Source organism: Amycolatopsis xylanica (genome assembly GCF_900107045.1).
GTDB lineage: Bacteria > Actinomycetota > Actinomycetes > Mycobacteriales > Pseudonocardiaceae > Amycolatopsis > Amycolatopsis xylanica.
In genome coordinates this window covers 1-57330 of record NZ_FNON01000007.1, presented here as the reverse complement: position 1 = coordinate 57330, position 57330 = coordinate 1, and the positions used below count along the sequence as shown (strand labels likewise).

The following is a 57330-nucleotide window of genomic DNA, read 5'->3' as shown; positions in this document are numbered from 1 at the left end:
GCTGCGCCGCCGGTTTGAGGATTCCGGAGACGCCGGCGCAGGCCAGCACCATCGCCGCGATCCCTGCCTCATCGGTGAACACGATCTCGCCCGATCGGCCCAGCACGAAGCCGCTGTGCAACGCCCACGCCACGGTGGCCGTGCCCAGCCCGGCTCTCGCTCGGGTGACCAGTGATATCGCGCAGACGACGACCGCCAGCGCGGCCAGCGAGCGGAGATGATGTTCGGTCGCGTTCGCGCTCACCGAGCCCACGGTGGTCGCCGACGTCGCCACGAAGCCGAGCGGATAACCGAATCCTGCGTCGATCCGAGTCATCCGACTACCCCAACCCCGTTGGGCCGGGCACGAGTCGTGTTTACGCGGTTTCTCTACGCGTTCGCCGCGGAATTTGACACATTCTTGATGCCTTATCCATTGGCGTTCCGCGCGATCGCCTGCACCAGCGTCTGCCACGCACCACGCGGCAGGTCGTGGCCCATGCCCGCGACGATCAGCAGCTCCGCGTCCGGGATCGCCGCCGCGGTCGCCTTCCCGCCGCTGACCCCGACCAGCGGATCGGCCTCGCCGTGGATCACCAGCGTCGGCACCCGGACACCGGCGAGCGCCGCCGTGCGATCGGGCGACGCGATGACCGCCGCCGTCTGCCTGGCTCCCCCGGCCGGGTGATAAGCGCGGTCGTACGCCCGCGTCGCCTTCGCGACGAAAAACTCTTCGGTGGATGGGAATCCGGGCGAACTGAGAATGCGCAAAGTGTCCGAGCTCTGCGCGATCGACGCTTCTCGCCCGGCCGCGGGCGGGCGCAGCAACGCTTGCAGCGCGGCGGGATCGGCTTGGCCGACGGTCGGATCGCCGGTGGTCGACATGATCGAACACAGGCTGAGCAGCCGGTCGGGGTGATCGATCGCGAGCTGCTGCACGATCATGCCGCCCATCGACGCGCCCACGACGTGCGCCTTCGCGAAACCCAGCGCGTCGAACAGGCCCGCCACGTCGGCGGCCATGTCGGCCAGCACATAGGGGACCGTGGACCGGTCACCGGCTGCGATGGCCTGCAGATCCGGCAGCGGAAGATCATCGAGGTATTCGGACAAGCCTATGTCACGATTGTCAAAGCGGACCACGTGGAAACCTTCCGCGGCGAGCAATCCGCAGAAGTCGGCGTCCCAGGTGATCATCTGCGCGCCCAGGCCCATGACCAGCACCAACGGGGGATCGGCCGGGGAACCGAAGGTGTCGTATTCGAGTTCGAGGCCGTTCGAGCGCAGACGAGGCATGCGCCGATGTTCCCATCCTCACGCAGATGGTGAAACTGGCAGCCTGGCAACAGGGGGCAGCGCACGGTTACTGTTCTCACATGTCGTTGCCGTCCTCAGGCCCCCCTGCGCGCTCGCGTTCCCGCGTCGCCTCCGGCCTGCCCGCCGTCACCCCCGACGGGATCGTCGACGCGGCGATGCGCCTGACCGCCGAACGCGGGCTGGAGAACTGGACACTGCGTCAGCTCGCCTCGGCCGTCGACGCCTATCCCGCCGTCATCTACCACCATGTCGGCGACCGCGAGGCGGTCGTGCGCGCGGTGGCGGAACGGGTGCTCGCGCAGCTGCCGACCCCCGATCCCGCGCTCGGCTGGCGCGAATGGTTCGCCGAACTGCTTGGCGGGATGCGGACAGTGCTGCGCCGCTATCCCGGCTCCGCGCGGCGGCTGGCGCTGTTCGGCCCCGGTCTCAAGGGCTCGGACCGGTTCATCACCGCGGGCACCGCGCTGCTCACCGACGCCGGTTTCGGCGAAGAGGCCCTGATGGCCTACAACTCGTTGCTCTGTACGGCCTCTCAGTTCGTGTCCATGGAGGACGACCGCAACCCGGTGGACGCCGAGGAGTACTACGCGAAGCTCTACCACTACGCGATCAATCGGACTTTGGACGGCATGGCCCACCGGTTGGGCGAGATCTTGGCCGAATGACAGTACCTTGACAGAGTTTTGTCGTATCCTGATCGGGCCCCCGGTGCCCACCTCCCCCCTCGAGGCACCGGGGGTGTAAACATGCCCGCTCTAGCGCAGGGTGTCGACCACATACGGCCAGAGCCGCTCCAGTGCGCCCCGCCAGGTCTGCCAGAAATGCGTTCCCGCACCGAAGTCCGTGGTGACGTCCGCGTTCAGCACGTGCAGACGCGCGGCCAGCTCCTCGGTCATTGAACGTGAATATCGTTCAATGAGGCCCATGCCCGGCACGGTTTCCTCGCCCGCCACCTTGTGGCCGTCGCCCGCGGCGAGATAGACCCTGGTCGAAGCGAGTGCTTCGGCGTGCAGCAGCGGGTCGTTCTCGGCCCACACCGCCCGCGAAGACCAGCGCGGTCCCCAAATCTTGCCCGGCCGATGTCCTTCCCGCACCGAGAGCAGCCCCAGCAGTGCCGCCATCCCCGGCCGGGTGAGGTGCATGATGCCGCTCAGCGACGCCACCGCGCGGAACAATTCGGGATGGCGCATGCCATAGCGCAACGCGCCATAGCCGCCCATGGAGATCCCGGCGACCATCCGCGCGTCCGAAGCGCCGTACTCGGTTTCCAGCATTGGCAGCAGTTCACCGAGGTGGAAGCTCTCCCAGCGCGGAATGGTGCCGTCACGATCGGGCACCCGCCAGTCGGTGTAGAAGCCCAGCCTGCCGCCTTCGGGCATCGCGACGAGCACTTTCGACGCCGCCGCCAGTTCGGCGATCTGCGTCTGCGCCGTCCAGCTCCGCTGATCGTCGGAGGAGCCGTGCAGCAAAAGCAGTACCGGGTATCCGCCAGGCGGCCGTTCCCCCGGCGGCTTCAGCAGGGTGACGCCGACTTCGCGGCCGACGGCCGGGGAGAAGAACCGCAGTTCCTCCACCCCGGCGCCGGTCACCTCTGGCATCATTCGCCCCTCGCCCCGCTGAAGTCCAGGCTGGCCAGCAGGCCGTTGAGGTGCTCGCCGATGACGTCCACATTGGGCGGATCGAGCAGTGACAGGTGATGCCCCGGCACGGTGAGCACGTCCAGCCGTGAGCACACCTCGTCCCAGCCGCGCGCCGGGTCCATCCGGTCGAACCGCTCGTCACGCAGCCCGCCGGGCACCGGCTCGGCGGCACTGAAGTAGACGGCGGGGCCGTCATACGCCTGCGCGACATACCGCTCCAGCGCCCGCGAATCCAAAAAGGACGTGCGCTGGTGGGTGAGGATCGCGTCGCTGACCGCGCTGTTGACCAGGCCCTCGTCACGCATGGCCGCGATCAGCAGCTCGACCTGCTCCTCGTCGCCGAGCCGCGCCATCTTGGCGTAGGGCAGCGTGATCTCGCGGCCATAGCACGAGCCGACGAACTCCTCGAACCGCTCGAAGCGCTTCTCCAGCAGTTCCACTTCGGACAGTCCGGAGCGGATGGGCAGCGGGATGATGGGGTCGATCAGCCCGAGCAGTTCGACCTGCTCACCCTCGCGGCGCAGGCGTTGCGCCGCTTCGAACGCCTGGCATCCGCCGAACGACCAGCCGGCGAGCCGGTACGGGCCATGCGGCTGGATCGCGCGGAGTTCGGGCAGGTAGCGCTCGATCCGGTCCTCGACGGATGAGACGCCGTCGAGCCGGTCGAACCCGTACACCGGGAAATCGCCTTCGAGCAGATCGGTCAGCTGCTGGTAGACGGCCGTGTCGCCACCGCTGGGGTGGAAGAAGAACAGCGGCGTCCGCGAGCCTTCCGCGCGCAGCGTCCGCACCACGCCGCCGTGGTCCTCCTCTCGCAGATGTGCGGCCATCCGCTCGATCGACGGATGCTCGAACAACTCCGAGATGGTCAGCTCACGCCCGCTGCGCTTGACCAGCATCGCGGTGACCTCTTCGGCCTTCGCCCTGGTGCCGCCGATGCCGTAGAAGTCCTGCGTCACGCCGACCTCGATGCCGAGCACGTCCCGCCACACGCTGGTGACCAGCCGCTCGGCCGCGTCGCGCGGTCCGATGAGGACCTGCCGCGTGCGCATCCTCGGGAGCTCGCCGCCGATGCCGAGCTCGCCGAAGAGCCAGTCCTCGGTCTCCCCGGCGCTCGCGCCGCGCAGCAGCAACGCGACCGGCAACGCGATGCCGAAGTCGTACTGCACGGCGTTGCGGATCCGGACCGCGAGCAGCGAGTCGACGCCGAGCGCGATGAGCGGGGTGGTGGTGTCCAGCGTCGCGGGCGCGAAGCCCAGCACCGACGCGATGCGGGTACGCAGCTGGGTGCCCGCCGCCTCCCTCGCTTGGGCCGCAGGCAGGGAGGCAAGCGCTTGCGGCCCGGCCCACCCGCTCGTCACCGTGGTGCTGAGCAGTCCGGAGCAGAACGGCTTCTCGGCCAGTTGCGGGTAGACCGCGACGAGCTTCGTCTCGTCCACATGTGCCCAGCCGAGCACGCCCGAGTTGGCGCCCGCCGCGCCCGCGAGCACGGCGATGCCCTCGTCCGGCCGGATCGCGCGCAGGCCGGGCATGTTGATCGAGGTGGCCTTGCCGACGTCGGCCCAGGTGCCCCAGGCGATCGACGTGGCGGGCAGGCCCTGCGCCCGGCGCAGGGTGACCAGCGCGTCGAGGTAGGCGTTGGCCGTCGCGTACGCGGGCTGGCCGAAGAAGCCGAGCAGCCCGGCGATCGAGGAGAAGCCGACCCACCAGTCGAGGTCGAGGTCGACGGTCGCCTCGTGCAGCCGCCAGGCGCCGTACGCCTTGGGAGCCCAGGTCTTGTGCAGGGTGGCCGCGTCGAGCCGCGCGGTGGTGCGGTCGTCGAAGACGGCGGCCGCGTGCAGCACGCCGCGCAGGTTCGGGCCCGCCGCGGTGATCAGCCGCTCGGCGACGCCCGGTTCGGCGATGTCCCCGAGCACGACCACGATCTCGGTGCTCGTGGCGAGCCGGTCGAGTTCACGCCTGGCCTCCGGCTGCGGCGCCGACCGTCCATTGAGGACAAGACGGCGTGCGCCCTGGCTCGCCAGCCAGGAGGCGACGAACAGGCCGATGCCGCCGAGACCGCCGGTGACCACATAGGACCCGTCGGCGCGGACGACCGGCCGGGTCGGCGCTTCCAGCGTGACGCGCTCCAGTCGTCGCGCGTGCCGTTGCCCGGCTCGCCAGGCGACCTCGTCGTCCTTGCCGGAGGACAGCTCCGCGAGCAGGCGCCTGGCCCGCTCTTCGGGCGCCGACGCCGGGTCGCAGTCGAGCAAGAGTGACCGGAGCTCGGGGTGTTCGTTGCCGAGCACCCGCACCAGGCCACGCAGCGCGGCGAACGCGGGCATGCCCGCTTCGCCTTCGGTCACCGCGGCGGCGCCGGTGGTCGCCAGCAGCAGCCGGGGCGGCTTGCCGCTGTCCGCGCAGCGGCGGACCACCTCGCTGACGGTGAGGATCGCGCGTTCGGCCGCGGCCAGCGCGCCCGCCGGGTCGTTGTCGTCGTCGGGGAGCAGGACGACGACGGCTTCGGCCGACTCCGGCTCCGCGCCGATGCCGTAGTTGCGCAGTGCGATGCCGAGCGGGGAGAACGTCTGGCCCAGCAAGGCGATCGACGCGGGCGGCTTGCCCTGCGGCGTGTCCGTCGGGCGCCAGCGCGGGGTCAGCAGCGAGTCCGAGGTCTCGGCTTCGGGCAAGGCGACGGCCGGTGCCTTCGTCCCGCAGGAGCAGCGGGGCTTGGGCACGGGCAGCCAGTGCCGGACGTGCCGCCACGCGGTCGTCGGCAGGTCGATGACCTGACCCGGCCGGTCGACCGGCGTGGTGGCGAGTTCCCAGGCCGCGAGCTGGGTGTGGAAATGCGTGGTCTCGTCCTCGCACTGCTTGAGCGTCGACAGGACCAGCGCTTCGGCGTGCCCGCGCGCGGCGAGGTTGTCGAGCAGCGCGTGCCGCAGCACGGGATGCGGGGAGACCTCGATGAACGCGCGGTAGCCGTCGGCGACGGCCGCTTCGACCGCGCCCGCGAACCGCACCGGCTGACGCAGGTTCGCGGCCCAGTACCGGGCGTCGAAATCGGGGCGCCTGCGCGGATCGTCGAGCGCGGTCCCGTAGAACCGGATGCCCGCCTGGCCAGCGGACAGCGCGCCGAGTCCCTCGATGAGCGTGCCGGTGACCCGGTCGACGATGGGGGAGTGCGCGGCCACGTCAAGGTTCACCAGCCTGGCGAGCAGGCCACGTTCCTCCACAGTGGACACGATGCGCTTGACCTGCTCGGCGCGCCCGGCGATCACCGTCTGGCGGGGGGCCGACAGCACCGCGATGTCCACATCGGACACCCCGGCGACGAGTTCGGCCGCCTCGGCGGCGCCGAGTTCCAGCAACGCCATCGCGCCGTCACCCGCGAGCGAGGCGAGCAGCCGGGAGCGCAGCGCGACGATCTTCGCGCCGTCGGCCTCGCTGATCGCGCCCGCGACCACGGCGGCCGCGACCTCGCCGAACGAGTGGCCGATCACCGCGGCGGGGGTGACCCCGTGCGAGCGCCACAGTTCGGCCAGCGCGACCTGGATGCCGAACACGAGCGGCTGCACGTGGTCCATGGTCGCGGCTTCGGCGCCCGCTTGGAGCTCCGTGCGCAGCGAGAAGCCGCTTTCGCCGTGGATGAGCGGGTCGAGCCTGGCGACGGCCGCGGCGAACGCGGGTTCCTCGGTGAGCAGCCTGCGGCCCATGCCCGCCCACTGCGCGCCGTGCCCGGAGAAGACGAACACCGGCCCGTCGCCGTCGAGCGGCCCGGTCGTGACGTGGTGCTCGCCCAGTGAAAGCCCGCGAAGCCCGCTGACCAGCTCGTCGCGGGTCCGCGCGACCACGGCCGTCCGCGTCTTGCCGCCGAGCCTGCGCGCGAGCGTGTGCTCGACGTCCGCGAGCGCGGCGTCGTGCGAGTCGACCCACGCGGCGAGATGCCCGGCCGCCTCGCGGAGCCGGTCCTCGTTGGCCGCGCTGAGCAGGAAACGGCCGTGGGAGACCGGGATAAAGCGGGCTTTATCCCGCTCCGGGATAAAGCCCGCTTTATCCTGTTCGAGGATCACGTGGGCGTTGGTGCCGCCGAACCCGAAGCCCGAAACCCCGGCGAGCGCGGGACGGTCGTGCTCCGGCCACGGGCGCGCGGTATCGGCGACGGCCAGGCGCAGCTCGTCGAAGGGGATGTGCGGGTTCGGGCCGTCGAAGTTCAGCGTGGCCGGGATCCGCTTGTGCTGTAAGGAAAGCACGACCTTGATCAGGCCGGTGATGCCCGCCGCCGCTTCGAGGTGGCCGAGGTTGCTCTTGACCGAGCCGACCAGCAGCGGCTGGCCGGCGGGCCGCCCGGTGCCCAAGATCGCGCCGAGCGCGCCCGCCTCGATCGGGTCGCCGAGCAGCGTCCCGGTGCCGTGTGCCTCCACGTAGTCCACTGTGGAGGGATCGATGCCCGCGCGCCGGTACGCCGTGTGCAGCAAGGCCTGCTGTGCCTCGGGGTTGGGCGCGGTGAGGCCGTTGGACCGGCCGTCGGAGTTGGTGGCGGTGCCGCGGATGACGGCGAGCACGCGGTCGCCGTCGGCGCGCGCGTCGGAAAGCCGTTTGAGGACGACGATCCCGGCGCCTTCCGCGCGCGCGATGCCGTCGGCGCCCGCCGCGAACGGCTTGCAGCGGCCGTCCTTGGACAGGATGCCCATCTGGTCGAAGTTCGCGGTGACACCCGGCCCGAGCAGCAGGTTCGCGCCACCGGCCAGCGCGGCGTCGCTCTCGCCGGAGCGCAGGCTCTGCACGGCGAGGTGCACCGAGGTCAGCGACGACGAGCACGCGGTGTCGACCGCCATGCTCGGCCCGCGCAGGTCCAGTGCGTACGACAGGCGGTTGGCCGCGATGGCGAGCGCGGAGCCGGTGCCGGCCCAGGCGTCGACCTCGCCGACGTCCGCGAGCGACAGCGCGCTGTACTCGGTGCCGCTGACGCCGACGAACACGCCGGTCCGGCTGCCGCCGAGCGAGCGCGGCGCGATCCCGGCGTGCTCCAGCGCTTCCCAAGCCACTTCGAGGACCATGCGCTGTTGCGGGTCCATCCTGGCCGCTTCGCGGGGCGCGATGCCGAAGAACTCGGCGTCGAACCCGGCGATGTCGTCGAGGAAGCCGCCCCAGCGCGTGGTGTCCTCGGGGACGTTTTCGTAACCGTCCCAACGGTTTTGAGGAACTTCGGAGATCGCTTCGAGCCCCTCGGTGAGCAGCCGCCAGAACTGCTCCGGCCCGTGGATCCCGCCCGGCAACCGGCATCCGAGCCCGATCACCGCGATCGGTTCGTCCGCCGAGGCGGCGGGTTCGTCGCGTGGCGCCTCGGTCTCGCCGGTCAGCGCCTTGGCGAGCCGCTCGATCGTCGGGTGCTCCCAGATCAGCGTGGTCGGGAGCGCGACGTCGAGCATGTCCTCGAGTTCACCGGCCAGCTCGACGGCGCGGCGTGAAGACAGGCCGTACTCGCCGAAGGGCTTGGCCGGGTCGATCTCGGCGAAATCGAGATCGCAGAGTTCCGCGAGCTGCTCGGTGAGCCAGCGCGCCAGTTCTTCGGTCGTCATGAGAAGAATCGGTCCTTCGTGGCGGCGCGGGCGATCTTGCCGCTGGAGGTGCGCAGCACCCCGCCCGGCGCGACGAGCTTGAAGCCCAGCAGCCGGACGTCGTGCGCGGCGGACACCGCGCGGCGGACGATCTTGGCGAGTTCGTCGTGGTCGGGCTCCGGCCCGGAGGTCCGGTCGAACTCGGCGACCACCGCGGCGCCTTCGACGCCACGCTCGTCCTGCACCGCGAACGCGGCGACGCGGTCCTGGCGGATGGCCGGGTGCGCGTCCTGGACGGTCACCTCGATGTCCTGCGGGTAGTGGTTCTTCCCGTCGATGATGATCAGGTCCTTGATGCGCCCGGTGATGTAGAGCAGGCCCTCGTGGAACAGGCCGAGGTCACCGGTGCGCAGCCAGGTCCGGTCGCGGTCGCCGTCGACGCGGCCGCCGAAGGTCTCCTCGCTGCGCTCGGGCTGCTGCCAGTAGCCGGTCGCGACGTTGGGGCCGTGCACCCAGATCTCACCGACCTCGCCGCCGAGGCGGGTCTTCGAGGTCGCCGGGTCGACGATGCGGACGAGCTGGCCTTCCGGCCTGCCCGCCGCGACCAGCTCCAGCGAGCCGGGGGTGCCGGGGGCCACGACGACACCGCGGTCGTCCGCGAGGGCGGCGCGGTCGAACGCGGTGATCGTCGGGCCGTCCGCCCTGGTGTTGGTGACGTACACGGTGGCCTCGGCGAGCCCGTACGACGGGCGGTGCGCCGCCGGGGCCAGCCCCTGCGGGCCGAAGGCGGCCTGGAAGGCGGCGATGCTGCTCGGCCGGATCGGCTCGCTGCCGTTCGCGATCGCGCGCACGCCGGAAAGGTCGAGCAGCCGCCGGTCGGCTTCCTTGACCTTGCGCGCGGCGTAGTCGAAAGCGAAATTCGGCGCGGCGGCGTAGGTGTTCGGGAATGCGGCGAGCTGCTTGAGCCAGCGCAGCGGTTTCATCACGAAGTTGAAAGGCGTCATGAATACCGAGCGGGCGCCCGAAAATACCGGCGCGCAGAGCAGCTGCAGCAATCCCATGTCGTGGAAGAACGGAATCCAGCCGGTGCACGTCCACGTATTGTCGACGCCGAATCCGGTGGTCATCTGATGGCAGTTCGCGGAAATGGCGCGATGCGTGATCACCGCGCCTGCCGGAGCCCTCGTGGAGCCCGAGGTGTACTGAAGGTACGCCGGTGCGTCGAGCTCGAGCGCGGGGGGTTCGAAATCCGCGCCCGTCTCGTCGGCGATCTCGTCGACCGCGAGGATCTGCTTCGGCATCGGGACCGGGCTCGTCTCGGCGAGCTCACGCACGGCGGGCAGCGCGCTCTGCGCGGTCAGCCAGATGTCGGGCGCGCAGTCGTCCAGCGCTCCGACCAGGCGTTCTCCGTGCTGGCTCACCTCGGGCGCGAACAGCGGCACGGCGATGGTCCCGGCGTGCAGCGCACCGAGGAAACCGATGACGTAGGTGAGGTCCTGAGGCGCGAGGATCGCCACGCGCGCGCCGGGCGCGGTGATCTTGGCCAGCTCGGCCGCGGTCGCGCGCACCTTGGTGGCGAGCTCGGCCCAGGTCAGCGTGACCTCGGTGCCTTCGCGGTCGGCGGAGAAGTCGAGAAAGGTGAAGGCGGGGTCTTGCGACTCCGCGCGGTCGAACAGATAGCCGGTCAATGGCCGCACCGAGGGGACCAGGCCGTCCGTCGGTTCGGGGTACCGGCGCTCAGCCGAAGACATGCGCACTCTCCCACGGTAGGAAGTAATTCTGGTCGGCTCATCACCGGCAGACTTTCGCGCGTCACCCTTTGTATCGGGTGTCCGTTATCGGCAGAATTGATTCGACGCAGGCGTGGTGCGGGGGAACACCAGTGCAGGCGGAATCACGCAGTCGGGGTGATAAGTGGGGATGACGGTAGCCAGGCCTCGCACTGAATGCAAGTCACTGCGCAAGCTCTCCCCGACCGGGTGACAACCGTATTCGCACTGATGTGACTCTCAGCGATAATTCCCGGTCGCCGTGAAAGGAATTCGTTTCTAAAGAGTGAGAGCCGGGGGTGCCGGGTGACCGCTTTCCGTGTGCGTTCATAGTGAAAGAGATGGAAACCACAAGCAGGCGCTGGTGGACTCTCGCCGCCGGCGTGCTGGGTGGTGCGATGGTCGGCCTCGACGGCACGGCGACCACGATCGCCGCCCCCTACATCTCCGCCTCGGCGGGCGCGACCCTCGGCCAGCTCGAACTCATCGCGAACGCCTACCTGGTCGCGCTGGCACTCGGCCTCCTCCCGGCGGGCAGGCTCGCCGACCGCATCGGCCGCCGCCGCACCTTCATCATCGGCGTGCTCGGCTTCGGCGCCGCCTCACTCGGCATCGCCCTGTCCGACGGCGTCTGGTCCCTCGTCGTTTTCCGCGTGCTCCAAGGCCTCGCGGGCGCCCTGCTGCAGCCGGCGGCGCTGGCACTGGTCCGTGCCGCCTTCCCCGCCGACAAACTCGGTCTCCCCCTTGGCATCTGGGGCGGCGCCAACGCACTGGCCATCGGACTCGGCCCGGTGCTCGCGGGCGTCGTCGTGCAGGGTTTCGGCTGGCAGGCGGTGTTCGCGCTGAACGTACCGGTTGCGCTCATCACGGTCGCGCTGGCCTGGAAGTTCGCCTCGGAATCCCGCGGCGTCCCCGGTTCCGGCCGGGTCCGGCGGTTGCTCGCTTCCCGTGCGGTGTCGGTCGGAGCGATCCTGGTCGGCGTGAGCTCGTTCGGCGTCTTCGGGCTGTTGTTCCTGCTCACGCTCTACCTCCAGAACGTGCGCGGCCTGTCCCCGGTCACGGCTGGCGCGTGGATGCTCGGCCCGACCTGTGTGGTCGTGCTCTCGGCCCCGATCGGCGGCCTGCTCGCTCAGCGCTTCGGCCCGCGCTGGCCGGTGAGCGCGGGGCTCGTGCTGGTCGCGTGCGGTCTCATCGGCCTGTCATTCCTCGACACCCGATCGAGTTTCACGGCCGTCCTGTCTTCCGGTGCCTTGGCCGGGTTCGGCACCGGGCTGTGCGTGATCGCCGCGACCGAAGCCATCATGGGCGCCTGCCCGGACTCCGCGACCGGCTCCGCTTCGGCGTTGCAGCAGGTCGCTTCCCAAGCCGGGGGCGTGCTCGGCATTGTCGCGACGGGCGCGATCCTGACCTGGCAGGTCACCGCGACGCTCCCGGAGCGCGTCGCCCGGATCGCACTGTCCTACCGCGACCAGGCCGCCTTGCTCACCGCCCCCGACGCGGTTTCCCAAGGCTTCGCACCCCGTGTCTCGGCGGCTGCCCGCGCGACAGCCCACCTGACCTTCGTCGACGCGATGTCCACGGCCCTGTTGTTGGCCGCCTTCATCGCGCTGGGCGGCGCCGTCCTCGCACTCATGCTGCCGCGCCCGGCCGCAGTGCCCACGATCCCCGGCCTCGTGAGTGTTCCGGCCGGTTAGAACCGGCCATACCACTCACGACCCCTTACGCCGGGGTTGCGCTCGCGAGGATCAGGTGCGCTGAGTCGCGCTGCTGACGTGACAAGGGCGGCCCTTGTCACCTCTAGCGTGACAAGGGCCGCCCTTGTCACCCTTGCCAGACCCCACTCAGCGCTTGGCGAGTTTGCTCGGCCACCACAGGACTTTGCCGAGGTCGACCGCCAGCGCGGGCACGAGGAGCGAGCGGACGACGAAGGTGTCCAGCAGGACCCCGAACGCGACTAGGAACGCGACCTGGGCCAGGAACAAGATCGGGATCACCGACAGGGCCGCGAAGGTCGCCGCGAGCACGACGCCCGCCGAGGTGATCACGCCGCCGGTGACCGTCAAGGCGTTCAACGTCCCGCGTTCCGTGCCCAGACGCAGCGCTTCCTCGCGTGCGCGGGTCATCAGGAAGATGTTGTAGTCGATGCCCAGGGCGACCAGGAAGACGAAGGCGTACAACGGGATCGCGGGATCGGCGCCGGGGAAGCCGAGCAGGTCGTTGAACACCCAGGCGCCGACGCCCAGTGTCGCGCCGAAGGACAGGACGACCGTCGCCATCAGCAGCAACGGGATCACCAGCGCGCGCAACAGCAAGGCCAGCACGAGGAAGATCACCAGCAGGACGATCGGGATGATCGTGTTGCGGTCGTGGGTGGCCGCGGTGACCATGTCCTGCTGCTGGGCGGTCGCGCCGCCGACTTTGGCGTCGGCGCCGGGGATCGCGTGGACCGCCGATCGCAGGCGGTGGACGACGGTGTCGGCGGCGGGGGAGTCGGCCGGGGCGCGGAGGGTGGCCGTGATCTCGGCCGTTCCGTCGATGACCTTCGTCGCCAGGTCGGCGATGCCCGGGTCGGTCTTGATCGCGGCGAGGACGAGGCCTGCCTTGTCCTCGCGGCACATGATGACCGCGGGGCTTCCGGTGCCGCCGGGGAAATGCGCGGTGAGCGCGTTTTGGCCGGTCACGGCGTCGACCTCGGTCAGGAACAGGTCCTGCTGGGAGGTGCCGTGCGCTTTGAGGGACGGGACGAAGGCGACGCCGATGAGCAGCGCCAGCGCGGTGAGCGCCCACGTCCAGCGAGGCCTTTTCTGGACCAGGGAAGCGATCTTGTCGAAAATGCCGCGCGTGATCAGGCGATGTTTGCGCGGGTAGGGGTGGGACGGCCAGAAAGCCGCGCGGCCTGCCAGCGACAGCACCGCGGGCAGGAAGGTCAGTGAGGACGCCAGCGCGCCCGCGATGCCGATCGCCGCGACCGGGCCGAGGCTGCGGTTGGAGGTGAGTTCGCTGGCCAGCATGCACAGCATGCCGAGGATGACCGTGCCGCCGGAGGCCGCGATCGGTTCGAACGACGAGCGCCAGGCGATGCGCATGGCGGACGGCGCGTGGGTCGTGCGCAGGAGCTCTTCGCGGTAGCGCGAGACCAGGAGCAGCGCGTAGTCCGTCGCCGCGCCGAAGACCAAGATCAGCAGGATCCCTTGTGACTGCCCGTTCAAGGTCAGCACGCCCGCCTTCGCGAGCGCGTAGATGACCGCAGACGACGACGCGAGCGCGAGCCCCGCGGAGATCAGGACGAACAGCGGCAGCAGCGGGCTGCGGTAGACGATGATCAGGATCAACGCCACCAGCACGGCCGTGATCAGCAGCAATACCCCGTCGATGCCGCCGAACACCTCGGCCAGGTCGGCGTTGTAGCCGCCGGGACCGGTCGCCAGCGCGCGCAACCCGTCGGGCAGGCCGGTCGACGCGATGAGCCGGAGATCCTTGACCACCGCGCCGGCCTTGTAGGGATCTTCGCCTGAGACCGGCAGCAGCACTTGGGCCGCGCGGCCGTCGACGGAGAAGATCGGGGGCGAGCCGGGGCCGTCGAGTCCTCGGGTGCCGGACAGTTCGGCGGCCTTCTCGGCGATGGTGACCTGGTCGATCGTGGTCAGGCCGGTCGCGCGCTCGAACACCACGACCGTGACGAGCAGCCGCCGCTGGGCGAACTTCTCCTGCAGTTCCTGCACGGCCGTCGACTCGGCGCCCGCGGGCAGGAAGGAACTCGGGTCGTTGCTCTGGATCTCGGTCAGTTTCCCTGGGAAGGGTCCGGTCGCGCCGCCGAGCACCAGCCAGCACACGAGCAGCACCGCGGGCAACAGCCAAGGACGCGGGCGGCGGGGAGGTGGAGGCGGGGTCCGGGGTTCGAGCAGGAGCGTTCCCGAGAAGGTTCCGCTCAGGGGGGTCATAGCGGTTCGACCCTCTCACAAAGCCCCTTGACTACTCGCTCACTCGATAGGCTGATTCTCCGCCTGGATCACCGGAAAGACTTCGCCCACGAGCGTGACCAGAGATTTGCTGAGCAAGGTGTGCACCTGCTCGCGGGTGAGCGAACCACGCACCAGCCATTCCCGGCCCGCCGCCTTCACCATCCCGCCGAACGCACGGACGAGCGCGTTCAGTTCCGGGCCGTGCTCGCTCTCACGGGAGAGGCCGACTGCTTCGAGCACGCGGTCGGCCGACTCCTTGTCCGCTTCTTCGAGGATCTCTTCGATCTCGAGATCACGGCCGATGCCCTCCGGGGCGATGGCCGCGAGCCAGGTGCGCTCCTGCTTCGTCACCATGTCGAGGAACCAGTCGATGGCGACGTCCGCGCGAAGCTCCAGCGGCCCCTCCGGGAGGATCTCGACGGCCATGCGCGGCACGATGAGCGCACGCCGGATGACCGCGAGGTACAGCTCTCGTTTGGTTCCAAAGTAGTGGTTGATCAGACCACGGGCGACGCCAGCCTCGGCCGCAATGTCCGATGTGGACACCTCGGAATAGGGGCGCTGCCCGAACAGCTGCACGGCGCAGGTGAAGATTTGCTCCTTTCGCTCATCCGGTTCCAGTCGGCGCCATCTCGGTGGGGGCTCGCTGCTCATGTGTTTATTTTTACACGATTCACTCACTCAGGCAGATTAATCGGGGAAATGTCGTCGAAAATATCCCCGGGTCCCGGGTTGGCCTGGTCGGTCGCGCCGCCGAAATGCCGGATGACACCCCACACCGCGTTCAGCGCGGTCTGGACCGCGCCCTCCGCCCAGCCCGCCGTCCACGAGACGTCGTCGCCCGCGATGAACAGGCCGCGGTAGCGCGGTTCCAGCCTGTCCTGCATGAAGTGCGTGAACAATCGGCGCTGGTAGCGGTAGTGGCCGGGCAGGTTCGCCTTGAACGCGCCCATGAAGTTCGGCTCCGCTTCCCATGACACGGTGACCGGGTCACCGATGATGTGCCGTCGGACATCCACGGTCGGGTATATCTCACGCAGGGACTGCAGCATCACCTCCACGCGCTCGGAAACCGAGAGGGGGAGCCATTTCAGTGAATCATCGGCCCAGGTGTAGGACAGGCAGATAACCGCTGGTGAAGCCGGGTCGTCGCCGAGCAGATAGGTGCCGCGCGGCATCCGGTCGGTGAGCGTCATGCTCATCACGTCGCGCCCGGTCTCCGGATCCTTGTCCAGCCAGAACGGACGGTCGACAGGGACGAAAACCTTCGACGAGGCCATGTAGTGCGTCCGCTCGATCGCGGTCCAGTGATCGATGGGGAACAGTGATTCGTCGCACGAGATGGTCGAAAGTAACATCCAGCTCTGCGCGGTGAAGACGGCCGCCGGGTAGGTCCTGATACTGCCGTTGGTGTCGGTGACGGTGATGTTGTTGGGGGCCGTGCGGTGCAGGTGGGCGACGCCCGGCAGCGGTTTCCCCCCTTCGTGCAACGACTTCAGGCTGGTTCCGGCAGGCCAGTGCGTCAGGTGCTCCGGCGCGCGCTCCCACAAGCGCAACGGCAGCTGGCGGCTGCCGCCGACGATGCTGCGGTGTTCGTCGTCCGCACCGGTATAGACCACGCGCAGGATTTCGAGAATCGAGTTCGGGAAGTCGGTGTCCCAGCCGCCGGTACCGAACCCCACCTGCCCGAAGATCTCGCGGTCGCGGAAGGAGGCGAACGCGGGGGAGTCGCACAGGAACCCGTAGAACGTCTGATTGTCCAGTTTTTCGACCAGCCCGTCCCAGATCCGCTTGATGGTCTTGACGTCGCGCTCACGGATGGCGGTCTGCATCTCCGCGAACTCGACTTGTTCTTCTAACGTGCGCTGCCACGCTCGCGCAACATCAGAGAAGACTTCGGGTAGGTCGTCTTGCGTCGTCGCGTAGTGGCTCTGCCCCTTCAGGTCCACCACCGTGCTCGGGGTGCCGGGCGCGAGCGGGTTCGGGAACGGCGTGGTCTCGAGGCCGACCTTGTCGATGTAGTGGAACAAGGCGGTCGAGGACGGCGGGAAGCGCATCGCGCCCATCTCCGCGGTGACCCCCGACGGCGCGCCGGGGAAACCGACCGTGCGCAGCCGTCCGCCGAGCTCGTCGATCTCGTAGACCACGGGGCGCAGCCCCAGCTTCATCAGCTCGTACGCGGTGACGATGCCCGACAGCCCGCCGCCGATCACGGCGACCTCGGTGCCGTACTTCCCGGGCGGCACCGAGCCGAGGCCCGCCGGGTTCGCGAGGTAGTCGTCGTAGGCGAAGGGGAAGTCGGGGCCGAACATGGTGATCGGCTTGCCTGCCGGCTCATCCGTGTGGATCGCGGTGGGAACGGCGGACGTCATGATGTGGTTCCTTTGTTCAGTAGCGGGTACAGCTCGGGCCTGCGATCGGCCAGGTGGGTGTTTTCGGTACGGGAGTGCCGCAGTGTGTCGCGGTCGACGGTCGCGACGAGCAGCTCTTCGCCGCCGCCCGCCTTGGCGAGCACGTCGCCGGTCGGCGCGACGACCGTGCTGCGGCCGCAGTAGTCGAGTTCCGCTTCGACATCGCATCGGTTCGCGTAGGCCACGTAAAGCTGGCTCTCGTAGGCGCGCGAACGCACGACCGTGTCGGCGACCAGCTCGTACGGGCTCATCAGCGCGGTCGGCACGATGAGTAGTTCCGTGCCCGCGAGCGCGTGCGCCCGCACGAGCTCGGGGAATTCGACGTCGTAGCAGATCAGGAAACCGACGGTGAGCCCGCCGAATTCCGTTTGCACGATCGCCTCGTCACCGGGTGTGAACCAGTTCTTGTCCAGTTCCCCGAAAAGGTGGGTCTTCCGGTAATTGGCAATTCGTGTGCCTTGTGCGTCAATCAGCTGAACACTGTTGAATACTTTCTCACCGACGCGCTCCGGATAGCCGTAGGCGATGGCCACGCCGGTGCCGCTCGCGATCTTCGCGACCCGCTCCGCGGTCGGGCCGTCGGCCGGTTCGGCGCGCTCGTGCACCGCCGCGCCGATGTTGTAGCCGGTGGTGATCATCTCGGCGCAGACGAGCAGGTCGGCTCCCGCGCCGGCGGCCTTGAAGCCGGCTTCGGTGAGCGCCGAGTAGGGGCCTTGGTGGACTGCGATGATCACGTACGCCTCGCCAGTTCTGATTTGCGGATGCCGTAGCCGAAGTACAGACCCAGGCCGAGCAGCATCCAGCCGCCGAACACGATCCAGGTCTCCACGTCGAGACTGAACATCATGTAGAGGCAGCACGCGACCCCGAGCAGCGGTGTCACCGGCGAGAACGGCACCCGGAACGAACGCTGCTGGTCGGGCCTGCGCCGGCGCAGCAGGATCACCGCCACGTTGACCAGGCCGAACGCGAACAGTGTGCCGATGCTGGTGGCGTCGGCCAGCTTGCCGAGCGGGATGAACGCGGCGAGCAGCGCGACGAACACGGACACGACCAGCGTGTTGATCTTCGGGGTGCCGCTCTTCGGATCCACTTTGGACATGAACTTCGGGACCAGCCCGTCACGCGACATGGCGAACAGGATGCGGGTCTGGCCATAGAGGACGGTCAGCACGACGCTCGAGATCGCCACGATGGCGCCGATCGCCAGCAGGATCGACCACAGCTTGTTGCTCACGATGCTGGTGAGCACCTGGGACAGCGCCGCCTCGTTCGAGTCGAACTTCTGCCAGGGGAACGCGCCGACCGCGGCGACCGCGACCAGGCAGTAGAGCAGCGTGACGATGCCCAGCGAGAGCAGGATCGCGCGCGGCAGGTCCTTCTGCGGGTTCTTCGCCTCCTCGCCCGCGGTCGACGCGGCGTCGAAGCCGATGTAGGAGAAGAACAGCTTCGCGCCGCCCGCGCTCATCCCGGCCAGACCCAGCGGCAGGAACGGCTTGAAGTTGCCCGCCTTGACCGCGGTGAAGGCGATCGCGCAGAACAGCACCAGCGTCGCGACCTTGACGACCACCATGACGAAGTTCGCGCGTGCGCTCTCCTTGGCGCCGCCGAGCAGCAGGAACATCGCGAGCAGCACGACCGCGATCGCGGGCAGGTTGACGATCCCGCCGGCGTCACCCGGAGGCTGGCTCAGCGCGTCCGGGATGCCGAAGCCGAAGAGCAGGTTCAGCAGCTCGTTGAGGTACTGGCCCCAGCCGACCGCGACCGAGGCGACGGACACGCCGTACTCCAGCACCAGGCACCACCCGCAGACCCAGGCGATCAGCTCGCCGAGCGTGGCGTAGGTATAGGAGTAGGAGGAGCCGGAGAGCGGGATCATGCCGGCCAGCTCGGCGTAGGAGAGCGCCGAGAACAACGCGGTGATGCCCGCGAGGATGAACGAGACGACCACGGCCGGGCCCGCGACGGGGACCGCCTGGCCGAGCACGACGAAGATGCCGCTGCCGAGTGTCGCGCCGATGCTGAGCGTGGTCAGCTGACCGAGGCCGAGCGACCGCTTGAGGTGGCCGCCCTCGCCTTCGCCACCGTGCGCCACCAGGTCCTCGACCGATTTGCGCCGGAAGAGCACTGCCCTGGTCGCGCTGGACCCGGTTCGCTGAGTCACTGAAGTCCTCCTCGTCGAGGTGTGTATCGCGTCAACGGTATCGGTCGTTCTTGGACGCGAAAACACCGATCGATTGCGAAGAGGAAGATCACCCTGGCGATCTGTTGTGCTGATGCGGAATATCGTGGCGATTCGTTTCTCTGCCTCTTCGCTCTGCCGATGGACCGTTCGGCTCGACCTTGGCCGCGTCGGCGAGGCCCGGCAACCCGGCGGTCCGGATGGCCCAGGCAAAGTGTCAGCTAACTTTCGGTATACCTTCCGCTGGCGTACGACCGTCTAGGGTCACCCGCAGGCCCGGCCGGCGCGGATGATCCCCCCTAGTCCCCGTCCGCCGGGTCTTCCCCTGGGAGCAGCAGGGTGAAGGTCGGCGGTTTCGGCCGGGTGAGGCGCAGCCGTCCGCCCTCGGCCTCGGCGAGGCTGCGGGCCAGCGCCAACCCGATGCCGTGACCCTCCGCGGTGGTGTGCGCGAGCGCGAACAGGTCGACCTCGCCGTCGATGCCCGCGCCCTCGTCGCTGACGTCGACCGCGATCGCGTCGCCCGCCTCCCTGACCGTGACGGTCACCGTCCCGCTGCCGTGGTTCACCGCGTTGTCCACCAGCACGCCGAGCACCTGGCGCACCGCGGCGGCCGACGCGCGGGGCGGCCAGGTGTCGGAGGTGACGACGCGCAGGCCGCGGCCGTCGAGCAGCTGCTCCCAGCCCGGCCGGAGCTCGGCGAGCAGCGCGTGGAGGTCGAGCGGCGTGTCCGGCTTGCGGGACTGGCGCGACAGCGCGATCAGGTCGTCGATGGTCCGCTCGAGCCGGTCCGCCGACGAGATGCCTGCCGCGATGGCGTGCCTCGGGTCCATGTCGGGTGATTCGAGCGCGGCTTCGAGTTGCAGGCGCAGGCCGGTCAGCGGGGTACGCAGCTGGTGCGAAGCGTTGGCGGCGAAGGCCTGCTCCCGCTCCAGGGTTTCGCGGATGCGCTCGGCGGTCGTGTCGAGCGTCTCGGCCACCCGGTCGGTCTCCGGCAGCCCGGCGCGGCGCGCCCGGACGGTGAAGTCGCCCTCGCCGAGCCGCTCGGCCGCGGCGGACAGTTCCTCCAGCGGCCTGGCCAGCCGCGCGGCGAGCCGCCTGGCGACCAGCCACGTGGTGGCGATCGCGACGGCCGCCAGGCCGAGCATGCCGAGCCAGGTCACCCCGACGTGGCGGTAGAGCTGGCTCTGCGGGATCGCCGCGCGGACCATCCCGCTCAGCTCCTCGCCGTTGACCACGGGAACGGCCACGACGAGCTGGTCACCGACGTCACCGCTCGCCCAGTCGGAGCTTCTGGCCTTCATCACGACATGGTCGGCCTTCTTGGGGCCGTCGCCGATCAGCAGCGTGCCGTCCGGCGTGTAGACGCCGACCCGCGCCTCCGACTCCTCGGCGTCCAGCTTCGGGAGCCTGGTCGGCGGAATGCCCTCCACCAGGTCGGGCGCCACGGCCACCATGACGGAGTCGGCGGCCCGTTCCAGCTCGGAGTACTCGCTGGCCCGATAGAACTTGACCACCCCGAAGCCCAGCGGCAGCCCGAAGAGGAAGATCGCCAGCATCGCCGCCGTCACGGCCAGCGTGACGATCCTTCTCCGCATGGTTACACGCTCGGTCGTTCGAGCCGGTACCCGTGCCCGCGCAGCGTCGAGATGCGCGGCGCCTCCTCAGGTGTCATCGCGGATTCGGTGAGCTTGCGCCGCAGCGCCGCGATGTGCACGTCGAGCGTCTTGGTGGAGCCGTACCAGTGCTCGTCCCACACCTCGCTCATCAGCGTGTCTCGGCTGACGGCCACTCCCGGCTCCTCGGCGAGCCTCGCCAGCAGGTCGAACTCCTTGGCCCGCAAGCTGATCTCCCGCCCGCCGAGGCACACCCGCCGCCCGGCGGTGTCGACGGTCAGCCGCCCGACCTCGATCGGCGGCTTGCTCGGCGTGTGCGTGGTGCCCCGCCGCAGGTGCGCCCGCACCCGCGCGAGCAGCTCACCGAGCCGCACCGGCTTGGTCAGGTAGTCGTCGGCACCCGCCTCGAGCCCGACGACGACATCCATCTCGTCCTGCCGCGCGGTCAGGATCACCAGCACAGTCGACGGCAGCGCCGCGCGCAGCCTCCGGCACACCTCGACCCCGTCCAGGTCGGGCAGCCCGAGGTCCAGCAGCACGAGATCGAAGTCCCCGTGCTCCGCCTCGATGAGCGCGCCGCGGCCGGTCCGCTGCCACGAGATCTGGTAGCCGTGCAGCCGGAGGCTGGAGTCCAGCACCGAACCGATCGTCTCGTCGTCTTCCACCACCAGCAGCCTCGACATGCCCGCAGCGTAGTCAACGACCCGGCGGTTGGCCGATCAACCGGTGAGACAGCTCACCCCGGTGGGTTCGGCCGTGGTTGAAACTGTCCTAAAAGGACCTCGGTGTGCTTGGGGTTCGGCGCTTTCCGAAGCCGGTCGTGGTGGTGCGGGGATGATGGGACCGCTGCTCGGTGACCCGTTGTGGGCTGGCTCTTTGGCTGTGCGGCTGGGTTCCGTGGTCGGCGCTGACCGGGTGACTGGGTTCTCGGGGAGTTGGTGGTGAATTTTCTACTGTGAGGGCCTCCTTCACCCAGCCGTGCGGACCGCGGTCGTGAGCGAGGGGATCCCCTGTTGCATTGAACGCAGCAGGGGATCCCCTCGCTCCAACCTGACAAGGCTTGTGCGAGTGGTACCTCTGCTTCGTTAGATGCAGCAGAGGTACCACTCGCGCCGACACCCACCCTGATCCGAGCTTGGTGACGCAGTGAGGGGACCCCCGAGTGCTTACCACGCACTCAAAGGGCACACTCACTTCGCTACGCACCCACCTCGAACTCGGCCAAGAAAATCCACACCGACCAGCCCCGGGAACACGCCAAATTTGGCCTTCCGCTCAAGAACTAGCCGACGGTGACTTCGCTGAACTGCACCGCCATGACCGGGGGACCGGAGCCGTCCTGGGCAGGTGATGGCTTCGACTGATCGATCCCGGCCTTGGCGACCTTGTCGAGCACGCTCAGTCCTTCGTCGGAGATGCTGCCAAAGACGGTGTAGCTCGGCGGGAGCGGGGCGTCGCCGAAGACCATGAAGAACTGGCTGCCGTTGGTGCCCGGCCCTGCGTTGGCCATGGCGAGGATGCCGCGGCCGTACTGGAGCTGAGGGAAGACCTCGTCGTCGAACGCGTAGCCGGGCCCGCCAGTGCCTTGGCCGGTCGGGTCGCCGCACTGCAGCATCTGCAGGCCCTCCACGCTGAGCCGGTGGCAGGACGTGCCGGTGTAGAAGCCTTGCTTCGCCAGGCTGACGAAGCTGGCGACCGTGCAGGGCGCGAGCGCGCGGTCGAGGTCCAGCCCGATCGTGCCCGCGCCGGTCCTCAGGGTGACCGTCGCCTTGCCGGAGGCGGGCACGTTGCCGTCGGCGGGTTTCGTGGCGGGCTTCGAGGTGGGCCGGTCGGACGTGGCCTTGTACTCACAGCCGGTCGGGTCGGGCAGCGGGGTCGGGCGCTTCGGCAGTGGTGTTCGTGAGCCGTCGATCTGGACCGGCGCGCTCGTCGGCGGGGCCGAGGTGCTGCTGCTCGTCGTGACACGGTCGCCCGCCACTGCGCCGCTGCTGTCGCCGTTGAGGTAGTGCAAGGCCAGCACGATGCCGGTTCCTCCGGCCACGAGCACGGCCACGACGCCGAGGGTGATCCAGAGCCAGGGCGTCTTCGGGCGCGGGGGCGGCCCGCCTTGACCTGGGAAGGGTGGCGGCTGAGGCGGGTATGTCATGCGGTGGATCTTAGGGGGTCACAGACCTACGGCGAGCGCTGAGCGATCAGCGCTTCGACGCCGTCGAGGATGCGGGCCAGGCCGAACGAGTAGTCGAACTCGCGCTCGGCTTTGTCCTTGCTGGACGCGTAGTCGAAGGCGCCCGCGTCGACTGCGGCGCGCAGCGCGGGGAAGCGGTCGGCTTCGACGAGGTCGCCGAGCAAGGCGCTGTAGGGCACCCGGGCGGCTTGGGTGGTGGGGCCGCGTTCGGCCGTGAACCGCGCGGTGGTGTGCAAATAGCTCGCGAGCAGCAAAACGACGCCCACCTTGTCGCGTTCGCTGAGGCGGGTTTCGCCGAGCATGCCGAGCGCGCGATCCGTCCACGTCAGATGATTGGGCGTGACCGGTGGACCGGTGATCGGGATATGCACGATCCAGGGATGGGCGCGGAGCAATTCCCATTGTTCCTGGCACCAGAAACGGAGACCCGCTCGCCAGTCCGCGTGCGGCTCGTCGAGCGCGGGCGGGACGGCCGCGACCCAGTCCAGCATGAGCAGCAGCAGGTCGTCCTTGCTCTTGACGTGCCGATACAGCGACATGGCCGTGAAACCCAGTCGCTCAGCGATTTTCGCCATCGAGACGGCTTCGAGGCCGTCGGCGTCGGCGAGTTCGACGGCCGTTCGCACGATGTGCGAAACACTCAACCGCTGCTTGGGTGCCGGTGGGTCCGTTTGGTCCCAAAGCATGTCAAGTCCGGTGGGCGGAGTGTTGTGGTTCATCGCACTCACATTCGCTGGTTCGGCGGGGGTCTGACGCACCAGTTTATGGCATATACTCGATATATGACATACACGGCTTTGATTGTCGGCGGCGGCATCGCAGGTCCACTGAGCGCGATCGCCTTGCGTGAAGCGGGAATCGACTCGGTCATCTATGAGGCTTATGAAAAGACCGCGGACGGTGTCGGCGCGTTCCTGACGCTCGCGGTGAACGCGCTCGACGCGCTGCGTGTGCTCGATCTCGACGGCGTCGTCCGCAAGCTGGGCTTCGACACGCCACGCATATCGATCATCAGCGGCTCCGGGAAAACACTCGGCGAGCTGCCCTACGGTGGCGCCCGCGCGGACGGCTCCGCCAGCCAGACCATGAGACGGGCCGATCTCTACGCCACGCTGCGGGAGGAGGCGATCCGGCGTGGCGTGCGCATCGAGTACGGCAAGCGCCTCGTCGACGCCGAGAAGACCGAAACTGGCGTGCTCGCCAGGTTCGCCGACGGCACGACGGCCGAGGGCGACCTGCTGATCGGCGCGGACGGCCTGCGCTCGCGCACCCGCGAGATCATCGACCCGCAGGCGCCGAGCGCCCGCTACGTCGGCCTGCTTAACATCGGCGGATACGCCAAGGACGTCAAGTTCGAGCTCGAGCCCGGCGTGATGAACTCGATCTTCGGCCGCAGCTGCTTCTTCGCCTGCATGCAGAGCCCGAGCGGCGAGGTGTGGTGGGTGGCCAACCCGGCGCGCCCGGTCGAGCCGACCGCCGAGGAGCTGGCCGCGATCAGCACCGAGCAGTGGCGAGCCGAGCTGATGGCGATGTTCGCCGGTGACCGCGGTCCCGCGCTCGAAGTCGTCAAGGCGACCGACGAGTTCTTCGCGGGCTGGAACACCTATGACTTCCCGTCCGTGCCGAAGTGGCACAACGGCCGCATGGTGATCATCGGGGACGCGGCGCACGCCACCTCCCCGTCGAGCGGCCAGGGCGCGGCGATGGCCATCGAGGACACGGTCGTCCTCGCGAAGTGCTTGCGGGACAACACAGACATCGCCACGGCGCTGACCAAGTACGAGTCGCTGCGCCGCGAGCGAGTCGAGGCCGTCGTCGAACTCGGCAAGAAGAACGGCGACTGGAAGGCCGCCGGTCCGCTCGCCCGCATCCTGCGCGATCCGATCATGCGCGTGATGCTCAAGCGAGCGGCCCGCGGCGGCAACGAAAGCCTGCGATGGCTTTACGAGAACAAGATCGATTGGAACGAGCCCAGCAAGGTCTAAGCGACGTGATCCCGATATGCGGCAATGACCTCCGCCAGCACTTCGCCTCCGGGTCGTTGCCACAATTCGGTGTTGAACACCTCGACCTCGATCGGGCCGGTGTAGCCTGCCGCCTCGACGCAGGCACGCAGATGACGATGATCGATGGGGCCGTCGCCGGGGAGCGCGCGGCCCATCAACGGATCCGTCAGCGGCCACATCTGGTCGCAGACATGGAAACCGAGGATCCGCCCTGCCGCCTTCGCGATCGTCTCCTCGATGCGCGGGTCCCACCAGACATGGAACTCGTCGACGATGACGCCGACCGAGTCCGCCGGGTGCTCCTCGGCGATCGCCAGCGCCTGGTCCAAAGTAGACAGCACGGACCGTTCCGCGCATTGGATGGGGTGCAACGGTTCCAGGCCCAGCCGGACACCCCGCTCCCGTGCGTACGGGGCCAGCTCACCGACCGCGTCGGCCACGCGCTGGCGCGAGAGCACCAGATCGTTCTCCGCGATGCCGCCCACCACCAGCACCAGCACATCGGTGCCGAGCTGAGCGGCCTCGTCGATCGCCTCGCGGGTCTGCGCGATGCCGTCGACGGGGGAGCCGTCCGGGTTCACCCCCGTGAAGAAACCACCACGGCACAAGGAAGACACGCGCAGGCCGTGCTCGGCGACCAGCCTCGCGGTTTCCGCGACGCCGGTCTCGGCGACCTTGTCGCGCCACAGCCCGATCCAGCCGACGCCCGCTTCCGCGCAGCCTTTGACGGCTTCGGGCACCGACCAGGTCTTGGTCGTGATCTGGTTGAGGCTCAGGCGGTCCATCACCACACCCCGGCGGTCTCGAGCAGCGGGCGCATGCGGCGCACCGCGAGGTCGGGGTCGGTGAGCACGCCCGCCTCGTCGGCGAGCCGGAGCACGGTGGCCAGATGCGTGATCGAGCGCGCCGACTCCAGGCCGCCGAGCATGCGGAAATGGTTCTGGTGCCCGTTGAGGTAGGCCAGGAACACCACGCCGGTCTTGTAGAACTGGGTCGGCGCGCGGAAAATTTGCCGCGCCAGCGGCACGGTCGGGTCGAGCAGCGCTCGGAATCCGGCGGTGTCACCGGCGTCCAGGCGGTCGAACGCGGCGCCCGCGACCGGCGCGATCGGGTCGAAGATGCCGAGCAGCGCCTCGCTGTGACCCTGCTCGTCGCCCGCGATCAGCTCGGGGTAGTTGAAGTCGTCGCCGGTGTAGCAGGCGACGCCGTCGGGCAGCGCGCGCCGGAACACGGTCTCGATTTCGGCGTCCAGCACGGAAACCTTGACGCCGACGATCTTCTCGGCGTGTTCGGCGCACAGCGCGGCCAGTTCGTCGGCCGCCTCGCGGACGTCGTTGTGGCCCCAGTAACCGGCAAGCGAAGCGTCGAACTGCTCGCCGAGCCAGTGCAGCAGCACCGGCTGTTCCACTGTGGACAGGAGCTTCCCGTACGCGGCGCGGTAGTCAGCAGGGCCGGAAGCCGCTGCGGCGAGCGCCCGGCTGGCCATCAGCACCGGAAGCGCGCCCGCTTCGACGACCAGGTCGTACTGCTCGCGCCAGGCGGCGACGATGGCGTCCACTGTGGAGGGACCGGCGGGCAGCTGATCGGTGCCGACCCCCGCGACCCACGGGCCTTGCGCGTCGGCGCCGGTGCGCTTGATCAGCTTCTGGGTTTCGGCCCAGTCCAGGCCCATGCCACGCTGCGCGGTGTCCATCGCCTCGGCCACGCCGAGCCCGCACGACCAGAGGTGCTGCCGGAACGCGGCGGTGGTGTCCCAGTCGAGTTCGCCGGTCAGCGGGTCGAGCACGACGTGCGCGGCCGCGTAGGCGGTGCGTGTGGCCGACTGTCCCCGCGACGGTGGCGCGAAACCGGTGCCGGAAGGGGTCCACCGCGTCAGATCGCCGTCCGGGGTGGGCAGCAAGAGCGTCATGGGCCGCCTTTCTCCTGTCTTCTGAAAGCGCTTTCTCACCAGAAGGTAGGTCACGACGGGCGAGAGGACAAGACCGGCCGGTCAGACCTTGGCGGTGCTCTCGCGGAGCACCACTTCGCCTGCCAGGCGCAGGATCCGGCTGCGGGTGCCGCGTGCGCCCTTGAGCGCGAGGTCCATCGCGTGTTCGCCCAGTGCTTCGAGCGGCAGCGCGACCGTGGTCAGCGCCGGGGTGAGATCGCGCACAACCGGGATGTCATCGAATCCGGCAAGCGAAATGTCCTGGGGCACCGAGACGCCCGCTTCCCTGAACGCGGTGAGCGCGCCGATCGCCATCACGTCGGTCACGGCGAACACACAGGTCGCGGGGTGTTTCCTGGCCAGCAGCTCCCGCGCGGCCGCATAGCCGCCGTCACGGGTGAACGGCGCCTCGAAGATGTCGGAGTCCTTGAGCTTCACGCCGTGCAACGCCAGCTCGTCGGCGAACCCGCCGAGCCGGTCGCTGACCGTGGTCAGCGCGCGCGGCCCGGTCAGCACCGCGAACTTGCGGTGCCCGAGGTCGGTCAGCGCGCGGGCGAGCGCGGCTGCGCCCTCGCGGTTCTCCGGCTGGACGGTGTCGACCTTGAGACTGCGGTGCCTGCTGACTACAGCTACCTGGCCGCCGCCGCGCCGGTACGGGTCGAGTTCGGCGGCCATCGCCCGCTCCCAGCCGCGGTCCTCGAAGCCGGACCCGATCAGCAGGATCGCCGACGCGCGCTGCGCGCGGAGCATCGAGACGTACTCGACCTCCTTCTGCGGATCGCGGAAGGTGCTGGCCAGCATGACCAGCAGGCCGTTGTCGCCTGCCACGCGCATGACGCCGCGGGCGACCGCCGCGAAGTACGGGTCGCTGACGTCGTGGCAGATCACGCCCACGGTCGGCTGCGCGCCACCCGCGAGCGCCTGCGCGTGCGCGTTGGGCGTGTACGCCAGCTCCGAAGCGGCCGAGACCACGCGATCACGCAGGTCGGAGCGGACATTGGTGGTGCCGTTGAGCACGCGGGACGCCGTCGCCAGCGAAACCTGCGCGCTGCGTGCGACGTCGGAGAGAGTCACGTGAGGACGCGCGGTCATGATCCCTCCGGGGGCATACTGGGTCCATACGACGGTGGACCGGCCAGTAGGCCGGTCGGGCGCAAGTGTAGCCAGCTTCCGGCGCGGAAAGCGCCGTCCGCCACGCCCGTTCGGCATAGTGAGGGCCATGACCGGCCTCTACCCCGAACTCGAAACCTATCGGCACGGGATGCTCGATGTAGGTGATGGCAACGAGATCTATTGGGAGGAAAGCGGGAATCCGGACGGAAAACCGGTGGTGTTCCTGCACGGCGGGCCTGGCGGCGGGGCGAGCCCCCGGCACCGCAGGCTGTTCGACCCGGATCGCTACCGGATCGTCATCTTCGATCAGCGTGGCTGCGGGCGCAGCATCCCCCACTGCGGGGACCCGGCCGCCGACCTCGCGTCCAACACCACCTGGCATCTCGTGGCCGACATCGAACGCCTCCGCGAGCACCTCGGCGTCGACCGCTGGATGGTCTTCGGCGGGTCTTGGGGGAGCACGCTCGGCCTCGCGTACGCCGAGACCCATCCGGATCGGGTCACCGAGCTGGTCCTGCGCGGGATCGCGGTGTTGCGGAAGAAGGAACTCGACTGGCTCTACGGCGGTGGCGCCGGGATGTTGTTCCCCGAGAACTGGGCGCGGTTCCTGGAGCCGGTGCCGGTCGAGCGCCGGGGCGAGGACCTGATCGAGGTGTTCCACGAGCTGCTCTACGACGAAGATCCGCTGGTCCGCACCACCGCCGCGCTCGCGTGGAGCCGCTGGGAGGGCGAGGTGCTCAAGCTGCTGCCCAGCCAGGAGGTGGTCGACGCGTTCAGCGACCCCGGGTTCGCGCTGGCCATCGCCAGGATCGAGAACCACTACTTCCGGCACGGCGGCTGGCTGGAGGAGGGGCAGCTGCTGCGTGACGCCGGGAAGATCGAGGGCATTCCGTGCGTTCTAGTGCAGGGAAGGTACGACGTGGTCACCCCCGCCACCACCGCGTGGGAGCTCAAGCAGCTGCTTCCGGGTGCGGAGCTGATCATCGTCGACGACGCTGGACACGCGTTCGACGAGCCGGGCACGCTGCACGCGCTCGTCGGCGCGACGAACCGATTCGCTGACTGAAGGAGCCGTTTAGATGCTGTTCGGTGACGAGCACGTCCGCCGCTACGAGGAGACCGACGGAAAGGAAGGTCACGACTGGAACGGCGGGGTGCCGACCCTGGTGCTCACCACGAAGGGCCGCAAGACCGGCCAGGAGCGCAAGTTCGCGCTCATCTACCAGGAAGTCGACGGCAACCCGGTGATCGTCGCGTCCAAGGGCGGGGCGCCGAACCACCCCGGCTGGTACCTCAACCTGCTCGCCGACCCCGAGGCCAAGGTCCAGATCTGGGGCGACAAGTTCACCGCACGCGCGCGCACGACCGAGGGCGAGGAGCGGGCCAAGCTGTGGCCGATCATGGCCAAGGTCTGGCCGGACTACGACAACTACCAGACCAAGACCGACCGCGAGATCCCGGTGGTGGTGCTCGAGCGAGTGTGACGTCGGCCTACTGGCCGATCCGCGGGTCCATCGGCTACGAATAGCGCTTGTGCTGATCGGAAACCGATGGACCGCGCTGGACACTCTCACGTTCGGGCAGATGGTCGCGTATGGCAGGCGCTTCGCCCGTGCGGGCCGGGGCTTCTGGTTCAGCCTCGCCATCGACGTGGTGTGGCCGTTCCTCGTGCTGTTCACCCGCTTCCGGGTGAGCGGATCGCTGCCGAAGACCGGCGGCGTGCTGGTCGCGTCGAACCATCTGTCCTTCGCGGACCCGACCACGGTGACCGCGTTCTGCCTCGAAGCCGGCCGCGTGCCGCGTTACCTGGCGAAAGCGAGCCTGTGGGACGCGCCGGTGGTCGGCAACATCATGCGCTCGGGCAAGCACATCCCCGTCTACCGCGGCGCGCCGACGGCTTCGGAGGCGTTCCGCGACGCCGTCGCCGCGGTCCGCGCGGGGGAGTGCGTCGCGATCTTCCCGGAGGCGACGTTCTCCGACCGGGCCGACCGCTGGCCGATGAAGGGCAAGACCGGCACGGCGCGCATCGCGCTGGAGACCGGGGCGCCGGTGATCCCGCTGGCGAACTGGGGCACCCACGAGCTGCTCCCGGCCGGGTCGTTCGTGCCGCGCGTGCTGCGCCGCAAGACGGTCCACCTGATCGCCGGTCCGCCGGTCTACCTCGACGACCTCGCCGGCCCCGACCCGACGCGCGAGGTGCTGGACGAGGCCACCGCGCGGATCATGACGGCGATCACGTCGCTGCTGGCGCAGGCGCGGCGCGAATCACCCCCTTCTCCCAGTGAGTGAGAGTAAATTCCGGGGTATGAGTGCAGACTTCGATGTGGTCGTTCTGGGCGCCGGTGTCGGCGGGTACGTCGCGGCGATCCGGGCTTCGCAACTGGGCCTGAAGGTCGCGGTGGTGGAGGAGAAGTACTGGGGCGGCGTGTGCCTCAACGTCGGATGCATCCCGTCGAAGGCGCTCCTGCGCAACGCCGAACTCGCGCACATCGTGACCAAGGAGGCCAAGACCTTCGGCATCTCCGGCACGGAGAACGTCCGCTTCGACTACGGCGCGGCCTTCGACCGCAGCCGCAAGGTCGCCGACGGCCGGGTCAAGGGCGTGCACTTCCTGATGAAGAAGAACGGCATCACGGAGTTCGACGGCCGCGGTGAGTTCATCGACGACCACACCCTGCGCGTGAACGGCTCGACGATCACGTTCGACCACTGCGTCATCGCGACCGGCGCGTCCGCCCGCCTGCTGCCGGGCACTTCGCGAAGCTCTCGGGTGGTCAGCTACGAGCAGCAGATCATGGAGCGCGACCTCCCCGGCAGCATCATCATCGCCGGCGCGGGCGCGATCGGCGTCGAGTTCGCGTACGTGCTGCACAACTACGGCGTCGACGTGACCATTGTGGAGTTCCTCGACCGCATGGTCCCGCTGGAGGACGCCGAGGTCTCGGCCGAGCTGGCCCGCCGCTACCGCAAGCTGGGCATTCGCGTCCTGACCTCGACGCGCGTCGAGTCGATCGACGACTCGGGACCGTCGGTGCGCGTGACCGTGTCCTCGAAGGACGGCCAGCAGGTGCTCGAGGCCGACAAGGTGTTGCAGGCCATCGGTTTCCAGCCCCGGGTCGAGGGCTACGGCCTGGAGAAGACCGGCGTCGCGCTGACCGACCGCGGCGCCATCGCCGTCGACGGCCGGGGCCGGACGAACGTGCCGCACATCTTCGCGATCGGCGACGTGACCGCGAAGCTCATGCTGGCGCACGCGTCGGAGTCGATGGGCGTGGTCGCGGCGGAGACGATCGCGGGCGCGGAGACCATGGAGCTGGACTTCGTGATGATCCCGCGCGCGACGTACTGCCAGCCGCAGATCGCGTCTTTCGGCTGGACCGAGGCCCAGGCCCGCGAGAAGGGTTTCGACGTCCAGGTCGCGAAGTTCCCGTTCACGGCGAACGGGAAGGCACACGGTCTCGGCGAGGCCGTCGGGTTCGTGAAGATCATCAGCGATGGTGAGCATGGGGAGCTCTTGGGCGCTCACCTGATCGGGCCCGAGGTCACGGAGCTGCTGCCCGAGCTGACGCTGGCGCAGCAGTGGGACCTGACCGTGCACGAGGTCGCGCGGAACGTCCACGCGCACCCGACACTGGGCGAAGCCGTCAAGGAGGCCATCCACGGCCTCGCCGGCCACATGATCAACATGTAGTAGGTCGTGAGTGGTATGGCCGGTTCTAACCGGCCATACCACTCACGACTCCTTTACGCTCTCCCCATGCCTAGTGATTTCTCGCTGAAAGCGATGAACGCCGTCCACCGTGGCCTGCTCAAGATCACGGGCGGCCGGGCCGGCTGGTCCGTCGCGAACATGCCGGTGCTGGAGCTGACCACCATCGGGCGCAAGTCGGGCGAGCCGCGCAAGGTCATGCTGACCTCGCCGCTGCGCGAAGGCGACGCGATCGTCGTCGTCGCTTCGCGGGGTGGGGACGACACGCACCCGGCGTGGTTCCTCAACCTGCGTGACAACCCCGACGTCGAGGTCGCGCTCGGCGGCAAGCCCGCGCAGAAGATGCACGCCAGGGTCGCCACCGCCGAAGAGCGGGCGCGGATGTGGCCGAAGATCACGGCCGACTACAAGAACTACGCGCAGTACCAGACCAAGACGAAGCGCGAGATCCCGCTCGTCCTGCTCGAAAACGCCTAAAGAGGTCGTGAGTGGTATGGCCGGTTCTAACCGGCGAAAACACTCACGACCCCATTCTCGTCGGCCGCACCCGCAGCAGGTCCGTGGTCCGGCTTTGGGTGAGGGCCTCCCTCACTCGAAGTCTTGGGTGAGGGAGGCCCTCACTCGGCCGACCGTGGATGAAGGCTCCCTTCATAGCCAGGTGAGTGCCGTTTGCGTCGTCTAACGCCGCGAAACGCACTCACCCCGTCCCGAACAACGCGGGGGTCGTGAGTGGCATGGCCGGTTCTAACCGGCCTAAACACTCACGACTCGCTTGACCTCGACTTTGCTTGAGGTACCAGGCTCGTTGGCAGTCAACGAGGAGGTATCGCATGAAGGTCGCAGGGTTCACCGAGGCGGGCTCGCCCGAGGTGTTGCGGGTGCTCGAGGTCGAGGACCCGCACCCCGGAGCGGGCGAGGTCCGGGTCAGAGTCAAAGCCGCGGGCGTGCAGCCGTACGACGCCGCCGTGCGCGCCGGGTGGGAGCCGCCGGGCGCCGACCTGCGGTGGCCGCGGGTGCCCGGGAACGAGTTCGCCGGGGTCGTCGACGAGGTCGGCGAGGGCGTCACCCGCGTGCGGACCAACGACGAGGTGCTCGGGTTCACCCAGCTCGGGGCTTACGCCGAGTACGTTGTCGTGCCGCAAGAGCACGTGACCGCCAAGCCCGCGGACATGCCGTGGGAGGTCGCGGGCGGGTTCACCGCCGGGACGCAAACCGCGCATATCGCGCTGGAAGTGCTCGAAATCGGCAAAAGCGACACGATCTTGATTCATGCGGCCGCTGGATCAGTCGGGACCGCGGCCGTTCAGCTCGCCACGCTCCAAGGCGCGCGGGTCGTCGGGACCGCGAGCGAGGCCAATCAGGACTATGTGCGCTCGCTCGGCGCGACCCCGGTCGTGTACGGCGATGGGCTGCTCGAGCGGGTGAAGCGGGCCGCGCCGCAGGGGATCGACGCGGTACTTGACGGAGCCGGGGGCGTCGCGCTGGAGCTTTCGCTGGAGCTGGTCGACGATCGGAGCCGGATTCTCACGCTTGTCGAGCATGACAAGGCAGCCGCGCTCGGCGTGCGGGTCTCGAAGAGCGGGCGGTCGGCTGAACGGCTGGCCGAGCTCGCGGCGCTCTACGCGAAGGGAGACCTGAGGTTCCATGTTCGCAGGACGTATCCGCTGAGCCGGGCGGCCGAGGCGCATCGTGAGATCGAGACCGGGCATGGGCGGGGTAAGGCCGTGATCGACTTCACGTCTTGAATTAAGTGATACTGATAAGTGAATAAGATTCGACTAAATATATGAGATGCGCCAGTGACATGTAGCAGATCTGCGATTAGGCTGCCGTTCCACTAGAGGTGGAGGCAGCCTTGACCGAGTACCTGATCTCCCAGCACGACGGGCGCGCCGACCGTGCCGAGCAGCTGGCGGCCGTGCGCGCGGGGTACACCTACAACCTGGAGTTCGGGTTCCCGGTGGCCGCGGGCATGCGCGAGGAGGACGCGCCGGAGCGCCCGTGGCAGCTCAAGGCGCTGGAGACGCAGGAAAAGGTCCGGCTGAATCTGCGGGTGCTCAAACGCCGTGGCCAGTGGAACTTCGTCAACGACCTCCAGCCGCTCGCGCCGTTGCGGCTGGCCGAAATGGTCAAGCAGGACGACATCGCCGGGCTCGTCGACTACTTCATGCCGGTCCCTGGCGGCACGAAGCGGCTCGACCCGGCGAAGACGCTCAAGGAGTTCCAGGACGTCTTCGCGCTGCTGAAGCCGCCGGAGGCGGTCGGCTGGTTCGAATCGGACGAGTACTTCGCGGAGAACTTCGTCGCCGGGCCGGACCCGACGAGGCTCGTCCGGCTCGACGAGGTGCCGGGTAAGTTTCCGCTCACCTCCGACCATCTCGCCGCCGTGCCGGAGCTCGCGGGCGAGGACCTGGCCGCCGCCATCGCGGCGAAACGGGTTTATTGGGTGGATTATCAGGCCATGTCCGCTTTGGACAATGGTAGGCATCCACAGGCGCCGAAGTACATGTACGCGCCTATGGTGGCGTTCGCGGTGCCCCGTGCCGGCGGGGCACTGCGTCCGTTCGCGATCCAATGTGGACAGGATCCGGCCGGTCGCGACATCTACACCCCGCTCGACGGCTACTCGTGGAAGCTCGCCAAGAACTGCGTGCTCGCCGCGCACAACACCTACCACGAAGTGCTGACCCATCTGGGCTTCACGCACCTGGTCAGCGAGGCGGTGCTGCTCGCGGCCGTGCGCAACCTCGCCGCGAACCACCCGGTCTCGATCCTGCTCAAGCGGCATTTCGAGGGCACGATGTCGATCAACAAGCTCGCCGTCGAGCTGCTGATCCAGCCGGGCAAGGCCGTCGAGTACCTGATCGGCTCCGACCTCAAGAGCACCTACCCGTGGCTCGCGAAGCACCGGCTCGAGTTCTCGTTCCGGGGCAATTACCTGCCGAACAAGCTCGCGCGTTCCGGTGTGGACAGTCTCGCGACGCTGCCGCATCACCCGTACCGCGACGACGGCTTGCTGGTGTGGAACGCGATCCAGCGCTGGGTCGGCGAGTTCGTCGCCGGGTACTACAAGTCCGACGCCGAGGTGCTCGCCGACCATGAACTCCAGGGCTGGGCCGCGGAGGCCGCCTCGCCGACCGGCGGGCACATCACGGACTTCGGGGCGACGCCAGGCCAGATCGCCGATCGCCAGGATCTGGTTGAAATATTGACAATGGTCATCTGGATCGCGGGCCCGCAGCACGCGGTCGTCAATTTCGCGCAGAAGGACCATATGTCCTTTCTGCCCGCGAATCCGCTCGCGGGCTATGCCGAAGAGCCGCGCGGCCGTGACCATACCGAAGCCGATTGGCTCGCCCATCTCCCGCCGCTTGACGTCGCGGTCCAGCAATTCTGCGTGATGACATTCCTGGGTTCGGTGCACCACACGCTGCTGGGCGACTACGAGGACGACTTCCGTCGTACGCCGATTGCCGTAGCGCAGCGGGGTTTTCTCAGCGACTTGGCGGCCGCCGAGGACGAGATCGCTCAGCGCAACCGCAGACGGGCTCACTCGTACGAGTATCTGAAACCTTCTCAGATTCCTAATAGCACCAATATTTAACAAAGACCAGCCCCGTTCGAGGCGGCATATCAGCATCTGGGCATGGATCATCTTCCAGACTTTGGTTGGTGTTCATCTCACTGGCTGCTCCTTACATTTCCCTCACTACACCCTGTCAGGGGTCCCTCAAGTGAGTGATGGAGTAGCTCATGCGCAGATTCAACCGAGTCGCCTTGTACTCGGTTCCGGTTGCGGTCGGAGCGCTGTTGCTTTCAGCCAGCGTTTCCGTGGCCCAACCGTCCGCCGCGGATCAAGACGCAGCCCGCACTGATGCCGGAATCGGTGCGCTGCAAGGAATCAAGCAGTCCCTCACGGCCGCCGAACGCAAGCAGTCCAGCGCGCTCGTCGTCGAGAAGCGCCTGCGCCAGGACCAGAACCTCGCGCGTAAGCTCCCGGACTACCGCACCGACCTCAAGACCAGCGGCGACAAGGTCTCCGTCGACATCAAGGCCACTGTGGATGGTGCGCTGCTCAGCGCCGTCACCGCGGCCGGTGGCACGGTGAAGGACGCGCAGGCCGACTCGATCCGCGCCGAGCTGCCGCTCGCCGCCGTCGACAAGATCGCCGACCGCGCGCAGGTCGCCTCGGTGAAGCCTGCCGCGCAGGCCATCACCTGGACCGAATCCGCCCCGCAGGACCGCCGTCAGCAGGCCGCCAAGCAGGCCATCGCCGCCGCGACCGTGTCCGAAGGGGACAAGGCGCACGGCGCCGACACCGCGCGCACCAAGTACGGTGTGAGCGGCAAGGGCATCAAGGTCTGCGTGCTCTCCGACGGCATCGACTCGCTCAAGAAGTCCCAGGACGCCGGCGAACTCCCCGCCGTGGACGTGCTCCCCGGCCAGGCGGGCAGCGGTGACGAGGGCACCGCGATGCTGGAGCTGGTCCACGACCTGGCGCCCGACGCGACGCTCGGCTACGCGACCGCGTTCACCAGCGAGGCCAGCTTCGCGGCCAACATCCGCGCGCTGCGCACCACCGGCAAGTGCAACGTGATCGTCGACGACGTCGCCTACTTCGACGAGTCGCCGTTCCAGGACGGCCCGGTCGCGCAGGCGGTCAACGACGTCACCGCCGCTGGCGTGCTCTACTTCTCCTCCGCCGGCAACTCGGGCAACAAGACCGACGGCACCAGCGGATACTGGGAAGGCGACTTCGTCAGCTCCGGCAAGAAGATCAGCGGCAAGTCCGGTATCGCGCACGACTTCGACCCCGGCTCGGCCACCCAGATCTACAACCCGCTGTCGGCCGGTTCGCTCAAGAAGCCGGTGACGCTGTTCTGGTCCGACCCGTGGGGCAAGTCGGCCAACGACTACGACCTGTTCATCCTGAACTCGTCCGGCAACGTCGTGGCGTCCAGTGAGGACACTCAGAACGGCAGCCAGAACCCGTACGAGATCGCGAGCGTGCCGAGCACCGGCTCCGGCTACCGGGTCGCGGTCGTCAAGTACAGCGGCGCCGACCGGTTCCTCGCGCTCAACGTGATCCGCGGTCGTTTTGTCGACTCCGGCACGCTGAAAGGCTTCAGCACCAACGGCGTGACCTCGGGTCACTCGTCGGCGGCCAACGCGTTCAGCGTCGCGGCGGCCCCGGCGGCCACCGCGTTCGGCCGCCCGCTGGAGACCGGTGACCCGGCGAACCCGGCCGGTCCGTACCCCGGCCTGTTCACCGCGGCCAGCAAGACCGAGCGGTTCTCGTCCGACGGCCTGCGCCGCCAGTTCTACACGGCGGCCGGTGCGGCGATCACGCCCGGCAACTTCTCCGCCACCGGCGGGGCGGTCCGGCAGAAGCCCGACATCACCGCGGCCGACGGCACGGCCACCACGGTGACCGGGTTCCAGCCGTTCTTCGGCACCTCGGCGGCGGCCCCGCACGCGGCGGCCATCGCGGCACTGCTGCTGTCGGGCAAGCCGACGGCGACCCCGGCGCAGATCCGCTCCGCGCTGATCGCCAGCGCGATCGACATCGGCGCACCGGGTGTCGACTCGGTGACCGGCAACGGCGTGATCATGGCCGGACCGGCGCTCGCCGCACTGGGCGTGCCCGCGGTCAACTGACGCACGAGGGGTTACTGAAGGCCGTCACCGCGAGGTGGCGGCCTTCAGTGCTTTTTGACGCAGGCCAAGAGATGGAACGGGAACCGCCCGGTCGGGACCCGGACGCGCTCGTCGAGTACCAGGCCGGCTTCGGCGAGCAGCCCGATGACCTCGTCGGTCTCGCGGATCCGGAACCCTTGCTCGGTGAAACCCTGCTTGCGCATGCCCTCCGGGTCGCCGATGCCGACGACGATCTTGCCGCCGTCCTTGAGCACCCGCGCGAGTTCACGGAACGCCGACGAGACGTCTTCGATGAAATAGATGGTGTTGCAGGTGATCGCGCCGTCGAGTGACGCGTCGGGCAGCGGAAGTTCGGTCAGTGAAGCGGAATGCAGCTTCAGCCGGGTGTCGCCGCGATGCCTGGCGCGTGCGCTGTCGAGCATCGTCTCGGAGATGTCGGCGCCGTGCACCGTCCCTTGTGGACCGACCTTCGCGAGCAGCAGCTTGAGGCCGAAGCCGCCGCCGAAGCCGAAATCGGCCACGGTCTCACCGCCGGTGAGCCGGAGCGCGTCGACCGCGCCGGTGACCGGCTTGGCGTTGCCGCGGTTGAGCAGCGCGCCGACGATCTTGCCGGGTAAGCCGCTGGGATGGCCGAGTTGCTTCGCCACGCCCGCCTTGAAGCCGTCAAGAAGTCCCATGCTGCGACATTATGCGGATTTCCGGGTGTCGTGGCTCCACAAGTGGGTGCAGCTCGGGCACTGCAGGTGCAGCACGGTCGCGCGGTTCGCCAGCAGGAACTGCCAGTGCTCGGTGCAGTTGCCCTCATGGCAGTCGGTGCCGTGCGCGCAGTTCGGGCAGGGGAGCCAGGCGCGGCGGCCGGGGTCCGCGGTGGGGTCAAGCGGCATCGCGGTCCTCCCTCCTCGGGAGCACGCCTGCCTCGACCAGGTCGTCGTAAATGGCTTGCTGCTCGGCGTCGAGGCCGGAGAACAGCAACGCGTAGGCCGCCTCTTCCTCGCGCAACGCCGTCACCGGGTCCCAGTCTGGGCCCAGCGCTTTGAGCACCTCGGCGCGTCGCCGCAGCTCATCGGCGGTCAGGTCGAAAGAGAACTCCATAACCGCCAGAGTGAAGAAGCGGGCAAGGTGATCGCAATGGCGAGAGGCGAGACCTTCGCCATACCGAGACGGAGAGGATACGTATGACTACGGAGGGTCGCACCGCGGTCGTGACCGGCGCGGGTTCGGGGCTCGGCAGGCGGATCTCACGGGCACTGCTCGAGGCCGGCTACCAGGTCGCGCTCGCCGGGCGCCGGGAGGACGCGCTGCGCGAGACGGCTTCCGAGGGCGCGCTCGTCGTGCCGACCGACGTGACCGACGAGGTTTCGGTCGAGGCGCTGTTCGACACCGTGCGTGCCACGTGGGGGCGGCTGGACCTGCTGGTCAACAACGCGGGCCTGTCCGTCTGGGGGATGCCGGACGAGCTGCCGGTCGAGGACTGGCGGCGGACGGTCGACACGAACCTGACCGGCTCGTTCCTGTGCGCGCGGCAGGCGTTCCGGCTGATGCGGGCGCAGTCTCCGCAGGGCGGGCGGATCATCAACAACGGCTCGATCTCCGCGACCAGCCCGCGGCCGGGCAGCATCGCGTACACCGCGACCAAGCACGCGATCACCGGCCTGACCAAGTCGCTCTCGCTGGACGGGCGGCCGTTCGGCATCGCGTGCGGCCAGATCGACATCGGCAACGCGGCCACGGAGATGACCGAGAAGATGTCCCACGGCGTGCCCCAGGCCGACGGCACCCTCAAGGTCGAGCCCACCTTCGACGCCCGGCACGTCGCCGACGCCGTCCTCTACATGGCGGGCCTGCCGCTGGACGCGAACGTCCAGTTCCTGACGATCACGGCGACGACCATGCCCTTCATCGGCCGCGGCTGAAACCCCGAAAGTGGCTTTCGTCAGATGCCATCTGACGAAAGCCACTTTCGGGGTTTCACGAGGGGTGGGCGAGGGCTCGGATGAGGAGGTCGAGGCCGTGGTCGAACTCGTGGGCGTGGTCGTAGGCGGCGAGGGTGGGGGAGGCGGCGGCGACCAGGGGGTATTCGGTGGCGTCGATGGGTGAGGCGTAGGGGGAGATGGCGACGCCGCCGAGCGCGGGGGTGGTCTCGGCTTCGCGCATGAGGGCGCCGGTGACGTAGGCGACGATCGCGCGCAGGGCGTGGACGGCGTCGGCGCCGTGGTAGCCCGCCTCGGCGAGGGTGGCCAGCGCGCGTTCGACCGGGCGCAGGCCGCTTTCGGTGCCCAGGCGCCGCAATGCCAGCAGGACGAAGGCGTGGGGGTAGCGGCGGGAGAGGTCGCGCAGCGCGTGGGCCTGGGTGCGGAGCTGGTCGCGCCAATCGCCGGAGGAGGCCGGGGTGTCGAGCTCGGCGAAGACGCGCTCGCTGACCGCGTCGAGGAGCGCGGCCTTGTTCGGGATGTGGTTGTAGAGGGACATCGTGCCCGCGTCGAGCTCGGCCGCGAGTTTGCGCATGGAGACGGCGTCGAGGCCGTCGCGCTCGATGAGCTTGATGGCCGCGTCGACGATGCGGTCCCTGGTGAGCGCCACTGAACTTCCTCCCTTGACTTACGTACAGTGTACGTGCCACCGTCGTACGTACGGTGTACGTGTCACGAAGGAGTGCGGAAATGAGCAGGGAACGCCGGGAAGCGATCGTCCGGGAGCACATGGAGTCGGAGAACGTGCACGCGTTCGACGTCACGCTCGGGACCTTCGAGCACCCGCGGTACGAGCTGATCCCGACCGGGCAGGTCTTCGACGGCGCGGAGGAGGTCTCCGCCTATTACGAGAAGACCCGCGGCGCGTTCCCGGATCAGCGCAACGAGCTGATCTCGTTGCGGCATGCCGACGACGCCGTGATCGTCGAGTTCGACCTGCTGGGCACGCACAAGGGGAGCTTCATGGGCGAGGAGCCGACGGGCCGGGAGTTCCGGTGCCGGATGACCGCTTTCTTCCTTTTCGAGGAGGACCGGCTCGTCTGCGAACGGGTCTACTACGACGTGGCCACAATTCTCACCCAGCTCGGGCTCGCGTCCCAGGTAGCGTGAACGAAGTCGAGGGGTGGGGTTCCGTCTAGGACACGGAACCCCACCCCTCGACGTGCTCGCCCCCTAAACGCCGGGGCAGGTCTTCCAGGCGAAGTGATACGTGGTGGCGATGTTGCCGTCGGTCGAGTCCATGGTCATGAAACTCGTCTTCTTGGGGTCCGAGGTGCCCACGTCCACGCGCAGCTCGGTGTTGATGTTGAAGTTGCGCCGCTCGCCACAGGGTGAGTAGACGATCGCCGCGACCTCGGTGGTGTCGGTGGCCTGCCAGTCATCGGCCAGTGGTCCGTTGTAGACGTGGCTGGTGTAAGCCGTCGGGGACATTCCCTGGAAGTAGTAGTTCGCCTTCTCCGTTCCCTTCGCGCCCTTCATCAGGCTGGCGAAACCGCGGTAGTCGGCCGACGCGATCCCGTAGGTGAAGCCCTGTGGCACATTCACCTTGAGATTGAGCTGGCAGTTCTTCCGCATGTCGGTCGGTTTGGTCCCGGCGCCCGCCTGCGCCAGGAAGTCGCTGTAGGTGACAGTGAACGCCTTGTTGTCGGGCGAGACCGCTACGGCCGAGGTTCCGAGTGGGCATCCGGAACCGTTGACCGTCACGATCTCGATGGTGATGTGATCCGGCGGCGGAGTGGTGCCGGGGGCGCCACCGGGAGGAATGATGATTGTCGATGCTAATAGGGCAGCGGAGAGCGTGCTGATCATAGAGACGCCTTTCCGACGAAATATTCGGTGATTCGACGGCGGTGATCAACCGTAACCTTTATTTATTACACCCGCGTACCGCTAAATGGAGTATGGATCTTGACTGTTATATTTCTTTACGGACAGGTCTTCCAGGAGAAGTGGTAGATGGTGTTGACGCCGCCATCGATGGAGTCCATTGTCATGAAGCTGGTGGGCGCATCCGCTTTCGCTATTACACGAACTTCGGCATTGACATTGAAGATGCGCTTTTCACCGCAGGGCTGGTAAACGATTTCAGAGACCTCGGTGGTGTCGGTGGCCTGCCAGTTGTCGTCCGAGGGGCCGTAGAAGGTGTGGGTGCGGCTGCCGGTGGCGGAATGCCCTTGGAAGTAGTAGCTGGCCTTCTGCACGCCGGTCGCGTTGCGCTTGAGGTTGGCGTATCCGCGGTAGTCGGCGGACGCGATCCCGTAGGTGAAGCCTTGCGGGATGTTGATACGCAACCCGAGCTGGCAGTTCTTGCGGAAGTCGGTCGCGGCGGTGCCCTGGCCCGCCTGGGCGAGGAAATCGCTGTAGGTGACGGTGAACGCGGAGTTGTCGGGGGAAACGGCGACGGCGGCGGTGCCTGGTCTGCAACCGGAGCCGTTGACGGTCACGACGTCCACGGTGATTCTGTCGGGTGGGGTGCTATCCGCGGCGGCCGCGGATACCGGGGAAATGAGAGACAACGCCATGGCGGCAGCAGAAATAGCGCTGATCATGGATGGTCCTTCCGACGTGCGTCCAAAGCGGGGTCGACGGCGGTGCCAAAGCGTAGCGTAATAATCGCAAACCGGGCCACCGCTGAACGGGGGAAGGAAAAACTTCTATGACGCAGCGTGAAATCGTGGCTTCCATTCATAAGAAGGCGTCATAAAATTCGTCGAATTCCCGATGCCCGGGAAATTCTAAGCAACGGTCATGGGATGATCCGCGACCGCTGGAGGTCATCGAAAAGATCATGGAACATTTGCGTGGTGTCGACGTATTCGTGGAAACCGAATCGCCGCGCCTTCGATCCGTCGGCGAACATGTCGTAGTCCCAGGAGAAAACGAAGTCGGCGAATCCCCAGGCCGAGACCTCGTCGTAGTCATGGCCGAGGCCATAACGCCGCGCCATAGCGGACCACAATGCCGCCTTGTCCCCCATCGCATCCGTCAATGACATCGGCAGCGGCGGCGCGACCTCGAGACCGAAGTGCGCGCCGAGCTTCGGCCACAGCTCACTCCATCGGAACAGGTCACCGTTAGTGATGTTGAAGGCCTGGTTCGCGCACCGCGGCTCGGTCGCCGCCCACACGATCGCCTTGGCCAGTAATCCCGCATCGGTCATTTCCAGCAGCGCGTCATACGCGCCCGGCTTGCCGGGGAACCGCATCGGGATCCCGAGTTCGGCGCAGATCGACGCGTACACGGCGATCGACAGCACCAGGTTCATCGGGTTTCCGAGCGCGACCCCGCCGACCACGGACGGCCGGATGGCCGACCACGACCACGCCTTGCCCGCCTGCCGCGCCTCGAGGAACCGCTGCTGGTCCACATTGAACTCCGGCGGCATATGCCCGGCGTCGTCTTCGCGGGCCGGCGTCTTGAACGGGCCGAGGTGCGCGCCGTAGACCTTGTACCCCTGCATCAGGCTGACGTGTTCGAGCCCGGCCGCGACCGGCTCGATCGCGTCGACCACGTTCGTCAGCATCGCCAGGTTCGGCGCGACGAGTTCCGCCCAGCTCGGGCGTTCTTGATAAGCCGCGTAGAAGACATGCGTGACCTCGGTCAGCGACGCGAGCTTCGCAGCGGTGTCGCCGGCGTCGAGCAGGTCGACGGCCACGTACCGGACCCGCTCCGAAGGCTCCCCGCCGCGTCGTGAGAGCCCGATGATTTCCCAGTCGCCGAGTCCGGCGAGGTGCTCGATGAGGTTGCGGCCGATGACCCCGTTCGCGCCCGCCACCAGCGCGACCTTGCGTTCTGTTCCCATACCGACGATCTTGGGCGGGCCAAACACATTAGTCCAAGGCATCTTCTTCACCGTTGGCATAAGCTGTGTTCATGGCAAGCCTGCGGCAGCTGGAGTACCTGGTCACGGTGGTCGACGAGGGCTCGTTCACCAAGGCGGCCGAGGTGCTGCACGTGACCCAGCCCGCGCTCTCGCACCAGATGCGGGCACTGGAACGCAGCGTCGGCGGCCCGCTGCTGGAACGCCTGCCCCGCGCGATCCGGCTGACCCCGATGGGCCGCGCCATGCTTCCGCACGCCCGCGCCGCGCTCGCCGACGCCGAACGCGCCCGCTGCGCCGCGCGCCAGGCGTCCGGCCTCGAACACGGCGAACTGCAGATCGCCACGGTGTATTCGGTGAGTCTCGGCGTGCTGCCGCCCGCACTGCGCGCGTGGCGCCGCGAGCGGCCCGGCGTCGACATCCGCCTGTTCGAGTACCGCCACGCCGACGAACTGCGCGACGCCATGCTCGCCGGTGAGGCCGACATCGCGGTCGGCCCGCCGCCGCAGGCCTGGGACGGTCCGATGTGGACACTCGGGATCGAGGAGTTCGTCGTGGTGCTGCCCGCCGACGGCGCGACCGAAGGCGACGACGGCACGGTCGACCTCGCGACACTCGCCGACTGCGCGTGGGTGCACTACGCGCCGGGCAACGGCCTCGCCGAAATCGTCGACCAGGCCTGCGGCGCGGCCGGTTTCCGCCCGAACGCGGCGGTCCGGACCGAGCAGTCCGCCACCGCGCCGATCCTCGCCGCCGCCGGGCTCGGCCCAGCGCTGGTGCCCGCCAACGTCATCCCGCCCCGCTTCGACGGCCGCGTCCTGCTGCCCAAGGAACCGATCCGGCGCGAACTCGCCGCCTATGCGCGCGCTGGCGCGGACCCGGTGACCGCCGGTTTCGTCGAGGTGCTGCGCGAGAAGGCCTGCGTGCTACCCGCGCACGTGAAGAAGCTGCTCAGCCACGACTGAACGAGGTCAGGTCGACTCCGGTCAGCGGGTTCGCTTTCACGCCGCTCACTTTGAGCGGCCAGACCGCGTGCCCGTGCCCGGACCACAGCGGCGCGACGGGAAGGTCGCGCAGCAGCTGGTTTTCGGCGAGCCGGTACAGCGGCTGGCTCTCGGCCGCCGGCGCCGCGTCGGCCGTGGCCAGCAGCTCCGCGAACCCAGCGTCGGTGTAGCCCGCGGCCTTCGCCAGCGCGGCGAGAGGCTCGTGCGGACTGACCGTGAGCAGCTCGAGTGTCACCACCGACGGCCCGTCACCCGGTTTCACCCCCACTCCGACACCCAGTGTGGTTTGCAGCTGGGTGGCCAGGATCGACGCCCAGTGCCCGCCCCCGTCGAGGGTGGTCGCACCGGTGAAACCCGACTGCTTCAGCAGATTCTTGGCGGCGGCCGGATCGTAGGTGCAGGGGCGGCAGGTCCCGGAGCGTTCGCCGGGAGCGGCCGCGGGAGGCAGCAGCGAGCGCGCCGGATCCACCTGGTGGTCCAGCGGTCCGGCTTCCAGCGAGTCCCGGTCGACGGCCATGGCGAACGCGTGCCGCACCGTGGCGTCGGCGAACCGGCCCTGCGCGGGGAACTTCAGGTAGGTCGCTCCCGGCAGCGCCCACATCGCATGCGGCCCGGCGTGCATCGCGTCGTGCCGCGAGCCCGGCACCGTGGTCGCCAGGTCGATCGCGCCCGATTTGGCTTGGTCGTACTGGGTTTCCGGATCGAGCTCCTTGAGCTTGATCTTGCCGGTGCCCGCCACCTTCACCAGCTCACCGCCGTGATTCCAGCGAGCCGCCAGCTTGAACGGGCCGTTGCCGACCGGGTTCAGCGCGAATCCCGCCCAGTCCTTCGACTTCAGGACGCTTTCGGGCAGCGGATACAACGCCTGTGAGGCGAGTAGCGCCGGGACTTGCCCGAACGGGTGATGCAGCACGATCTTGATCGTCGCCGGGTCGGTCGCGGTGATCTCCTTGGCGGGCAGCATCTCGGAGATGACGGACGCTCCAGGCCACACGCCCTGCGACAGCCTCAGCTCATGCCAGGTGTCCAGATAGGACTGGGCGGTGACGGGGGTGCCGTCGTGGAACGTGCCTGGCCGGAGCTTGACCGTCCAGGTCACCTGATCGTCGCTGGTCACGGACTCGGCGGCGGCAGGAGTCGTCTTGCCGGTCGCTGGGTCGTAGCCGACGAGCGGGGTCCACAGTGCGGCCGCGACCATCCGTGCGGTCTGGTCGCGCAGTTCGGCGGGCAGCAGGCTCGACGTCGCGCCGACGCCCACGGTCGGCACGCCGGGCTCCGGCGGTGTCGCGGTGGAGCAACCGGTCAGTACGAGCGCGGTGGCGAGCAGGGCGGCGAGTCGCATGGGCTGTTCCTACCAGTTGGGTTCCGACCAACGTCTGTTGTTTCCCGCGAAAGTCCGTCCTAGGGTCGAATTGATCATCCTGGGAGGTTTGTCGTGCGCGCGTTCCGTACGGGTCTGGTCCTGCTCACCACCGCGGTCACGCTGGTCGCCACCGGCCTGCCCGCCGCGGCCTGCGATCGCGACGAAAAGCCGCAAACCCCGTCCGCCCGTGCGCAAGGCGCGCCCGGCGCGGTCAAGAACGTCCAGGCCGTCGGCAATCTGCCCGACGCGGCGGGCGCGATCTCGCTGAACTTCCTGTCGATCGGGCGCCGGGACGTCATGGTCGTCTCCGGCGAGTTCGGCCTGAAGTCCTACGACCTGGCGAATCCCGCCGCGCCCAAGCTGCTCGGCACGCTGAGCCTGCCCGGGCTGTGGGAGACCGAGGACACCGAGGTCGACCCCGAGCGCAACCTCATCTTCCTCTCCCGCGACCCGCGCGCGTTCGGGGGCACCACGCATACCGGCGAATCGGGCATTTACGTCGTCGACGTGTCACGGCCGGAGAAGCCGGAGATCCTGAGCTACGTGAAGGTGCCCGCCGGGCACACCACGAGCTGCGTCGACGGCTGCCGCTACCTGTGGACCGGCGGCCCGGCGAAGGCCGACAACATGCCCGCGGACTGGGGCGGCCGCCCGATCTGGGTCACCGACGTGCGCAACCCGCGTAAGCCGGTCGTCAACCCGAACCCGATCGAACTCGCTCGCAACGACGGCAAGACCGACTACGTGCACGACGTCCAGGTCGACGCCGAGGGCATCGCGTGGGTGTCCGGGCGCGGTGGCGTTCGCGGGTACTGGACTACCGGCACGCACCGCGACCCGGTCGCGGGCGGCGTCCGCCGGGCGACCGCGCTGAAGCCGATTCCCTATGCGGGCGGTGGGATCAGCGAGACGGCGGCGCCGTCGAAGTTCATGCACAACAGCCTGCGGCCGGTCGGCCCGCGCGGACGCTTCGGTCAGCTGCTGTACGCGACCGAGGAGAGCTTCGTCGACGGGTGCGCCGGTGACGGCGTGCTGACGATCTCGTCGCTCGACGGGTCTTACGGCGGCGAGGGCTGGCGCTCGACGCCGGACAAGCCGTTCCGGCTCAAGAGCGTGGGCACATGGAGCGTTGCGGGCCAGGAGGGGAGTGACCCGACCTCGGCCGACTGCTCGGCGCACTACTTCGACCTGCGCGGGAACGTGCTCGTGCAGTCGTTCTACGAGCAGGGCACGCGGTTCCTCGACGTCAGCGACCCGACGAACCCGACGCAGATCGCGTACTTCCGGCCAGCGGACGCCGCGGCGTGGGCGCCGTACTTCCACCGCGGGTACGTGTACGTCGCCGACAACAAGCGCGGCGTGGACATCCTCAAGCCCCAGGTCTGAAACGGGATAAAGCGGGCTTTACTCCAGACCGGGATAAAGCCCGCTTTACTCCAGACTGGGATAAAGCGGGCTTTATCCCGGGAAAAGCGTCCGGGATAAAGCCCGCTTTATCCGTCAGCCGCGGAGCCAGACGGCGGTGTCGGCGGGGAGGCGGCCATCCACCAAGGGCCCGCTGGCCAGCAGGACCTCGCCGGTGATGTCGACGGGGGCGCCGGAAAGGTTGACCACGCACGAGAACTCGGCCGAGCGCCGGAACGCCAGCACCTCCGGCCCCGACGGCAGCCACTCGATCGAGCCGTCGCCCAGTTCCGCCCCGCGCAGCCGCAAAGCCGCCCGGTACAGCGAAAGCACCGACTCGGGATCCGCTGACTGGGTGGCGACCGTGTAACGCGACCACTCCGCGGGCTGCGGCAGCCACGACGACTCCCCGAAGCCGAACGGCGGCTCCGAGCCGGACCACGGCATCGGCACCCGGCAGCCGTCACGGCCGGGATCGGCGCCCTGGGTCCGCGCGAACACCGGGTCCTGCCGCAGCTCGTCCGGGATGTCCTCGATCTCCCACAGCCCCAGCTCTTCGCCTTCGTAGACGTAGACCCCGCCAGGCAGCGCCATCGCCAGCAGCGCGGCCGCGCGGGCCCGCCGGGTGCCCGTGGCGAGGTCGACCGGCGTCCCGTGCAGCCGGTCCGCGAAGCTGAACCCGGTGTCGCCGGACCGGCCGTACCGGGTCACCGGTCTCGTCACGTCGTGGTTCGACAGCACCCACGCCGCGGGCGCGCCGACCTCCTGATGCGCCGCCAGCGTGCGCGTGATGACGTCACGGAACCGCGACGCGTCCCACGGGCACACCAGGAAGTCGAAGTTGAACGCCGAATGCAGTTCGTCGCGCCGCAGGTACCGCGCGGCGCGGCCCATGTCCGGCAGCCACATCTCGGCGACGAGCACGCGCTCGCCCGCGTAGCTGTCCGCGATCTTGCGCCACGACCGGTAGATGTCGTGCAGCCCGTCGAGATCGGAGAACGGCGAAAACCCTGCCACCGCGGCGAGATCGGGCAGCGACGGATCCTTCACCAGGCCGTCGGCGACGTCGATGCGGAAGCCGTCGACGCCGCGGTCGAACCAGAATCGCAGTATGTCCTCGAACTCCGCCCTGATCTCCGCGTTCTCCCAGTTGAAGTCCGGCTGGCGCGAGCTGTAGAGATGCAGGTACCACTCCCCGTCGGGCACCCGCGTCCACGCCGACCCGCCGAACCGCGACGGCCAGTCGTTCGGTGGCTCGGAACCATCGGGGCCACGCCCCGGCCGGAACCAGAACCGTTCCCGCTCAGGCGATCCCGGCCCCGCGGCCAGCGCGGCCTGGAACCAGCGGTGCTCGTCCGAGCAGTGATTCGGGACGATGTCGATGATCACCCGCAGGCCCAGCGCGTGCGCCTCGGTGATCAGCGCCTCCGCCTCGGCGAGCGTGCCGAACGCGGGCTCGATGTCGCGGAAGTCGGCGACGTCGTAGCCGCCGTCGTCCATCGGCGACGGGTACCACGGGGTGAACCAGATCGCGTCTATGCCCAGCTCCGCCAGGTACGGCAGCCGCGAGCGCACGCCGGCGAGATCGCCGACGCCGTCGCCGTTCCCGTCGGCGAAGCTGCGGATGTAGACCTGGTAGATGGCGGAACCACGCCACCAAGAGTCGGTCACTTGCCCCTCCTATCCTTTGAGACTGCCTGCGGTGAGCCCGGCGAGAATGTGGCGCTGGAAGGCCAGGAACAGCAGGACCATCGGCACACTGGCCAGCACGAGCCCGGCGACGAGCAGGTTCAGCGGCATGTCGATGGCCACCCGCTGCAGCATCACGCTCAACGTCTGCTTCCCGCTGTCGGGGAAGACCAGCAGCGGCCAGATGAAGTCCTTCCACGCGGTGACCACCGCGAAGATCGACACCACGGCGAGGATCGGGCGCGACATCGGCAGCACGATCCTGACCATGATCCGCACCGGGCCGGCGCCGTCGATCGTGGCCGCCTCGACGATCTCGTCCGGTATCTGGTCGAAAAACCGTTTGAGCAGATAGATGTTGAACGCGTTCGCCGCCGCGGGCAGCCAGATCGCGGCGGGGGAGTTGAGCAGCCCGAGGTCCGCGACGGTCACGTAGGTCGGCACCAGCAGCGCGGCGGCGGGCAGCATCAGCGTCGCCAGCATCAGGCCGAGCACGAGGTTGCCGAGCTTGGGCCGCAGCTTCGAGAGCGCGTACGCGGCAGGCACGTCGACGGCGAGCTGCACCAGCCACGCGCCGCCCGCCACCACGATGGTGTTGAGGAAGTACTTGCCCAGGTCCATTTCCTTCCAGGACTGGACATAGGTCTCCGGATGCCACTGCTCTGGCACGAGCGTCGGCGGCACCTTCGCGAGTTCGGCCGACGACTTCATCGCGCCGGTCACGGCCCAGTACAAGGGAAACAGGAACGCGATCGTGAACAGCACCAGCGTCAGCACGAGCACGACCCAGTAGATGGTCTTGCCCCTGCGGCTGCGCATCTGCGACGGCGAGATCAGAGTCCTCACGAGGCCTCCTTGGTCAGCCGGACGTACGCGGCGGAGAACACGCCGAGCGCCACGAACAGCAGCACGCTCATCGCGCTGGCCGAGCCGAAGTCGTTGTACACGAACGCGTACCGGTACAGCAGGAGCAGCACGGTGACGGTCGAGTCGTCCGGCCCGCCGCCGGTCATCACGTACGGCTCGGTGAACACCTGCATGGTCGCGACCACCTGCAGCAGCAACAGCACCAGCAGCACGAACCGCGTCTGCGGGAACGTGACGTGCCGCAGCCGTTTCCACATCCCCGCGCCGTCGAGCTCGGCGGCTTCGTAGAGCTCACCGGGAATCGTCTGCAGCGCCGCGAGGTAGATCAGCGTCGTGCTGCCCATATTGGCCCAAGTGGACACGAAGACCAGCGAAAGCATGGCCGTGGTGCTGGAATCCAGCCACTGCGAGGTCGGCAGGCCGACCGCGTCCAGTCCCTGGTTGAACAGACCGGAACCCGGGTCGTAGAACCACTTCCACATCAGCGCGGTGACCACCGGCGGCAGCATCACCGGCAAGTAGACGATCAGCCGGAAGTACGCCTTCGCGTGGCGGAGCTCGTTGAGCAGCACCGCCGTCAGGAACGGCACGAAGAACCCGAACACCAGCGCCAGCCCGGTGAACAGCAACGTGTTGCGCCAGGCGACACCGAACAGCGGATCCTCGAACAGCTTCGAGAAGTTCCCGAAACCGACCCACGACGGGGCGTTGACGAAGTCGACCTGCTGGAAGCTGAGCAGCACCCCGCGCACGATCGGGTACCAGGAGAACACGGCGAAGCATGCCAGCGCGGCGCACAGCAACCCGTACGCCGTCAGGTTCTCCTTGATCTTGCGCCGCAGTCGCAGGTTCGCGGAGGGGCGAGCGGCCCGCGGGGAAACCGCGGGCCGCTCAAGGACGCTACTTGACCTGGGCGAGGACACTGTTGACCTTGGACTCGGCCGAAGCGAGCAGCTGATCGATGTTGGCGTCCTTGTCGGTCAGCACCGCCTGCATGACACTGTCCAGCGCGGCGTAGATCTGCTGCGCGTTGGGCGGCTCGATGCTGCCCTTGATCTTGGTCGCGGTGTCCATATAGGACTTGTAGTTCGCCGCGGGCACGTTCTGGTACTTGAGCTTGACCTGTTCCTGCTGCTCACGCACCGCGCCCTGCCAGATGTCCGGGGTGGGCGGCGCGGGCAGGCCGACCGGCTGCTTGCCGTCGGCGAAGGTCTTCACGTACGGGTCGAAGCGGTCCGGGTTGAGGAACTTCCACTGGATCCAGGTGAGCCCAGCCTTGATCTTCTCGGGCGACGCCTTCGGGTTGACCATGTACCCCTCGCCGCCGAGGAGCGTGCCCTGGCCTCCGGGGATCCCGGCGAGGCCGTAGTCCTCGTATTTGCCGTTGAACTGCTTGACCAGCACCGGGACGTTGTCGGGGGCGGCCATGTACATGCCGAGCTGGCCCGCGCCCATCATGCGCTGCACGTCCTGCGCCTCGAGCAGCTGCTTGCTGCCCATGGAGTCGTCCTCCCAGCGCATCTGGCGCAGGTAGTTCAGCGCGGCCTTGCCCTTGTCGTTGTTGAAGTCGGCCTTCCACGCGTCGCCGTCCTTGCGCGCGATCTGGCCGCCGAGCGAGTAGAGCCAGCTGGTCAGGTGCCAGCCGCCCTGGTTGTTCTTGCTGTAGTCGGCGTATCCGACGGTGCCGTTGCCGAGTCCGGCGATCTTCTTCGCGGCCGCGCGGACCTCTTCCCAGGTCTTCGGCGGGTTGTCCGGGTCGAGCCCGGCCTTGGTGAACAACGGGCGGCTGTAGATCAGGCCCATCGAGTAGTTGGCCGTCGGGAGGCCGTAGAGCTTGCCGTTCGCGTCACGGAAGTTGTCCAGCAATTGCGGCTGGATATCGTTGATGTGCGGGAGGGTCTTCGCCACTTCCGTGATGTCCGCGGCCTGCCGACGCGCGATGATCTGCGCGGGGTCGGTGAAGTAGACGTAGTACACGTCCTCGAGCTGCCCGCCGGCCAGCTTCGCCGAGAACGTCTTCGGGTCCATGAACCCTTCGTGCGGCTCGAGATCTATGTCGGGGTGCGACGCCTCGAACTCGGCCACATCCTTGTCGAACACTTGCCGCTCAAAGGCTTGCGTCTGCGGCGGCTGCCCGGTGATGGTGACTTTGACCTTGCCCCCGGCGGCTTTCTGCTCGGTGCCGGACGAGCAGGCGGTGGCTGTCGCGAGACACGCGACAGCCGCCACTACCAGGGTTCTGCGGATACGAAGGCTCTGCATGGGTGCCTCTTCTCGCGGTACAGAGTGATGGCAATCACCCTAAAGTGTCCGAGCAGAACACCGCAAGAGTTGGACGAGATTTCGCAAGTTATGGACAGCGAGCAGTCGACCCCCGCACGACGAGCTCGGGCGCGAAGAGCAGCTCTTCGGCCGCGACCGATCCGCCATTCGTCTGCTTGACCAGTAGTTCGACGGCCGCGCGGCCCATCGCCTCGATCGGCTGGCGGGTCGTCGTCAGCGGCGGGTCGGTGCAGTTCATCAGCGCGGAATCGTCGTAACCGACTACCGAGACGTCGTCCGGCACTGAAAGTCCTTGCCGTCGCGCGGCACGGACGGCGCCGAGCGCGAGCGGGTCGCTGGCGCACAGCACGGCCGTGACCCCGCGCGGCAGCAAGCGCGCCGTCGCGGCGTGCCCGCCCTCGATGGAGAACATGCCGTGCTCGACGTACTCGTCCGAAAGCCCCGCCTTCGCGACGCAGGTCTTGAACGTCGCGAGCTTGCGCCGGGACGGGATGTGGTCCGGCGGGCCGAGCACCAGCCCGATCTTCTGGTGGCCGAGGGAGGTCAGGTGCCCGACCGCCTGCTCGACCGCCACCACGTCGTCGCACGACACCTGGGGCAGGCCGAGATGCTCGACGGCCGCGTTGATCAGCACCGTCGGGATCTTGCGCTCGACGAGGCGGTGATAGTGCGTGTGCACCGCGTCGGCCTGCGCGAACAGCCCACCGGCGAAGACCACACCGGACACGTGCTGGTCCAGCAGCATCTCGACGTACTCGGCCTCGGACACCCCGCCCGCCGTGCGGGTGCACAGCACCGGGGTGAAGCCCTGCTGGGCGAGCGCGTTGCCCATGATCTCGGCGAACGCGGGGAAGATAGGGTTCTGGAGTTCGGGCAGCACGAGCCCGACCAGCCGCGCGCGCTCGCCGCGCAGCTGGGTCGGCCGTTCGTAGCCCATCACGTCCAGCGCGGTGAGAACGGCGGTGCGGGTGCTGTCGGAGACCCCGGATCGGCCGTTGAGCACCCGGCTGACAGTGGCCTCGCTGACCCCGACCTTGCGGGCCACTTCGGCAAGTCGACGCGTCATGACCGTAATTATGCGGCAAACTTGCGCAAGAATCGAGCGCGTACTTGCGCGTGTCTGCGGTTAGTCCTTAAGAACTAGGTCTCAGGTTCTAAGGGAGCCCCTTAGCGCAGCTGAGTGACTTCGTGGCGCGGCCCCGGCGAAGCCCGATAGGAAGGGAATATCTCGACAGGGGAGAAATTCATGCGAAAACGCCTTATGGCATTGGGAATTTGCGCGCTCACCTTCAGCTCGGTACTCGGGGCGACCACCGCGAACGCCGCCCCGGCACTGAACTGGCAGCCGTGCCAGGGACTGCCGCTGGAATGCGCCACGCTCACCGTCCCGCTCGACTACCGGAATCCCGGCGGCGCCAAGCTTGACGTGGCCGTCTCCCGGCTGAAGAGCACCAACCCGAAGGCGCGCCGCGGCGTGCTGCTGCTCAACCCTGGCGGGCCCGGCGGTCCCGGCCTCGACCTGCCGCTGGCGATCGCGCAGCTCGCGCCGACCAGCCTGACCGACGCTTACGACCTCATCGGCTTCGACCCGCGCGGCACCGGCAAGAGCTCGCCGGTCTCGTGCGCGCTGACGCCGGCGCAGCTGTCGGACGCGACCAAGGTGATCCCGTACCCGGCGCCGGACGGGGACATCTCCGGGAACGTCGCCTACGCCAAGCAGGTGGCGAAGCAGTGCCACGAGAAGTCCGGCGCCGTGCTGCCGTTCATCACCTCGCAGAACACCGCGCGTGACATGGACGGCATCCGCGCCGCCTTGGGCGAGAAGAAGATCTCGTACCTGGGCTATTCGTACGGAAGCTATCTGGGCGCGGTGTACACGACCCTGTTCCCGGCCCAGTCCGACCGGATCGTGCTGGACAGCGTCGTCGACCCGCGTGACGTGTGGCGGACGGTCTGGCAGCACTGGGGTCCGTCGAACGAGGAGCGGTTCGAGGACTTCGCGAAGTGGGCCGCCGTGCGTGACCCGAGCTACGGGCTCGGCGCTACACCGGCCGCGGTCCGTGCCACGTACCTGGACCTCACCGCCAAGCTGGACAAGGCGCCGCTGGGCTGGTTCGACGGCAACACCGCCCGTGCGCTGGTGCGCGGCGCGCTGTACGACGATCGCGGCTTCGCGACCATGGCCAAGCAGCTCCAGGCGCTCAAGGGCGGTGTCGCGCCGCCGCAGCCGGGCGACCCCGGTGACGAGGGCCAGTCCTCGCTCGCCACGTTGTGGGGAGTCGCCTGCGGTGACGCCGCATGGCCGGGTGCGGTCCCGCGGTACCAGCGTGACGTGCTCGCGGACAAGCAGCGTTACCCGATCACCGCCGGCATGCCGTCCAACGTCTGGCCGTGCACGTTCTGGCCTGCCAAGCCGATCGAGCCGGCACTGCGGATCGGTGACCGCGGGCCGTCGAACGTGCTGCTGACGCAGAACCTGCGTGACCCGGCCACGCCGCTGGTCGGCGCGAAGGCCATGCGCGCGGCGCTGGGCGACCGGGCTCGGCTGGTCACGGCCGACGCCGGCGGCCACGGCGCGTACCTGTTCCAGGAGAACGCCTGCCTGACCAACGCGACGACGACGTTCCTGGTCAACGGGACGTTCCCGGTGCGCGACATCCGCTGCGGTACGCAGCTGACCAAGTCCGCCGCCGACCCGGCGCGGGAGAAGGTCGTGCGGGACATCCAGAACAAGCAGTTCCCGCTGTAAAAGCGGTCGTGGGTGGTTATGTCCAGGTCTGTCCGTTCATAACCACCCACGACTCGTGTAGGCATATCCCATGCGTAACCGCTTGATCGCAGGACTGGTGTCCGCGCTGACCACCGTCGCGCTACTGACACCGGTCACTGCCCACGCCGAAACCCCGTCACTGGACTGGAAACCTTGCGGGTCGCTGGAATGCGCGACGCTCAAGGTCCCGCTGGACTACCGCAAGCCCGGCGGCCCCACGCTCGAAGTGGCGATCTCCAGGCTGAAGAGCGGTAATCCGGGCGCGCGCCGCGGCGTGCTGCTGCTCAACCCCGGCGGGCCGGGCGGTTCCGGGCTGGACATGCCGCTGATGATCGCCCAGCTCGCGCCGCCGAGTGTGACCGCCGCGTACGACCTGATCGGCTTCGACCCGCGCGGCGCCGGAAGCAGCTCGCGCATCACCTGCGCGCTGACGCCCGACCAGCTGCGTCCCGGCAAGACGATCCCGTATCCGGCTCCGGACGGGGACATCTCCGCGAACGTCGCCTACGCCAAGCAGGTGGCCCAGCAGTGCGGAGAGCACGCGGGCCCGGTGCTGCCGTATCTCACGACGCTCAACACCGCGCGGGACATGGACCGGATCCGGCTGGCGCTCGGCGAACGCAAGATTTCCTACCTGGGCGGGTCGTACGGCTCGTATCTCGGCGCGGTCTACACGACGCTGTTCCCGGCGCAGTCCGACCGGATCCTGCTGGACAGCATCAGCAACCCCGACGGGATCTGGCGCCCGGCCTTCCGGCAGTGGGCCCCGGCCGCGGAGACGCGCTTCGACGATTTCGCGACCTGGGCCGCCGCGCGTGATGCGGAGTACGGGCTTGGCTCGTCGGCCGCCGCGGTGCGTGCGACGTACTTCGAGCTGGTCGGGAAGCTCGACGCGACGCCGCAGGGCGGCAACGACTTCCGTGAGCAGACGCGCGCCGGGCTGTACAGCGACGCGAACTTCGTGCCGATGGCCCAGCAGTGGCGGGCGCTCAAGCGCGGGGAGGTGACCGTCTCGGGTGGACCGGCCGGTGATCCGCAGTCGTTCTACGCAGTGTTCTGGTCGGTCGTCTGCGGCGACACGGCGTGGCCGCGTTCCATCGCCCAGCATCAGCGGGACGTGCTCGTCGACAAGTGGCGGTACCCGCTGACCAACGGCGGGCCGTCGACGGTGTTCCCGTGTGTCTACTGGCCGTCCAAGCCGATCGAGCCGCCGCTGCGGATCACGGACCGCGGGCCGTCGAACGTGCTGCTGACCCAGAACACGCGTGATCCGGCGACGCCGATCGCGGGCGCCCGCGCGATGCGCGCCGCTCTGGGCGACCGCGCCCGCCTGGTCACGGCAGAGCAGGGCGGACACGGCGCGTACCTGCTGACGCCCAACGCCTGTGTCTCGCGCATCGCGACCGCGTTCCTGGTCGACGGCGTCCAGCCCGCCACCGACGTCCACTGTGGACCCGAGCTGACCGCCTCGGACACCGCCCGCGATCAGACCGTCCGCGAAGTCCAAGCCCGGCAGTTCCCGCTGTAAGGGGTCGTGAGTGGTATGGCCGGTTAGAACCGGTCATACCACTCACGACCTTTTCTAGGCGTAGACCTCGAATTCGGCGGCTTGGCCTGCGGGCCAGCCCGTGTTGCCGGTGATGTTCAGCCTCAGGAAGCGCTGGGTGGTCGCGCCGAACGTCAGCGTCGCCGTGTTGCCGGAAGCCGGGTCGAAGGTGACCCCGCGCGAGCCGACGAGCGTCGAATATCCGCCGCCGTCAACGGATCCCAGCACCGAAAGCGTTTGCGTGCGCGTGCCCCACGCCGAGGACGGCGGCAGCTTCAGCACCACCTTGCTCACCGAGGTCGCGTTGCCCAGGTCCACGGTCAGCGTCTGCGGGAATGCTCCGTTGGCGCTCTCCCAGTACGTGTTCGCGTTGCCGTCGACGGCGTTGCTCGCCGGGTACCCACCCACGGAGCTGCTCGCGGACGCGGGCCGCCCCTTCGCGAGGTTGCCGGTCGGCTGCGGGTTGCCCGTGTTCGGCTGCGGCCAGGTCGAGCAGTCCGACCAGGTGCCGGTCCACCCGGAGTTCCCCGAGCCGCTGAACGACATCGGGCTGAGGTTCGTCGGGTAAGGACAGTTGTACGTCCCTGTCACGCCGACGCCGGACGCGCTCAGATTGCTGATGCTCACCGAGCCCTGCGTCTGCGCCTGCACCACGAAAGTCCCGGCGCCCTGCACGGTCACCCCGTTGACATTGACGCCCTGGATGACCTTCCCCTGCCCGTTGCCGTCGATGAACTGCAAGGCCTCGTAAGGACTTTCGAGCGCACGCAGGTTCGTGACGTTGATCTGCACGCCCGTGATCGCCTGCTCGCGCGCGTCGAACCACACCGCGCCGACGCCGAACTGCCAGTTCGGGTCGAGCGCGCCCGCGCGCAAGGTCGTGTTGTCGGCGAGCGTGATCGTCCCGGCCAGCGGAACGGACTGGAACCGGTTCGCCACGGTGATCCCGCCGCCGAGCGCGTTGGTGTCGCGCACCAGGTTGCCGCGCACCGAGTTGTCGCGCCCGCCGTACAGCGCGATGCCGTTGGCCAGGTTCGGCTGGACCACGGTGTTGCCGACGATCGAGTTCCCGGCGTCGGCGATCCCGTTGGACCACAGCGCGAGCCCGTCGTCGCCGGTATTGCGCAGGTAGTTGTTGCGGATGGTCGAATTGGTGACGTTGCTGTCGAAGTTGACGCCGTCCGCCATCGTGTCGAGTATCCGGTTGTTCTCGATGGTCAGATTGCTCGTGGCGCCGTTCATCAGCCACAGCCCGCACTTGGTGTTCTGGATCCACAGCCCGGACACGACCGAGCCCGCGCCGAGCACGCCGTGGAACGCGTTCTCCGGCTGATCGTCGCGCCGTTCGGTGACGTCACCGAACACGGCGAAGTCGTACAGCCGGATGTTCCCGCCGACCTGGCCGTCGTTCTTGAACACGTTGTTGCCATGGAGGATCGTGTGCCACGCGCCCGCGCCGCGGACCGTGGTCTGGTCGATGCCCAGCGCCGACCCGATCTCGAACCGGCCCGGCGGCACCCACAGTTCCTTGCCCTGCGCTCGCGCGGCACTGAGCCCGGTGCGGAACGCGGCCGAGTCGTCGGAGGCGTCGTTCGCGGTGGCG

Annotated in this window: 48 protein-coding genes (1 of these 48 only partly in view); 17 read left to right on the top strand and 31 right to left on the bottom strand. The window is 68.4% G+C overall.

Annotated features, from left to right (window positions below):
- A protein-coding gene (locus tag BLV57_RS29745; RefSeq protein ID WP_091294378.1) for a hypothetical protein crosses the window boundary here: on the bottom strand, positions 1–316 show its 5' portion. The gene continues 80 nt to the left of window position 1, outside the view; the window shows 316 of its 396 coding nt (coding positions 1–316); it begins with the start codon at positions 314–316; its stop codon lies beyond the left edge, outside the window.
- 92 nt (positions 317–408) lie between these two features.
- Positions 409–1275: an alpha/beta fold hydrolase gene (locus BLV57_RS29740; RefSeq protein ID WP_091294377.1), complete on the bottom strand. Its 867-nt coding sequence runs from the start codon at positions 1273–1275 to the stop codon at positions 409–411.
- Positions 1276–1355: 80 nt separating this feature from the next.
- Here BLV57_RS29740 and BLV57_RS29735 point away from each other — a divergent pair, with 80 nt between their 5' ends.
- A complete protein-coding gene (locus tag BLV57_RS29735; RefSeq protein WP_091294375.1) occupies positions 1356–1961 on the top strand; it encodes a TetR/AcrR family transcriptional regulator in 606 nt (201 codons plus the stop codon).
- Between the two features lie 90 nt (positions 1962–2051).
- Here BLV57_RS29735 and BLV57_RS29730 read toward each other — a convergent pair whose 3' ends face one another.
- From BLV57_RS29730 to BLV57_RS29720, 3 genes are read right to left on the bottom strand one after another with little or no spacing between them, the layout of a single operon-like run.
- The gene (locus BLV57_RS29730; protein ID WP_176968875.1) at positions 2052–2894 is read right to left on the bottom strand and encodes an alpha/beta hydrolase; all 843 of its coding nucleotides are present in this window, start codon (positions 2892–2894) and stop codon (positions 2052–2054) included.
- Positions 2894–8497, bottom strand: a complete 5604-nt coding sequence (locus BLV57_RS29725; protein ID WP_091294372.1) for a type I polyketide synthase — start codon at positions 8495–8497, stop codon at positions 2894–2896. Before BLV57_RS29725 ends, BLV57_RS29730 begins: the two co-directional genes overlap by 1 nt.
- Entirely contained in the window at positions 8494–10227 is a 1734-nt protein-coding gene (locus BLV57_RS29720; RefSeq protein WP_091294371.1) for a fatty acyl-AMP ligase, read from the bottom strand. The genes BLV57_RS29725 and BLV57_RS29720 overlap by 4 nt, the downstream gene beginning before the upstream one ends.
- A gap of 359 nt (positions 10228–10586) precedes the next feature.
- Here BLV57_RS29720 and BLV57_RS29715 point away from each other — a divergent pair, with 359 nt between their 5' ends.
- A complete protein-coding gene (locus tag BLV57_RS29715; protein WP_091294370.1) occupies positions 10587–11939 on the top strand; it encodes an MFS transporter in 1353 nt (450 codons plus the stop codon).
- A gap of 147 nt (positions 11940–12086) precedes the next feature.
- On the opposite strand, the gene BLV57_RS29710 is transcribed toward BLV57_RS29715, so the two are convergent.
- The 9 genes from BLV57_RS29710 to BLV57_RS29670 form a co-directional block, all read right to left on the bottom strand.
- Positions 12087–14186, bottom strand: a complete 2100-nt coding sequence (locus BLV57_RS29710; RefSeq protein WP_091294368.1) for an MMPL family transporter — start codon at positions 14184–14186, stop codon at positions 12087–12089.
- A gap of 39 nt (positions 14187–14225) precedes the next feature.
- Positions 14226–14861, bottom strand: coding sequence for a TetR/AcrR family transcriptional regulator (locus BLV57_RS29705; protein WP_091294366.1), 636 nt, complete (start codon positions 14859–14861; stop codon positions 14226–14228).
- Positions 14862–14884: 23 nt separating this feature from the next.
- On the bottom strand, positions 14885–16579 hold the full coding sequence (locus tag BLV57_RS29700) for a flavin monoamine oxidase family protein (RefSeq protein WP_091294363.1): 1695 nt from the start codon (positions 16577–16579) through the stop codon (positions 14885–14887).
- Complete coding sequence (locus BLV57_RS29695) at positions 16576–17352, bottom strand: carbon-nitrogen hydrolase family protein (RefSeq protein ID WP_091294362.1); 777 nt, start codon at positions 17350–17352, stop codon at positions 16576–16578. Before BLV57_RS29695 ends, BLV57_RS29700 begins: the two co-directional genes overlap by 4 nt.
- Positions 17349–18782, bottom strand: a complete 1434-nt coding sequence (locus BLV57_RS29690; RefSeq protein ID WP_176968874.1) for an amino acid permease — start codon at positions 18780–18782, stop codon at positions 17349–17351. The genes BLV57_RS29695 and BLV57_RS29690 overlap by 4 nt, the downstream gene beginning before the upstream one ends.
- Positions 18783–19099: 317 nt before the next feature.
- Positions 19100–20395: a sensor histidine kinase gene (locus tag BLV57_RS29685; RefSeq protein WP_091294358.1), complete on the bottom strand. Its 1296-nt coding sequence runs from the start codon at positions 20393–20395 to the stop codon at positions 19100–19102.
- 2 nt (positions 20396–20397) lie between these two features.
- The gene (locus BLV57_RS29680; protein ID WP_091294356.1) at positions 20398–21096 is read right to left on the bottom strand and encodes a response regulator transcription factor; all 699 of its coding nucleotides are present in this window, start codon (positions 21094–21096) and stop codon (positions 20398–20400) included.
- A 599-nt stretch (positions 21097–21695) separates the two neighbouring features.
- Entirely contained in the window at positions 21696–22559 is an 864-nt protein-coding gene (locus BLV57_RS29675; RefSeq protein WP_091294354.1) for a peptidylprolyl isomerase, read from the bottom strand.
- Positions 22560–22585: 26 nt separating this feature from the next.
- Positions 22586–23224 carry a TetR/AcrR family transcriptional regulator gene (locus BLV57_RS29670; protein WP_176968873.1) on the bottom strand — a complete coding sequence of 213 codons (639 nt, stop codon included), beginning with the start codon at positions 23222–23224 and terminating at the stop codon, positions 22586–22588.
- Positions 23225–23380: 156 nt separating this feature from the next.
- Here BLV57_RS29670 and BLV57_RS29665 point away from each other — a divergent pair, with 156 nt between their 5' ends.
- The gene (locus BLV57_RS29665) at positions 23381–24583 is read left to right on the top strand and encodes an FAD-dependent oxidoreductase (protein WP_091294350.1); all 1203 of its coding nucleotides are present in this window, start codon (positions 23381–23383) and stop codon (positions 24581–24583) included.
- Here BLV57_RS29665 and BLV57_RS29660 read toward each other — a convergent pair.
- The 3 genes from BLV57_RS29660 to BLV57_RS29650 form a co-directional block, all read right to left on the bottom strand.
- The gene (locus BLV57_RS29660; RefSeq protein ID WP_091295048.1) at positions 24580–25389 is read right to left on the bottom strand and encodes a sugar phosphate isomerase/epimerase family protein; all 810 of its coding nucleotides are present in this window, start codon (positions 25387–25389) and stop codon (positions 24580–24582) included. The genes BLV57_RS29665 and BLV57_RS29660 overlap by 4 nt on opposite strands.
- The gene (locus tag BLV57_RS29655) at positions 25389–26513 is read right to left on the bottom strand and encodes a dihydrodipicolinate synthase family protein (RefSeq protein WP_091294349.1); all 1125 of its coding nucleotides are present in this window, start codon (positions 26511–26513) and stop codon (positions 25389–25391) included. Before BLV57_RS29655 ends, BLV57_RS29660 begins: the two co-directional genes overlap by 1 nt.
- An 81-nt stretch (positions 26514–26594) precedes the next feature.
- The gene (locus tag BLV57_RS29650; protein WP_091294347.1) at positions 26595–27623 is read right to left on the bottom strand and encodes a LacI family DNA-binding transcriptional regulator; all 1029 of its coding nucleotides are present in this window, start codon (positions 27621–27623) and stop codon (positions 26595–26597) included.
- Between the two features lie 127 nt (positions 27624–27750).
- On the opposite strand from BLV57_RS29650, the gene pip reads away from it, so the two are divergent.
- The 8 genes from pip (at position 27751) to BLV57_RS29610 (ending at position 37011) form a co-directional block, all read left to right on the top strand.
- Positions 27751–28710, top strand: coding sequence for a prolyl aminopeptidase (pip, locus tag BLV57_RS29645; RefSeq protein ID WP_091294346.1), 960 nt, complete (start codon positions 27751–27753; stop codon positions 28708–28710).
- A 13-nt stretch (positions 28711–28723) separates the two neighbouring features.
- Positions 28724–29128 carry a nitroreductase family deazaflavin-dependent oxidoreductase gene (locus tag BLV57_RS29640; protein WP_091294344.1) on the top strand — a complete coding sequence of 135 codons (405 nt, stop codon included), beginning with the start codon at positions 28724–28726 and terminating at the stop codon, positions 29126–29128.
- A gap of 55 nt (positions 29129–29183) precedes the next feature.
- A complete protein-coding gene (locus BLV57_RS29635) occupies positions 29184–29933 on the top strand; it encodes a lysophospholipid acyltransferase family protein (protein WP_091295046.1) in 750 nt (249 codons plus the stop codon).
- Positions 29934–29949: 16 nt separating this feature from the next.
- A complete protein-coding gene (gene lpdA / locus BLV57_RS29630) occupies positions 29950–31335 on the top strand; it encodes a dihydrolipoyl dehydrogenase (protein WP_091294342.1) in 1386 nt (461 codons plus the stop codon).
- Positions 31336–31401: 66 nt separating this feature from the next.
- A complete protein-coding gene (locus BLV57_RS29625; RefSeq protein ID WP_091294341.1) occupies positions 31402–31830 on the top strand; it encodes a nitroreductase/quinone reductase family protein in 429 nt (142 codons plus the stop codon).
- Between the two features lie 353 nt (positions 31831–32183).
- The gene (locus BLV57_RS29620) at positions 32184–33098 is read left to right on the top strand and encodes an NADP-dependent oxidoreductase (protein ID WP_091294339.1); all 915 of its coding nucleotides are present in this window, start codon (positions 32184–32186) and stop codon (positions 33096–33098) included.
- Positions 33099–33208: 110 nt separating this feature from the next.
- On the top strand, positions 33209–34957 hold the full coding sequence (locus BLV57_RS29615; protein WP_091294337.1) for a lipoxygenase family protein: 1749 nt from the start codon (positions 33209–33211) through the stop codon (positions 34955–34957).
- A 149-nt stretch (positions 34958–35106) separates the two neighbouring features.
- Positions 35107–37011: a S8 family serine peptidase gene (locus BLV57_RS29610; RefSeq protein ID WP_091294335.1), complete on the top strand. Its 1905-nt coding sequence runs from the start codon at positions 35107–35109 to the stop codon at positions 37009–37011.
- A 44-nt stretch (positions 37012–37055) separates the two neighbouring features.
- Here the strand turns inward: BLV57_RS29610 and BLV57_RS29605 are convergent, their stop codons facing one another.
- Genes BLV57_RS29605 through BLV57_RS29595 form a run of 3 tightly spaced genes read right to left on the bottom strand, consistent with a single transcriptional unit; the run spans position 37056 to position 38103 of the window.
- A complete protein-coding gene (locus BLV57_RS29605; protein ID WP_091294334.1) occupies positions 37056–37688 on the bottom strand; it encodes a class I SAM-dependent methyltransferase in 633 nt (210 codons plus the stop codon).
- Positions 37689–37697: 9 nt separating this feature from the next.
- Complete coding sequence (locus tag BLV57_RS29600; protein ID WP_091294332.1) at positions 37698–37895, bottom strand: hypothetical protein; 198 nt, start codon at positions 37893–37895, stop codon at positions 37698–37700.
- Complete coding sequence (locus tag BLV57_RS29595; RefSeq protein WP_091294331.1) at positions 37885–38103, bottom strand: DUF6400 family protein; 219 nt, start codon at positions 38101–38103, stop codon at positions 37885–37887. Before BLV57_RS29595 ends, BLV57_RS29600 begins: the two co-directional genes overlap by 11 nt.
- Before the next feature lie 83 nt (positions 38104–38186).
- On the opposite strand from BLV57_RS29595, the gene BLV57_RS29590 reads away from it, so the two are divergent.
- Entirely contained in the window at positions 38187–38924 is a 738-nt protein-coding gene (locus BLV57_RS29590) for an SDR family oxidoreductase (RefSeq protein ID WP_091294329.1), read from the top strand.
- A gap of 55 nt (positions 38925–38979) precedes the next feature.
- On the opposite strand, the gene BLV57_RS29585 is transcribed toward BLV57_RS29590, so the two are convergent.
- Positions 38980–39591: a TetR/AcrR family transcriptional regulator C-terminal domain-containing protein gene (locus BLV57_RS29585; protein ID WP_091294327.1), complete on the bottom strand. Its 612-nt coding sequence runs from the start codon at positions 39589–39591 to the stop codon at positions 38980–38982.
- An 80-nt stretch (positions 39592–39671) separates the two neighbouring features.
- Here BLV57_RS29585 and BLV57_RS29580 point away from each other — a divergent pair, with 80 nt between their 5' ends.
- Positions 39672–40091 (top strand): ester cyclase, encoded by a 420-nt coding sequence (locus BLV57_RS29580; protein ID WP_091294325.1) that lies wholly within the window; start codon positions 39672–39674, stop codon positions 40089–40091.
- A 63-nt stretch (positions 40092–40154) separates the two neighbouring features.
- Here BLV57_RS29580 and BLV57_RS29575 read toward each other — a convergent pair whose 3' ends face one another.
- From BLV57_RS29575 to BLV57_RS29565, 3 genes are all read right to left on the bottom strand, one after another.
- Entirely contained in the window at positions 40155–40790 is a 636-nt protein-coding gene (locus tag BLV57_RS29575) for a DUF4360 domain-containing protein (RefSeq protein WP_091294323.1), read from the bottom strand.
- 116 nt (positions 40791–40906) lie between these two features.
- On the bottom strand, positions 40907–41530 hold the full coding sequence (locus BLV57_RS29570; RefSeq protein WP_091294322.1) for a DUF4360 domain-containing protein: 624 nt from the start codon (positions 41528–41530) through the stop codon (positions 40907–40909).
- Between the two features lie 197 nt (positions 41531–41727).
- Positions 41728–42783: an SDR family oxidoreductase gene (locus BLV57_RS29565; RefSeq protein ID WP_091294320.1), complete on the bottom strand. Its 1056-nt coding sequence runs from the start codon at positions 42781–42783 to the stop codon at positions 41728–41730.
- A 71-nt stretch (positions 42784–42854) separates the two neighbouring features.
- On the opposite strand from BLV57_RS29565, the gene BLV57_RS29560 reads away from it, so the two are divergent.
- Positions 42855–43766 carry a LysR family transcriptional regulator gene (locus tag BLV57_RS29560; protein ID WP_091295044.1) on the top strand — a complete coding sequence of 304 codons (912 nt, stop codon included), beginning with the start codon at positions 42855–42857 and terminating at the stop codon, positions 43764–43766.
- Here BLV57_RS29560 and BLV57_RS29555 read toward each other — a convergent pair.
- Positions 43753–45147, bottom strand: a complete 1395-nt coding sequence (locus BLV57_RS29555) for a peptide ABC transporter substrate-binding protein (protein ID WP_091294318.1) — start codon at positions 45145–45147, stop codon at positions 43753–43755. The genes BLV57_RS29560 and BLV57_RS29555 overlap by 14 nt on opposite strands.
- Before the next feature lie 93 nt (positions 45148–45240).
- On the opposite strand from BLV57_RS29555, the gene BLV57_RS29550 reads away from it, so the two are divergent.
- Positions 45241–46554, top strand: coding sequence for an LVIVD repeat-containing protein (locus BLV57_RS29550; RefSeq protein ID WP_091294316.1), 1314 nt, complete (start codon positions 45241–45243; stop codon positions 46552–46554).
- Between the two features lie 114 nt (positions 46555–46668).
- Here BLV57_RS29550 and BLV57_RS29545 read toward each other — a convergent pair whose 3' ends face one another.
- From BLV57_RS29545 to BLV57_RS29525, 5 genes are all read right to left on the bottom strand, one after another.
- Entirely contained in the window at positions 46669–48243 is a 1575-nt protein-coding gene (locus tag BLV57_RS29545; protein WP_091294315.1) for a glycoside hydrolase family 13 protein, read from the bottom strand.
- 9 nt (positions 48244–48252) lie between these two features.
- Positions 48253–49107 (bottom strand): carbohydrate ABC transporter permease, encoded by an 855-nt coding sequence (locus BLV57_RS29540; protein WP_091294313.1) that lies wholly within the window; start codon positions 49105–49107, stop codon positions 48253–48255.
- Positions 49104–50051: a carbohydrate ABC transporter permease gene (locus BLV57_RS29535; RefSeq protein WP_091294311.1), complete on the bottom strand. Its 948-nt coding sequence runs from the start codon at positions 50049–50051 to the stop codon at positions 49104–49106. The genes BLV57_RS29540 and BLV57_RS29535 overlap by 4 nt, the downstream gene beginning before the upstream one ends.
- On the bottom strand, positions 50029–51390 hold the full coding sequence (locus BLV57_RS29530) for an ABC transporter substrate-binding protein (RefSeq protein ID WP_091294309.1): 1362 nt from the start codon (positions 51388–51390) through the stop codon (positions 50029–50031). Before BLV57_RS29530 ends, BLV57_RS29535 begins: the two co-directional genes overlap by 23 nt.
- Positions 51391–51478: 88 nt before the next feature.
- Entirely contained in the window at positions 51479–52477 is a 999-nt protein-coding gene (locus BLV57_RS29525) for a LacI family DNA-binding transcriptional regulator (protein ID WP_091294308.1), read from the bottom strand.
- 180 nt (positions 52478–52657) lie between these two features.
- Here BLV57_RS29525 and BLV57_RS29520 point away from each other — a divergent pair, with 180 nt between their 5' ends.
- Together BLV57_RS29520 and BLV57_RS29515 are read left to right on the top strand one after the other, a co-directional pair.
- A complete protein-coding gene (locus BLV57_RS29520) occupies positions 52658–54160 on the top strand; it encodes an alpha/beta hydrolase (protein WP_091294306.1) in 1503 nt (500 codons plus the stop codon).
- Between the two features lie 70 nt (positions 54161–54230).
- A complete protein-coding gene (locus tag BLV57_RS29515; RefSeq protein ID WP_091294305.1) occupies positions 54231–55709 on the top strand; it encodes an alpha/beta hydrolase in 1479 nt (492 codons plus the stop codon).
- A gap of 54 nt (positions 55710–55763) precedes the next feature.
- On the opposite strand, the gene BLV57_RS29510 is transcribed toward BLV57_RS29515, so the two are convergent.
- Positions 55764–57330, bottom strand: a 1567-nt coding sequence (locus tag BLV57_RS29510; protein ID WP_143047177.1) for a discoidin domain-containing protein, incomplete at its 5' end; no start/stop codon positions are given.

Bases quoted from the DNA above. Each gene is read 5' to 3' on its own strand.
- BLV57_RS29520 (WP_091294306.1), top strand. From the start codon at position 52,658: ATGCGAAAACGCCTTATGGCATTGGGAATTTGCGCGCTCACCTTCAGC.
- pip (WP_091294346.1), top strand. From the start codon at position 27,751: ATGACCGGCCTCTACCCCGAACTCGAAACCTATCGGCACGGGATGCTC.
- BLV57_RS29675 (WP_091294354.1), bottom strand. From the start codon at position 22,559: ATGACATACCCGCCTCAGCCGCCACCCTTCCCAGGTCAAGGCGGGCCG.
- BLV57_RS29580 (WP_091294325.1), top strand. From the start codon at position 39,672: ATGAGCAGGGAACGCCGGGAAGCGATCGTCCGGGAGCACATGGAGTCG.
- BLV57_RS29740 (WP_091294377.1), bottom strand. From the start codon at position 1,275: ATGCCTCGTCTGCGCTCGAACGGCCTCGAACTCGAATACGACACCTTC.
- BLV57_RS29640 (WP_091294344.1), top strand. From the start codon at position 28,724: ATGCTGTTCGGTGACGAGCACGTCCGCCGCTACGAGGAGACCGACGGA.
- BLV57_RS29620 (WP_091294339.1), top strand. From the start codon at position 32,184: ATGAAGGTCGCAGGGTTCACCGAGGCGGGCTCGCCCGAGGTGTTGCGG.
- BLV57_RS29735 (WP_091294375.1), top strand. From the start codon at position 1,356: ATGTCGTTGCCGTCCTCAGGCCCCCCTGCGCGCTCGCGTTCCCGCGTC.
- BLV57_RS29600 (WP_091294332.1), bottom strand. From the start codon at position 37,895: ATGCCGCTTGACCCCACCGCGGACCCCGGCCGCCGCGCCTGGCTCCCC.
- lpdA (WP_091294342.1), top strand. From the start codon at position 29,950: ATGAGTGCAGACTTCGATGTGGTCGTTCTGGGCGCCGGTGTCGGCGGG.
- BLV57_RS29555 (WP_091294318.1), bottom strand. From the start codon at position 45,147: ATGCGACTCGCCGCCCTGCTCGCCACCGCGCTCGTACTGACCGGTTGC.
- BLV57_RS29680 (WP_091294356.1), bottom strand. From the start codon at position 21,096: ATGTCGAGGCTGCTGGTGGTGGAAGACGACGAGACGATCGGTTCGGTG.
- BLV57_RS29700 (WP_091294363.1), bottom strand. From the start codon at position 16,579: ATGACGTCCGCCGTTCCCACCGCGATCCACACGGATGAGCCGGCAGGC.
- BLV57_RS29605 (WP_091294334.1), bottom strand. From the start codon at position 37,688: ATGGGACTTCTTGACGGCTTCAAGGCGGGCGTGGCGAAGCAACTCGGC.
- BLV57_RS29710 (WP_091294368.1), bottom strand. From the start codon at position 14,186: ATGACCCCCCTGAGCGGAACCTTCTCGGGAACGCTCCTGCTCGAACCC.
- BLV57_RS29725 (WP_091294372.1), bottom strand. From the start codon at position 8,497: ATGACGACCGAAGAACTGGCGCGCTGGCTCACCGAGCAGCTCGCGGAA.
- BLV57_RS29515 (WP_091294305.1), top strand. From the start codon at position 54,231: ATGCGTAACCGCTTGATCGCAGGACTGGTGTCCGCGCTGACCACCGTC.
- BLV57_RS29665 (WP_091294350.1), top strand. From the start codon at position 23,381: ATGACATACACGGCTTTGATTGTCGGCGGCGGCATCGCAGGTCCACTG.
- BLV57_RS29730 (WP_176968875.1), bottom strand. From the start codon at position 2,894: ATGCCAGAGGTGACCGGCGCCGGGGTGGAGGAACTGCGGTTCTTCTCC.
- BLV57_RS29525 (WP_091294308.1), bottom strand. From the start codon at position 52,477: ATGACGCGTCGACTTGCCGAAGTGGCCCGCAAGGTCGGGGTCAGCGAG.
- BLV57_RS29655 (WP_091294349.1), bottom strand. From the start codon at position 26,513: ATGACGCTCTTGCTGCCCACCCCGGACGGCGATCTGACGCGGTGGACC.
- BLV57_RS29595 (WP_091294331.1), bottom strand. From the start codon at position 38,103: ATGGAGTTCTCTTTCGACCTGACCGCCGATGAGCTGCGGCGACGCGCC.
- BLV57_RS29570 (WP_091294322.1), bottom strand. From the start codon at position 41,530: ATGATCAGCGCTATTTCTGCTGCCGCCATGGCGTTGTCTCTCATTTCC.
- BLV57_RS29560 (WP_091295044.1), top strand. From the start codon at position 42,855: ATGGCAAGCCTGCGGCAGCTGGAGTACCTGGTCACGGTGGTCGACGAG.
- BLV57_RS29720 (WP_091294371.1), bottom strand. From the start codon at position 10,227: ATGTCTTCGGCTGAGCGCCGGTACCCCGAACCGACGGACGGCCTGGTC.
- BLV57_RS29650 (WP_091294347.1), bottom strand. From the start codon at position 27,623: ATGACCGCGCGTCCTCACGTGACTCTCTCCGACGTCGCACGCAGCGCG.
- BLV57_RS29610 (WP_091294335.1), top strand. From the start codon at position 35,107: ATGCGCAGATTCAACCGAGTCGCCTTGTACTCGGTTCCGGTTGCGGTC.
- BLV57_RS29575 (WP_091294323.1), bottom strand. From the start codon at position 40,790: ATGATCAGCACGCTCTCCGCTGCCCTATTAGCATCGACAATCATCATT.
- BLV57_RS29705 (WP_091294366.1), bottom strand. From the start codon at position 14,861: ATGAGCAGCGAGCCCCCACCGAGATGGCGCCGACTGGAACCGGATGAG.
- BLV57_RS29590 (WP_091294329.1), top strand. From the start codon at position 38,187: ATGACTACGGAGGGTCGCACCGCGGTCGTGACCGGCGCGGGTTCGGGG.
- BLV57_RS29660 (WP_091295048.1), bottom strand. From the start codon at position 25,389: ATGGACCGCCTGAGCCTCAACCAGATCACGACCAAGACCTGGTCGGTG.
- BLV57_RS29565 (WP_091294320.1), bottom strand. From the start codon at position 42,783: ATGGGAACAGAACGCAAGGTCGCGCTGGTGGCGGGCGCGAACGGGGTC.
- BLV57_RS29715 (WP_091294370.1), top strand. From the start codon at position 10,587: ATGGAAACCACAAGCAGGCGCTGGTGGACTCTCGCCGCCGGCGTGCTG.
- BLV57_RS29685 (WP_091294358.1), bottom strand. From the start codon at position 20,395: ATGCGGAGAAGGATCGTCACGCTGGCCGTGACGGCGGCGATGCTGGCG.
- BLV57_RS29530 (WP_091294309.1), bottom strand. From the start codon at position 51,390: ATGCAGAGCCTTCGTATCCGCAGAACCCTGGTAGTGGCGGCTGTCGCG.
- BLV57_RS29625 (WP_091294341.1), top strand. From the start codon at position 31,402: ATGCCTAGTGATTTCTCGCTGAAAGCGATGAACGCCGTCCACCGTGGC.